This is a genomic window from uncultured Mediterranea sp. (assembly GCF_902493215.1).
Taxonomy (GTDB): Bacteria; Bacteroidota; Bacteroidia; order Bacteroidales; family Bacteroidaceae; genus Bacteroides.
Map to the genome: position 1 here is coordinate 1 of NZ_CABUOL010000013.1, position 57,671 is coordinate 57,671.

A 57,671-nucleotide genomic window follows, 5' to 3' on the forward strand; every position below is an offset into this window, starting at 1 on the left:
TCCAATGATGATGCCATCGTACTGATGAAGGATGGGAAGCAAATCACATTGGGAAAGGATGGTGATTGTCCTTTGCCACTAATTAATAACCAAAAAACAACAGAAGAAATGGAACTGAAACTTTTGGCCCTTCAATTGGGGCTGCCGGAAACGGCAACGGAGGCTGATGTTAATCGAGCCTTAAATGAACTTAAAGCAGCCAAGGCAGAGAATGATTCCCTGAAGCAAGAAAACGGGAAGCTGACTTTGGCCCGTATTACCGGTCTTGTGGAAAAGGCAGTGGTGGAAAAACGTTTGGGAGAAGACAAGAAGACACAGTTTATCGAACTTGGCAAGAAGGTCGGTGTCGATGAACTGAAGAATGTGCTTGATGCCATGCAGCCCCAGGTGAAGATTTCCACTGTATTGAGCTATCAGGGCGGCAAGCAGCAGGCACAGCCGTCCACCTATGCCAAACTGAGCGATGTCCCGAGTGATGCGCTGCTTGAAATGCGCGAGCATAACCCGGAGGAGTACAAGCGCCTGTACAAGGCTGAATACGGCATGACCTGTGAAATTTGAAAACCTTTAAAATGAAGAAAATGGGAAAAATTGTAATGCTTTTGACGGCACTTCTGTTCAATACGCTGACAGGTGTCGTGTGTGCTTCGGTATTGGGATTCTCTCCGGTGGCCGGAGCTGTGGGAATGAATGCGGTGGCAGCCTTTATGGGAATGACCCCGCAGAGTGCTTCAATACTCCGTGAAGGGGTTTATACGGAAATTTGGACAGGGGAACTTGTCAAGGTGCTTCGTGCCGGACTGGAAGGAACCTGGCTGGCGGGAATCCCCGACCAAAGCAGTATCGTGAACAACGATGTGATTCATCTGGTAGAAGTTGGTGTAGATCCGGATGTCTTGATTAACAACAAAACCTATCCGATTGATGTGCAGGCTTTGGAAGACAAGGATATTGCCATCAAGTTGGACAAATTCCAGACCAAGGCCACGCCGATTACAGACGATGAGCTTTACGCAATCAGTTATGACAAGACCGCCCGTGTGAAAGAGGGACATGCCAACAGCATCAATGATGCGAAGTTCACCAAGGCAGCCCATGCGCTTTGTGCGAACAAAAATACGGAAACTACTCCGGTGCTTAAGACTACCGGCGAGAAAGATCCGGCTACAAACCGTCTGCGCCTTACCGTGAATGACCTTGTAGAAATGAAGCGTGCCCTTGACAACCTGCGCGTGCCGTCAGACGGCCGCAGACTGGTGCTTTGCCCCGACCATGTGAATGACCTTCTGCTGACCAGCCAGGCATTCCGCGAGCAGTACAACATTGACCGCAACAGCGGCAAGGTAGGCAACCTGTACGGCTTTGAAATCTATGAGTACGGCAACAATCCGCTTTATACTACAGCCGGAGTGAAAAAGGCATTGGGTGCAACGGCAGAAGCCGGTGAATTCCCGTGTTCGTTTGCCTTCTACAAACAGCGGGTTTTCAAGGCAACAGGCTCTACCAAGATGTATTATTCCGAGTCAAAGAACGACCCGTTGAACCAGCGTAACCTGATTAACTTCCGCCATTACTTCATCTGCATGCCCAAGAAAGAGGATGCCGGAGTGGTAATGATGAGCGGCTATCAAGCATGATGATTATGGCAAAGTTGAAATATCTGGTAATACACTGTACGGCAACTCCGGAGGGACGTGAGGTATCATCGGCGGACATCCGCAAATGGCATACTTCTCCGGTTGCCCAGGGAGGAAGAGGATGGAAGCAGGTTGGCTATACCGACCTGTTCCACCTGAATGGAGGCGTGGAACGTCTGGTAGAAAACAATGAGGATGCACAGGTGGACCCTTGGGAAGTGACCAACGGAGCCAAGGGATATAACAGTGTAAGCCGTCACATCGTGTATGCCGGGGGCGTGGAAAAAGACGGTAAGACCCCGAAAGACACCCGCACCGGCTGCCAGAAAAAGGCACTGGAGAAGTATGTGAAGGATTTTCACCGGAAATTTCCTGATGTACGCATTGTAGGACACAACGAACTGGCAGCGAAAGCCTGTCCGAGTTTCGATGTGCAGGAATGGTTGAAAGAAATAGGTATTAATCAATAATAAAACCGGGTGGTATGGACTTGAGCGAATTTATGAACATTATCCTTGGCGGCGGCCTGGTTGGTACGGTGGCGACCATTGGCTCCTTGCGGGCTACTGTGAGAAAAGCGAAAGCGGAAGCGATGAAGGCCGAGGCCGGTGCAGAGGCCATGCGCATAGATAACGCCGAACATGCCACCCGCATTTTGATGGAAAATATTGTAAAACCTCTAAAAGATGAATTTTGTGAAACAAAGAAAGAACTGGCCCGCAATACGCGCGAGATGGCCCGTCTTAGAAAAGCTATTGATACAGCCGGAAACTGTCCTCATCGTGACGATTGCCCTGTGCTTGACAGGTTGCGCGAGTCACCGAAAGAGCATGAACCGGGAAGTCCGGACGGAATCGGCAAGCGCCGACAGCGCGAGCGGAAGCCGACGGGCGGGACTGGTGATGGCGGGGATACCGGCGAGTTCGGTGAAGCTGACTATACCGGCGGACAGCCTCCGTAAGCTTCCTGAAGGTGCCGTGTACCGTGGCAAGAGCGGACAGGCCAACCTGACCGTAGGCAGTGACGGCAAGGGAAACCTTGTGGCCGAAGCCTCGTGCGACAGTCTGCAGCAGCTGGTGCTGTGGTATGAAGAAGAGCTGACACGCATCCGGAGCGAGACCAGGAACGAAACTTCGAATGACGTTCAAACGGTAGAAAAACGCCCTCCGAACCGGATGCGGACGTTTATCACAGGTATATTGGCCGGCTTGTTGGCCGGTGTGTTATTAACCATCAAACTGAAAAAACGATGAACAAGAATTTTATGTACGGCCTCGGTGCCGTAAAATACAAGGATTTTGTAGTGGGTTATATCGAGAAAGGTTCGTTTGACCTGGGCGGGCAGAAGCCCGAGGCTGCGAAGATCGAGGCGGAACAGGTGCCGGGAGCCCCGGTGCTGATTATTCCTCAGAGCAACGGCAGCATCGCGCCCACATTCAACGTAATCCAGATGGACTACAAGAACCTGCATGCCTTGCTGGGCGGATCGCTGCACTACAAGAAAGAGGACAGCGAGAAGAAGACCCCCGTTGGCTGGACTGCCCCACAGGCCGCCATTCTGATGCAGGGACCGTGGGAACTCAGCCTGGTGTCCGGACAGAGCGTGCTGATACCGAACGGCACGCTGCTTTCCAATCTGGGCGGCAAGCTGACGCTTACGGAAACGGCCAAGATAGAATGTACGTTGGAGGTGGCTATGCCGGAGGACGGTTCGCAGCCCTACGGCGTGTTTGACTCGGAAACCCTGCCCGAAGAGTGGGGAGAGCACAAGCTGCCAGCAGCGGAAGCCGCGGCTGCAGCATCGCTCCAAAGCGAGGAGGGCTAACGCATGGCAGACCGGCTGGAACGACTGATAGAGATGGAGTGTGCGGACGCGCTGCTGGACAGCGGCGTGTCCGTTCCTCTTAAAAGGTGGAAGCTTCCGTGGCTGAAACGCCCGGTGGAGGTGCGCGTGACGATGAAGCGTCCGAGGCTGCGGGGTCAGATTCTGCTGGCGCGGGAATACCTGAAGATGGGTGTCAAACCCGACTGGCAACCGAAGGACAAGACCGAGGAACTGGCCTTTGTAGCGGAACACGGCAAGGCCGTGAGCCGTCTGCTGGCCTATACGGTATGCCGGGGCTACGTGTCGCGGCACGTGGGCATCGGGGTGACGGCATGGGTGCTGCGGAACTTTGTGGAGTGGCGCTATCTGACGGCCATGTTCCGGACATTCGAGCGTCTGATGGGCACGAAGGATTTTATGAATATTATCAGCTCGGCGGCGCGGGCGAACCCGATGACTCCGAGACTGAGCCAGGCAAGGATGGGGAGTTAAGGACCCGGTATGAGGGTTCCCATAGCCCTTTCGGCTTCGTGTGGCAGATAGCGAGTGCAACGGGCTGGAGTGTGGACTACATTCTGGACGGTGTGAATTACCAGACGCTGATACTGATGCTGAGCGACGCGCCGCGGTATGTGCGGAAAAAGCAAGGCGGCGGAAACGGTGTTCCCAGCCCGGAGCGCAGCGCCGAGGATGAAGCGAACGATATAGTAGGATTTTTTCAAAGCAAACTGGAATGAGCAAACCTGTAGAAGTTGAATTTTTGATGAAGGACAAACTCACGCCCGGCATGAACAAGGCCGAGCGTGAGGCACTGGAACTGCGTAATACCGTCAGGCTGCTGGAGGCTGAACTGGAAAGGCTGCGCCTTGCCGGGGAGACGGCTGCCCCCAATCTGGACCAGAGTGCCAATATCGCGCAGATCCATGCACTGGAGAAGCAGCTTGAGGAATTGCGAAGCCAGTTGAAACTGCTGCAGGAGGAATCGGAATCCGTGCAGGTTACCCCTGCAGATGTACCCAACGCACAGCGCCAGTTCAATGGTCTGCACAACAGTATCCAGCAGATAGCCCGTGAGATGCCTTCACTGGCCATGGGACCGCAGATGTTCTTCCTGGCCATATCTAACAACCTGCCGATTTTTACGGACGAACTGGCCCGTGCCCGCAAGGAATACGATGAGCTGCAGAAGTCCGGTAAGAAAGGTACACCGGTATGGAAGCAGGTTCTGTCCTCGCTCTTTTCCTGGCAGACGGCCATGACCACCGGCATCATGCTGCTGGTAATGTACGGTGATGAAATCTGGGAGTGGACGAAAGACCTGTTCAGCGCCAAAAAAGGCGTCGATGAATTCAGCATCTCGCTGAAGGAAATGACCGAGATAGAGAAGGACGGCCGTGCCCAGATGGTGCGTACACGCTTTGAACTGAAATCGGTCATCGATGAGATAAAGAACTTCACCGGCAGCAAGGAACAGGAAAAGGCCAAGGTGGAGGAATTGAACCGTAAATACGGAGAATCTTTCGGGTATTATAAAACACTTTCTGAATGGTATGATACCATCATACAAAAGAGTGATGATTATGTACAATCCCTCTTCCTCCAAGCGAAAGTACAGAATTTAGTAAAAAAAGCGTCAGAGGTTGATGAAAAAATAGCCGAGGCAGAAGCGAAGGATGAGAGTGAATTTGATACTTGGTGGGGATATGGAGGAAAGGTTGACCGTTTCTTTTCTTCGGATCAATCATATAAACAGAATAATAACGGACGTTGGAAAAAAAAGGAAGAAATAGAGCGGCTTAAATCAGAATATAACGGATATATATTAGCAGCGGAGAATTTAACCAAGGAGCGCTTGAAACTGGAACAGAAGTCAGGTATCGGCGGGCATATCGACCCCGAACAGCCCGGAAAGAATCCGGAAGCGGAAGCCAAGCAACGGCTTGCCACAGAGCGCAGGCTGGCGCAGGATCTTGCCGCCCTGCAGGCCGAGAACCGGAAGGAAGAGATAGACCGTATGCAAGCCGGTACCGAAAAGAAACTGGCACAAATCGAATATGACTATAACGCCCGGAAAGAAGAGATAAACCGGCAGGAAGCCGACTGGAAGCGTGAGAACAAGGAAGCCGGTCTTTCTACCGGAGATAACGGACTTACCCGGGAGCAACAGGATGAACTTGAAAAAGCCCGTGCCTCAAACACCGAGTCAAGGAAAAAAGCGGAGGCGGACGTGTACAGGGAAGAGGCGGAAGCCATGCGTGACTATCTGAAGGAATACGGGACCTTCCAGCAGCAGAAACTGGCCATCGCTGAAGAATATGCCGAGAAAATCCGCAAGGCACAGTCCCAGGGCGAAAGGCTGACTTTGGAGAAGCAGCGTGATGCGGCTGTGCACAAAGTGGACATGGAAGCCCTGACCCAAAAGATAGACTGGGGAGCAGCATTCGGGGATTTGACAGGCCTGCTTGCAGACCAGATGAAGAACCTGCTTGGCGAGCTTAAACAGTATGTCAAGACGGATGAGTTCAAAAAAACGGGAGCCGCAGACCAACAGGTCGTCTACGATGCCATTGAACGTATTCAAAGCATGCTTCCCGGTGGTAACGGCACATTGGATTTTGCCCGGTTACAAACGCAGATGCACGCTTTGGGGGATGCCGTAACACGTGTGCAAAATGCGGAACTGCAGCAGGAAGCGGCATTCATCCGGTTGAAAGCGGCGCAGACCGATTACAACAAGGCTCTTGAAAGCGGCAACCAGGCAGAAATTGAACGTACCAAAATCGCCCTTCAAACGGCCCAATCGTCCAGCGTTTCAGCTGACGAGGAATACCTGAACGCCACCTCTGAAATGAAGGCGCTTGCCGGGGAGGTGAAAAGTGCCTCCCGGGACACGGTTGACGGGTTGAACATGGTATCCGACGGGTTGCACGGCTTTGCGAGCGGAACCTTGCAGGGATCATTTGAGGGAATCCAGAACATGCTTACCGGTCTGTCAAAACTGAATATCGGAGGCAAGGTCGGTGATGCCATCAGTCAGATGTCCGAGACCCTGTCAAGTGCCGGAGTCATCGGGCAGATCATATCGGCCATCCTCTCCATACTGGATTTGCTGAAAGACGGTATCGGTCCGATTATCTCATCATTGATAGACACCATTTTCAATGCGATAACCGGAATACTCGACAATATCCTCAGCGGGGACCTGTTCAAACAGATAGGCGGTTCCCTTGTGAAAGGTATCGGGGGACTGCTGAACACGGTGTCTTTCGGAGGTTTCAACAAACTGTTCGGCATCGGCGGAAACGCCAGGGAAGTGCAGGCGGCTATAGACCGCCTTACAGACCGGAACGAGAAACTGCAGACTTCCATCGAAGACCTGACCGATACCATCAAGGCAAGCAAGGGGACGAAGAGTGTGGCGGCTTACCGCGACGCGTACAAGATGCAGCAGGAAACGAATTCGAACTACCTGCAGATGGCGATGGCTCAAGCCGGATACCACGGTAGCCACCACAGCTGGAACTACTACTGGGGCGGCTTCAGCCAGGCACAGATAGACAAACTGAGCGGACAGATCGGCCGCCGGTGGGACGGGAACCTGTGGAGCCTGAGCCCGGAGGAAATGAAGGCACTGCGCAGCAACGTGGACATGTGGACGCAGATACAGAACACCGGCAAGGGCGGTTACGGCGGGCGACTGACCGAAAAACTGGATGACTACATAGACCAGGCCGGCAAGCTGGAGGAACTGACCGACCAGCTGTATGAAGGGCTGACGGGCATTTCGTTTGACGGAATGTACAGCAGCTTCATCGACAACCTGATGAACATGAAGTATGGCGCGAAGGATGCAGCGGAGGATATATCCGAGTACTTCATGCGGGCGATGCTGAGCAACAAGATCGGCGAACTGTACAGCGAAAAACTGAAAGGCTGGTGGGAGAAGTTCGGCAAGGCGATGGAGGACAACGAACTGACCGAGGCGGAACGGAACGCGCTGACTGAAGAGTACATGCAGTATGTGGACGAAGCCCTTGCCCTGCGTGACAACCTGGCTGCCGCTACGGGCTACGACAAGACCGAAGCCGGCGGTACCAGCCAGAGTGCGAAAGCGGGCGGCTTTACGGCCATGACGCAGGACCAGGGCACGAAGCTGGAGGGCATGTTCACCAGCGGGCTGCAGCACTGGAGCAGCATGGACAAACAGCTGGAAAGCGTGGTGGAGAAGATGGACACGGCCGAAGGGCATCTGGCCCGGATAGCCGAGAACACCGGTGTGAGCGCCGGACACCTGGGCGAACTGAAGGAAGTGATAAAGAAAATGATACGTGACGGACTAAAAGTGAAGTGATATGGGCAATATACTGAGCGGACTGGTGCTGGTGAACGGCACGGACATCTGGACGGAATACGGCGTGTTCCTGGTAGAAGACCGGCGCGGCGGCATGGAGAACCTGACGGCCATCCTGACCCCGAGCAAGGCCAAGAAGGATACCGCCGTGGACATACGGGAAGAGGACGGTGAGAAATACTCGGCAGTTCTTAACCCCAAGAACGAGGCGCGGGACGTGACGCTGCACTTTGCCCTGTACAACAAGACCCAGGCAGGCTGGATGAAGCAGTACTTTGCCTTTGTGAATTTCCTGAAGCAAGGGAAGGCCGGCTGGCTGGAAATCCGTTTCCCCCAGCTGGACCTGCAGCTGCGGGTGAAGTATGCCGACTGCACGAAGTTCACCCCGCTGACCTATCTGTGGAGGGAAGGCGTGCATGCCGGAAAGTTCCGGGTAAAGTTCCGGGAACCGAAACCGATTATATAACCATTCAGCAAGCTGATTGTCGGCTGCGCTCGGTCAAATCGAGCAAGCTCTTTGACACTCGCTTGCACGACAATTCAAACGCTATTAGAATATGCTTCTAACGATATATGACAAAGCCGGGAACAAGCGTGCGGATGTGGCCGTGAACGACAGCTCGACGCAAAGCAAGGAGGTACAGGGAGACAATGTGCTTTCCCTGTCGTTCAGCTACTATGATTTTCTGCCCCTGGACGTGAACGACTACACGGACTATCTGGGTGAACGGTACTGGCTGACGGAACGCTACACTCCGAAGCAGGTGAACGAGGGCGAATGGGACTATGACCTGAAGCTGTACGGTGTGGAGAGCCTGATCAAGCGGTTCCTGGTGCTGGAGACGACGGACGGGGACACGAACCCGGTGTTCACCCTGACAGCCACGCCCCGCGAGCATGCGGCGATGGTGGTGAAAGCCATCAATGACGGCATGGGCCACACGACCGACTGGAAGGTGGGTACGGTGGAAGGTACGGAGCTGATCACGATAGACTACGAGGGGATGTACTGCGACGAGGCGCTGAAAGCCATTGCCGAAAAGGCCGGCGGCAAGGTGGAATGGTGGGTTGAGGGGCAGACGGTGAACGTGTGCCGCTGTGAGCACGGGGAAGAAATCACCCTTGGCTATGGCAAGGGGCTGACCTCGCTGGAAAAAGACACCAGCAACACGGCCAAGTTCTACACCCGCCTGTTCCCGGTAGGTTCGACCCGCAACATCGATGCGGAGAAATACGGCAGCCCGCGTCTGATGCTTCCCGGCGGCAGGAAGTACATCGAGCAGGGCGTGGATGAATACGGCATCTATGACCATTACGAGCAGGATGCCTTCAGCGGCATCTTCCCCCGTCGGGTCGGTACGGTAAGCTCGGTTCGCAGCGAGGAGGTGACGGACGAAGAAGGGAACAAATTCACCGTCTATTATTTCCGGGACGGGGAACTGGACTTTGACCCCAACCAGTACGAGCTGGCGGGTGAGACCAAGCGTGTGTCGTTCCAGACGGGCGACCTGGCCGGGCTGGGAGAAAGCGATGACCACTACTTTGAGGTGAACTACGACAGTGCGGCAAGGGAATTTGAACTGATTACCATCTGGCCCTACGATGACGACACCCAGCTGCCGGGCGGCCAGATGGTGCCCCGAGCAGGCGATACCTATATCCTGTGGAACATCCGGATGCCGGATGAGTATTACCGGCTGGCCGAAGAGGAATTTGCGGCAGCGGTTGAGGAGTACAACCGGGACCACTGGCTGGATATTGCCGCCTACAAAGCTCCGACAGACCCGGTGTACATCGAGGAGCACGGCATCGACCTGTTTGTGGGCAGACGGGTGAAGCTAGAGAGCCGGAAGTATTTCCCGGAAAAAGGCTACCGTCAGAGCCGTATCACCAAAATCAGCCGCAAGGTGAACGAACCCGGGCAGATGGACATCGAGATAAGCGATGCGCTGCAGGTGGGCAAGTTTGACAAGGTGACGGACAGCATCGGTGCGCTGAAAAGCTATACGAAATCAAAGACGGAAGGCGCTGCCCTTCCGGACATTATACGAAGCTGGGACAAGACGATGCCCACAGACAACAACCTGTTTTCCGCCCGGCGCAGCCAGAAAGAGTTCCTGAACAAGAGCAAGCCGGACACGGCCAAAGAGCCCATCCGCTTCCTGAAAGGTGTGACCTTTGGCGAGGCTGCCGGCGGCAAGCCCTGCGGCAGTGTGGACGGTGAGGGCAATGCCGAGTACCTGACTGCCGTGATCCGCGAACTGCTGCGCAGCACGGAGTTTGTGGACGGGCTGACCGGTGAGGGCTGGCAGCTGTGGATTGACCAGCTGACGGGACTGACGAACCTGACGGTGGACAAAGTGACTGCCCGGCAAAGTCTGGTGGCGCTGGAACTGCTGATTGAGCAGGTGCGCAGCGTGTGCGGCCAGCTGGTGGTGTCGGCAGCCAACGGCAAGATCAAGGACGTGGTGAAGCAGGGTGACAACTACCGCATCCTGTTTGAGCAGGAATCGGGCTTTGTGGCTCATGACCTGATGCGCTGTGCCGTTACAGGCGGGGCAAAGCTGAAATCCTACTGGGTGGAGGTGGCCTCGGTGATAGCCGGCGGGGTGATGGTTCCGGTTAGCGAGTTTGGCGGGGTGAAGCCGGAGGCCGGCGATGAGTGCGTGCTGATGGGCAACACGGAAAACCCGCTCCGGCAGAACCTTATATCCATTGCGGCCACGGAGGACGGGCGGCCCCGTATAGACATTTTGGACGGTGTGAAGGCCAAGAACTTCAACGGCTGCCTGCGCTGCCGGCTGGGCAAGCTGGACGGCATCAAGAGCAGCGATTTCCCGGCAGACAACCAGCCGAAAGGAAACGGCCTGTATGCCGACAACGTGTGGCTGAAGGGTACGTTTGTGCTGATGACCGGCGAGGACATCCTGACGCGGTTTGAGATAACCGAAGGCAAAATCCATTCAGCCGTGGAAAGTTTGCGCAAGGAGATACGCGAAGAACAGAGCTATCTGGACAACAGCAGTTTTGCCGACGGCATGGACAAATGGAAGACGGGCAGCAAGGCTACGCTGTTCACCCTGGGCGGACGCTGGATCTGGGCGAACGGCGGTCCTTACGGTACGAAGCCGGACGGGCATGCCGAGATACGGACTGACGGCAAGGTGCCTTATGCCTATATCCGGAACAATTACATCATGCAAAGGCTGAAAGACTTCCGCCTGGTACCGGAGTACCGGCAGACGAACAGCCAGGGCGAACGGGTGCCCGGTGTGGTGTATCTGTCGTTCAGTTACCGGGTAGTCAAGGCCGGAAGGCTGAAAATAGAATTTGTGGGTGCTGACAAGACCGGGTTTGAGAACTTCAACATGTTCGGCCATGAAGAAGACCTGCCCGCGGGCGGTGAGAAGATGTTTACGCTGGACGGACTTTGGAACGGAACGGGCGACTTCAAGCTGTCGTTTACGGGCGTGATTTACATTTCGCTGCTGGTGTTCAGCACCAACAAGGCAGACGCACTGGCCTATAAATACCGGACACTGTTTGAACAGAGCGACCGGCTGGTGAAGATTTCAGCAGCGGTGTTTGACAAGGACGGTGAAGCATTGAAAGAAACCGGGCTGGTGATCAAGCCGGAAGGTGCGGGGCTGTATGCCCAGGATGCCAGCGGCAAGGTGGCCCTTATCGGAGTCAGTGTGGAAGAAACAGACGAATACGGCAAGCCCGTGAGCAAAATCAAGCTGACAGCCGACCATATACAGCTGGAGGGACTGGTGACAGCCAACGGAAACTTCAGGATTTTAGAAGACGGTAGTATTGAAACAAAGAATGGTAAGTTTACCGGAGAAATTGACGCAAACACCGGAAAGATAGGCGGGTTCAGCATTTCGTATGGTCACATCGGAATTGACCGGGAAGGAGACCGCAACGGCATGTATCTTTTTGATACGATGATAGGATTCAACGGTGATGAGATGCAATCCATTATCGGCACCTGGTCAGATTTAGGAACCCCTCTGTTGGGGAGATTCATCAATACACGAAACGATTATACGAATTATGGGCTGATATTTAACGTGTCTGGTAGCTTGAGCAATCGAAACTATGCGTTTTTAGGTACGGGAGACGGTATATTGAAAGGCGTTGTGGAAGGCTTCAGGCTGAACTGGATTTCTTTCGATAAAGAAAACGAAGCCAAATATGTCAATCTGAATAAAGGGAAATATGTGGAAGTAAACGGTAGTTATAACAATTGCGTGTTGATGCTTCCCCGCCTGCCGGATTTGCGTACGGCTTTGGGATTGGGTATCCAATCCACTGAAGATATGGCAGTCAGGTTGACTGTGGTAAAGCGCAGCGGAGTGAATGTGAAAGTTTACGGCAGAACAAATAAGATAACAATAAACGGTAATTCTGTGGACAATGATGAACATCCCTATCTGCGAGACAACAATTTTGGGAATACCCAATATTGGGAGATTGGCAACGGGGATACAGTTGAATTCCTGCTGACCTTCAGCGGGAATGAATATAATGCCTATACAGTGAGTATTCATCGATAAAAACTATACGAATATGAAGTTGAACTTTAAAGAATTCCGCATTCCGTCCGGAATCAACAAGAGGAACTGGCGGATTACAGACGTGCGTGAACAGGTGGCAGACCTGCTCTATACCCATGCAAACGGCATCAAGGCCCATCGGCTGGCCTTCAAGATACTGGACAGTACCGGTGACGAGGAATACAGCACCGAGGAAACCGGCACGGTGCGGTATGTGATAGAACAGTTTTGCCTGCCCTGCGTGATTGACGGACTGAATGAACTGCTGCAGGCAGGGAACCATAAAAACGAATGAGTATGGCAGAAATGACGCAAGAAGAAATGGTTCAGGAAGTGCTGGACCGTGTGCTCCAGTCCTCTACCGGTGTGGAGGACCTGGAAACTGTTACCTCGCTGAGCGGTGTGAAATCACTGCCCGGCGAGAAGGACGGCAAGATGGTGAACGTACCTCTGGAACTGATAGGGAAACCTGCGAGCGATGCCGCCGCCCGTGCCGAGGCTGCCGCCAAGAAAGCGGAAGGAGCCGTAGCCGGACTGGAGGAAAAGACCCAGGCCGCCACGGAAGCCGCGACCAAGGCCAACGAAGCGGCAGCCAAGGCAGAAAATGCCGCTTCCAAGGTGGAACAGACTACGGCAGCAGCCGTCGGCGGGGCTACTGCACGCTTTTCCTCATGGATGGAAACCGGAAACGTTTTACCTGACAAGTGTACCAAGCCGGGCGGCAGCGTGGTGTATGTGGCCGGTGCCGGGAAATTCGCCTACCACATGGACTCCACCCTGTACGGGGACTGGGACGTGGCGGGTGTGCCTCCTGCCGGCATGTTCATGAATGCGGACCGGACAGCCATCCTGCCGGACAAGCTTTACCTGTTGGGCGATGCCGTATATACCGGAACAGAAGGCCGCCTGAGACTGCTGGCCTACCGGCATGAGGTGATGAGCGGGGATGCTTACGAGGCACTGCCGGACAAGGATGCGAATACGCTGTATCTGATTTATGAGGAGGATTGACGATGATAACCATAGGCGGTAAGGAAATAACGGCTGCGTATGTGGGGAAACGTGCCCTGTCGGCTGTCTATGCCGGGGCAAGGCTGGTATGGTCCGCAATCAGCAGCTGTTTCGGACTTGGATACTGGAAAGGCGACGAGCCGTGGAACGGGTCGGACGCATGGAACGGTAGCAGTAAAACTGATAAATGAATGATTATTATAAAAGGACAGTATTATGGCAAAAAGGAAAATAAGCGGAATCATCAATGCGACTGAACATCCGATGAATCTTGAAACACTATGGAACCAGAAACAGCCGGACGGCACCTATCATGCCTATGCCGGGGACGATGTCGAAGCGTTTCTGAAGAAGGAACTGTCAAACCGTACCCCTACCGAGGAACTGGTGGGCGGCGAGACGAAACCCCCTACATCCGGAACGGTGTTTGATGCAATGGTGGGTACGGTGACGGACGTGGATGTGCAGGACAGCGAGGACGGCACCCAGTACGTGATGACCGTCAAGCAGAAGGATAACCAGGGCGGCGAGAGCTCGAAGGAGGTGCGCTTTTCCAAGTACACCGACGACGACAAGGTGGTGGTGAACATTGACCTGACGGACAGCGGCGGAGCGGGACTTCCCTCCCAGCAGTACCTGGCACTGGGAAGCGGCTTTGTGGTGAAATACTCCGTGAGCGTGGGTACTGCCGGTGGCGGTACGGTGGACGGCTACAGCGACCTGAAAGCCCGCGTGATTGTGAAACGCGGTTCGACCGTGATCAGTGAGTTCCAGGATGCGGAGTTTGCGGGTGTGACAGCCGGACAGAGCTACACCTTTGACGCATCGCCCTACCTGAAGGATGCTACCGCCTATACCGTGCAGGTGGAGGCGCAGGCTACCTACCAGGGAGGCACGCTGATGAAGACGGCCACAGCCAAGGTGACCATGGTGGCCATGACGCTGGAGACCACCTACTCGGTGGGCAACGGGCTGGCCGACGGCGGGTACCGGAACGATGTGAACATCCCCTTTACGGCCAAGGGTACGAGCGGCGAGAAGAACATCTACTACCGTGTGAACGGCGGCCAGGCTTTTACCCTCGGTCTTTCGGCCGGCAGCGGGGTGCAGCAGAAGAACGTGACTATCCCGCTGACGCAGATGCAGGAAGGTACGAACGTGGTGGAAGCCTACGCACAGCATGAGAACTCCGGTGTGGTGAGCCAGGTGCATTACATTACGCTGCTGAAGGCAGGCGGAGGTGTGACAGCGTATGCCGGCCTGATGTTCAGCCACCGGGCAGCGGGGTTCCAGCGTGACTGGAAACACCCGGTGCTGGAGGCAGAGCAGTTCACGGCATGGAGCTTTTCGTATGCCGGTTATGACCGCGATGCGTACACGGCCCGCGTAAAAGTGACCAATCAGGGCAGTGTGGTGAAGGAAGACCTGCTGCAGCGCGGTGAGACCGGCAGCTACGGGCGGACGAACGTGAACGTGGAACCGCTGGACTACCGCGTGTCGTGCGGTGATGCCGTGCTTGAGGTGCGGGTGAACACCGCATCGCACCCCGACATTGAAGCTACGCTGGCACCGGATGCGGTGTGTACGTTTGATGCCTTCGGGCGAAGCAACACGGAAAACAACCCGGCCAGCTGGGTGAGCGGTGACAAGCGCATGGAGTTCCGGGACGTGCTGTGGAGCGTGAACGAATACGGGGCAGGAAGCGGCTGGCACAAGGACCGCCTGCTGCTGGCCGGCGGTGCAGGCATGACCCTGACGGCCGACGGAGGATACCGCCCCTTCAACGAAGCGGACAAGCCGGAGGGCTTTGCCATCCGTGACGTGGGCATGACGCTGGAGATAGAATACAGCACGGCGAACGTGACGGACACGAACGCGGAACTGATTACCTGCCTGGGACAGCTGGACAACGGCAACCGGTACGGGCTGATTGTGACCCCGGAAGAGGCCAAGTTCCTGACCGGTGTGGTGACCGAGGCGATGGATGCCGGGCAGGTGCTGCGCTATGAGGACTCGGTGGGTACGAAATTCCAGCCGGGTACGAACATCCGCATTACCTACGTGTTCTACCCGAACGTGCAGACGAACGAACAGCGCACGCTGATCGGCTTTTATGTGAACGGTGAAGAATCGGCAGCTTCCAAATGGCTGGACAAGGTGAATTTCAACATCCAGAGCCAGCTGGAGTTCAAGTCAACGGGTGCCGACCTGAACGTGAAGAGCGTGCGCATCTATAACAAGGCGCTGACCTCGGACGAGGTGCTGAACAACTACATCGTGGACCGCAACCACCTGGAAGATGCCGACGGGGAACCGGGCGTGCGCTCGCTGGATGAGGACAACCGCGTGCTGAACGAGGGGGACACAGTGAGCATGGAGAAGCTGATGGGACTAATGAAGAAGCGCCGGAACTCGATCCTGGTACTGATAGGTACGGGCAGCGTGGGCAGTGAGGTGCCGAGCGAGAGCGACACGCTGAACGTGATGGATGCGCTGGCCCAGCTGAACAACAAGAAGGCCAACAAGCTGTGCCGGGAAGTGAGATTCTACAACGGCGAGAACCGGGCGCTGGACTGGATAGCCCGTGACATATATCTGCGTATTCAGGGTACCAGTTCGGTGAACTATGCCCGCAAGAACCTGCGCTTCTACTTCCAGAAGACAGCCAGCGGATATACGGCACGGATGAGCTACGGCGAGATAGACGGTAACGGGCAGCAGAGCAACCCGACAGCTACGGAGGGCAAGAAGAACCTGTTCCGGCTGCGGGGCAACTCGGTGGGCGCAAAACTTGCCTGTGCGAAATGTGACTTTTCAGACTCCTCCATGACGACCAACACGGGCGGTGCGAAGTTCATTCATGACGGCATGAAGGAAATGGGAATCCTGACCCCTGCCCAACAGTATGCCGCCGACCATGCAGATACGTGCAAGGAAGATATACGCTCGGCCATTGACGGCTTGCCCTGTGACCTGTTTGTGGCCAAGAGTGTGGACGAGGACCTGACCTATTACGGCCAGTACAACATGAACAACGAGAAGAGCGACAGCTACCCGATATTCGGTCAGGACAAGACTATCGGCGGCGAGCAATGGGGAACCGGCGACACCCTGAACTACCTGCAGGCGAACGGCGACCAGCCGAAGGAATACCTGCCCATCTGCATCGAGACGCTGAACAACTCGAATGACCTGTGCCTGTTCCGATGGCTGCCGTCCACGGAGCCCGACCATACGGACTTCATGGATTTCAACTTTGACGGCGGTTTCGAGTTCAACCACCCGAAAGACGTGTTCTGGAACGACGGCGGTGGCGATGCCGAAGAAGAACCGAACATCAAGGAACACTTGGGCACCGGTGACAAATATGACAAGATGTACAAGGCCCTGGACCGCATGATGGGCTTCCTGTACAGATGCGTGAAGGAAACGCCTGCCGGCAAGAATCTGACCTATAACAGGGAGTCGCACACGTTTGACGGGGTGGACTATGAGGATGACGGCAACAGGTTCCCGACTGCGAAATGGGTGAGCCCGACCTTCAGGAAGGAAGCCGGGAAGTATTTCAACCTGCCCAACCTGGCTGCCTACTACCTGTATGTGCAGTTCAACCTGGGCGTGGACCAGCTGGCAAAAAACATGCTGGTGCGGACGTGGGACGGTGTGATGTGGTGGATAACCTATTACGACGGGGACTGCCAGCTGGGTTCGGACAACAAGTCGTTCCTGACCGGGAAGTATGACGACAACCGTCAGACGAAGCGCGACGGTGCCTACGTGATGCAGGGACACAACAGCTGGCTGTGGAACCTGATACTGGGCAACATGGGCAATCTGCTGGAGGAAGTGATGACCAAGGGCGTGAACGGCGGTACCAGCTTCATGAGCGCCTTCAGTATTCAGAAGGCCGTTGACCATTTTGACACCGAACAGATGAAGAAGTGGTGCTCACGACTGTACAACAAGTCCGGTATCTTCAAATACATCTACCCGTTCCTGAACGAAATGCCGGTGGGTGCGGACGGCGCGAAACAGACCTATCCGCAGATCTACGGTCTGAAGGGTTCGCTGAAAGCGCACCGGAACTATTTCATCCAGCGCCGGTACGACCTGAAGCAGGTGGAGTACGGCTATGTATCTACGCTGGGTGCCCAGTTCTACCAGAGTACTGCATCGTTGGACAAGGCTTATAAGCTGAAACCGATGCAGTACCGGCTGACCATCCCGTACCGTGTGCAGTTATCTACCAGCAACGGCGTACAGGCTGACAGCGGTGTGGTGGATGCGGACGTGCTCCATTCCCTGCAGCTGACCCGTTCGTTCGGCGAAAATGACCCGCTGAAGATTATCGGTGCAGCCAAAATCAAGGAACTGGTGTGGCATGAAGATGCGTTCGCCATCGGGTTCAACTTCGGTCTGCTGACCTCACTGGTAAAACTGGATATGAGCGTGGAGAAAGCCAGCGGATACCGGAACGGCTCGTTCATGGCCTCGACGAACGGGATGCTGCTTCTGGAAGAAGTGAACATGCGGAATAACCTGCTTGCCCGGAACGGGGACAACGGAAACGTGGCCACCTTGGATTTGAGCTGGCAGGGGCGGCTGAAGAAACTGGACGTAAGAGGTACGGGACTGACCCGCGTGAAACTGGCCACCGGTGCGCCCGTTGTGCAGTTATGCCTGCCGGACACGATTGAGGAACTGTTCCTGGAATATCTGACCAAGCTGCAGGACAGTGGCCTGATACTGGAAGGCATCAATAATGTGCGGGGCTACCGCTACACCAACTGCCCCGGCATTGACGGGTTTGCCATGCTGGAACGCCTGCATCAGGCCAGACTGAACGGCAGCGGCAAGCTGGAGCGCTTTGTGCTGGAGATAGACAGGGAAGACGACGGAACCCTGCTGAAGAAGTATTTCGATTACGGAACGTACACGCAGACGGGTGCGGTGGATGACAGGCATTCGGGACTGAGGGGCAAGCTGACCCTGACGAAGTATCTGGCTGATGAGGAACTGGAGAAGTATGCCGCCCGTTATCCAGAACTGACCATCAAGCAGCCGCCCTATACGATGATTGAGTTTGACGACAGTGTGGCCGACGATGCCAACATTTCGAACCTGGACAACAAGACGGGGTACAAATACGGCAATACGTACAAAATGAGCGGGCATGTGAATGCCATCCTGTCCAAGCGCCACCGCGTACTGGCCAAGGTGACCAAGATGCCAACGAGCCGGAAGGTGGAGATAGCCGGGCAGCAGGTGGAAGTGAACAACCCGGACGGGGAGATGACCTATTTCCCCCTGCATGACGAAAGCTCGAACTTCTATGCCGATGCGGAGGATATGAACGACTGCACGGTGGCGAAGCTGGACGGCAGCGAGGGTGACTGGATGATGTATGAGCCGTTCTACTGGAGCAAGGGTATCAACGATTATCTGAACAACAAGAAGTATGCCTGCTACAGCAGTTATCCGGAGGACGAAATGCCCCCGATTCCGGAGGCGACAGTACTGACGCTGGATGCCATCAAGGAAACGCAGGGCGGCTGGCTGGGTGAACGCAAGATCATGAGCGGAAAACCTACGTTGATGGAATCCTATACGACTGACAAGGCCTATTCGGTATGTAAGGTGGATGTATCCGGCTACAGACGTGTCCGCTTTCCGAGCGTTCCCGGTACGGGGCTTATCGGCAGTGTGTTTGTGGATGATGCAGGAAACATCCTGAAGAGCATCGTGGTGCCGACCATCGGCTTGAAATTTGAAGCCGGCATGTATCTGATAGCAGACGTTCCGGAACGTGCTACAGCCCTGCATTTCTCCATTCTGAACACGGCAGAGTTTGACTGCGTGGTGCTGAGCAACAGCGACAAGATAGAGGACATGGAACCGGATTGGGTGGCCAATGAGGAGCATCTGTGTGCCGTTGTGGGCAGTTCTGTAGTGGGCAGCAAGTTGCGCGCCTGCATAACCGGCGGCTCGACCACTGCCAGCATGACGTGGACGGACTTCCACTATTACAGCCAGCAGCGTGGCATGCAGCAGATAGACTCGCTGATGCACAGCCGCATCGCGAACCTGAGCTATGCAAAGTACGGGCGTAGGGACATGCAGGAACAATGCGGTGCCGGTCAGCATAACAATAACCGGACAACAGGTGGAACGGCAGAACACGGGATGACAGACACCATCGGCTACGATGAAGCGTATGCCATCAACAACAAAATCACGAATTCGCTGATTGAAGATCTGGTGCACCAGTTTGCCTGGTATAAGAGCCGTGACGAATACGGACAGGCGACTGTGGTGCAGGTGAACAATATCTGCTGCCTGGGCTATGAGGACATCTACGGCAACAAGTATGACATGATGGACGGCGTGGATCTGCCGAACAACAGCGGCAACGTGGGCAAATGGCGTATCTGGATGCCGGACGGAACTGTTCGCTGGGTACAGGGAAAAACGGCCAGTGATCAATGGATAACAGGCGTGGCGCACGGCAAGTATATGGACCTGGTTCCGGTGGGTAATCTGAACGGATCGTCTTCTACCTACTATACCGATAAGTACTGGATAAGTACCGCCACAGTCCGTGTGGTCTCTCGCGGGTACTACAGTGCGAGTGCGAGTGGCGGTGTGTCGAGTGCGCATGCGAATAACGATGCTTCGAATACGGATGCGTATGTCGGCTCGCGTCTGGCCTTCCGCGGCAAAATCGTGCGGGCGCAAAGCGTGGCAGCGTACAAGGCGATACGCGAGGTGGCGTAAGCGCAAAGCGCCAAAGCGTGGAGCGAAGCGACTAAAACGAAAGAACGGGATTCGGAAACCATCCGAATCCCGTTTAAAAGGTATTCAAATACCGGCAAAGCCGGTCGAATTTTTAAAGAATATTGATAGGGTAGGGGAATACAGAACTGAACTGATTTGAGGGTAAACGACCTCAATTTAACTATGTAAAGATAGCACTTTTTGCTGATATTTGCAAGTGATTTTCTGTTATTTTCAGCCTATAAATGGCTTGTTGAAATGGAATAAGGAGTTGCTTAAATTATACGTTTCGTTTTGTGAAATGAACTTTTCGTTTTGAAATGCCCGAACATTTCGATTTGCGGATTATAGTTGGAGGACATTTTTTTGTGGAAAAGATTTTGCCGTTTCATTTTTCTTTGTCAAATTTGTAACCAACATTAATAACTAATCCTTTAAACAAAAAAAGAAAATATCATGAATACGAACATGGAGAAACCCTATGTGGTAGGTATTGACATAGGTGGTACGAATACCGTTTTCGGTATTGTGGATGCACGTGGTACGGTCATTGCAAGCGATTCTGTCAAGACAGGCGCCTATGCGGAAGTGGAAACTTACGTGGACGCCGTGTGTGAGGCTTTGTCGGCCCTGCTCGAGGCAAACGGCGGCAAGGACAAGGTGAAAGGCATCGGTGTGGGTGCCCCTAACGGCAACTACTATACGGGTACCATCGAATTTGCCCCCAATCTGCCGTGGAAGGGCGTCATTCCCCTGGCTTCCCTGTTTGAGGAGCGGCTGGGCATCCCGACGGCGCTGACCAACGATGCCAATGCGGCTGCCGTGGGCGAAATGACCTATGGCGTGGCACGTGGCATGAAAGACTTCATCATGATTACGCTGGGCACGGGTGTGGGCAGCGGTATCGTCATCAACGGCCAGCTTGTTTACGGCCACGACGGTTTTGCCGGCGAGCTGGGACATACGATTATCCGCCGCGAGAACGGCCGTGTGTGCGGTTGCGGACGCAAGGGCTGTCTGGAGACCTATTGTTCGGCCACGGGTGTGGCACGTACGGCCCGCGAGTTCCTCACGGCCCGCACCGAACCGAGTCTGCTCCGCGCCATTCCGGCCGAGAACATCACGTCGAAGGATGTGTACGACGCTGCCGTGAAGGGCGACAAGCTGGCTCAGGACATCTTCAACTTTACGGGTGAGATTCTGGGTGAGGCGCTGGCCGATGCCATTGCCTTCTCGAGCCCCGAGGCCATCGTGCTCTTCGGCGGTCTGGCCAAGTCGGGCGACTATATCTTCAAGCCCATTCAGGAGGCCATCGACAAGAATGTGCTCAACATCTACAAGGGCAAGACCAAGCTGCTGATGTCCGAACTCAAGGACGCCGATGCAGCCGTGCTGGGTGCCAGCGCGCTGGGTTGGGAGCTGAAGTAACTGCTGCTTGCAGGTAGATAAAAGGATTGATACAGACCGTTGCAGACGAAGTTTCCTGCTCGGTTTGTATCAATCTTTTTTTATACGCTTTCGAAGGAAAAGCGCTTCTCTCAGAGGAAGGTGGGACGGAATTCTATTTTCAAGGCGCGGGCTATTTTCAGGAAGCTGGAGAGCTGCATGTCGGTTTCTCCCTTTTCCACACGGGCAATGTAGCTTCGGGCGGTTCCTGTCTTTTGGGCGAGTTCGTTTTGCGTCATTTTCAGTTCTTTGCGCCTGTCGCGCAGGATGACGCCGAAGTAATAGGCACGGGCCTTTTCCTCGAAATCGTTCCGGCTTTCAGTGCCGGGCGTGCCATATTTCCCGTCGAGCAGCTCGTCGGCGGTGTGCAGGCGGGCCAGTTTCTTTTCGTCAAAGTGTGTCATCGCTTAATCCTCCTAAAATGTGTAGAGCTGTCTCTATTTGTTTCTTGTAATCTTTTGTTGATTTTTTCAAAAAAGCGTTCAGGACAAAAATCTTTGTTGCGTTCAAGATGTTGTCATGGTCTATGGCGAACAGGATGGTTCTGTATTCGTTTGTGGCGACCGAAACGCGCATCTCATATAAATCTGTATTCTCCAGATGCTTTATGAATTTTGTGGTTATGACGCGTTCCGTGCGGACTATGCTGAGTACATAGTCGAATTTTTCCTTGACTTTGGGTTGCTGCTGGTGGTAAAAATCCCAAAATTCGTCTGAAAAATAGATGGTACGTGTCATCTCCTTTCCCTGTTTTTGTTTGCAAAGGTAACGAATAAGATACAATTTTGCAATAGGCACGCTGAAGAAAAACAGGTGCTTTGGGTCGGCCGCCTTCGTTTTTTGTCATAAAAAAGGGAAACCTCCGCATGTGGAAGTTTCCCCTTTTTATCTCGTTCAGGCCGGACGGCCTTGGCCTTAGGCGTTGGCTCTTTTCTCTTTGATACGAGCTTTCTTGCCGGTGAGGTTGCGCAGGTAGTACAACTTGGCGCGACGAACTTTACCAATCTTGTTCACCTCGATGCTGTCGATAGCCGGTGACTCGATGGGGAAGATACGTTCTACACCTACAGTGCCCGACATCTTGCGAACGGTGAAACGCTTCTTTTCACCATGGCCGGAAATCTTGATAACAACGCCGCGATACAGCTGAACGCGTTCCTTGTTACCTTCTACGATACGGTATGCTACGGTTACGGTGTCACCTGCCTTGAAGCTGGGGTGCTGCTTGCCGGTAGCAAATGCTTCTTCTGCAATTTTAATTAAATCCATTGTTTTGTTGATTAAAAAAGTTATCGTTACTACGCAACATGCCAGGCTTCTCTCTGTTTTTCCTGACAGCGATTGCGCGAAAGCGGATGCAAAGGTGCGAATTATTTGTCGGATACACAAATGTTTGGCTCTATTTTTACTCTTTTTTGCGAGGAAGAGCGGCGTGTTCGGTTTCCCGAAGTGGGGCGTTCCTCCTCGCGAAGCCCGCTTTTTGCGGCGTGTGCTTGCCGTGGCGGGGAGAGCGACCTCTGTTTTTCGTTTCGGGTAATTGTGATTTGTGATTCGTGATGCCAGGCTGGTTTTCCGGTGAATCACGTGTAAATATCTTTTATTATTGATGTAAATATCTTTCAAGTGTTTGTATGCGAGTATTTTAGTCAGCATCCGGATATGTGGATATCACAATTATCACAAATCACAAATCACAATTACCCGAAATCAGCTTTACGGCCTGGTAAAAGAGAAGTGTTAAATAATTTAATATTATATATAATATATATAATATTATTTTTCTTTCCCAGTTGCCGGAGGGGTGGACGAAAACTCATTTTCGGTAATTGTGATTTGTGATTTGTGATAATTGTGACAGAAGGGGGGAGGACGGTTGAAATCGGAATCTTCTACATTTTTCGGCAGAATAGCGCAAGAAGTATCCAGCGCAAAAAAAGTTTCGGAACGGGTGAAAAAACGCCGGTTTGCGAGCCTCCATTTTTGGCCGTTTCGAGTAATTTTCTTAAATTTGTGACGTCTAATAAAACAAAAACGAATTGATGATGGAAAAGAACGAACATAGAAAGTCCGGATGGATGTGGGGCCTGCTGGTGGCCTGCCTGCTGGTGCTGGCATCCTGCCGTGCCGGATACGAAGTGACGAAAGTTGAGGCCCGTCGGGTGGCCATGGATTCCGTTTGGGATGCCCGTCCCTGTGAGGAAGCGCTGGCTCTGCTGGCTCCCTACAAGGCTGGGGTGGACAGCGTGATGGGCGAGGTGAAAGGCGTGGCTGCCGTGTCGATGGACCGCTTCCGTCCCGAAAGTCCCTTGTCCAACCTCATAGCCGACGTCCTGCGTCAGGCTGCCGCCAGCGTGCTGGGCCGTCCGGCCGACGTGGGGCTGGTCAACGTGGGCGGCATCCGCAACGTGCTGACCGAGGGCGACATCACCACGCAGAACATCTACGAAATCCTGCCCTTTGAAAACTCGCTCTGCGTGCTCACGCTGGGCGGCGCCGACCTGAAGGAGCTTTGCGCCAACATCGCCGCCCGTGGCGGTGAGGGAGTGAGCGGGCTGAACCTGGTCATCGATGCCGAAGGCCGTCTGCTCGAGGCGAAGGTAGGCGGACAGGCCATCGACGAGGGACGCACCTACACCGTGGGCACCATCGACTTCCTGGCCGAGGGCAACGACGGCATGTCGGCCCTGACCCGCGCCAGCCAGCGCCAGTGTCCCGAGGGAGCCACGCTCCGCGGCCTTTTCATGGACTACGTGGAACGCGAGGCGGCTGCCGGACGGAAGATAGAGGCACGCATCGAAGGCCGTGTGGTGATGAAGAAATGAACAATGTAAACTCAAGAAAGAAAGGATTATCGCAATGATGAAACGAATCTATATGCTGCTTTGGCTGGCCGGATGCCTGGCACTGAGCCTCTCCGCCCAGCAGACAAAAGAACTCTACCTGCTCCACACGAGCGACATGCACAGCCGCGTGGAACCCCTGGCCGCCGATGCTGCCGACGCCGATGCCGGCAAGGGCGGATTGGCCCGCCGTGCCGCCTTCGTCCGCCAGTTCTGCGCCGAGCATCCCAACACGCTGGTGCTCGATTGCGGCGACATCTCGCAGGGCACGCCCTACTACAACTTCTACAAGGGCGAGGTCGAGATCCAGCTGATGAACCTCATGGGCTACGACGCCATGACCATCGGCAACCACGAGTTCGACTTCGGCATGGAGAACATGGCCCGCCTCTTCCGTATGGCCCGCTTCCCGGTGGTCTGCTCCAACTATGAGGTGGCCGGCACGCCGCTCGAAGGGCTGGTGAAACCCTATGTGGTCATCGAACGCGGAGGCTTGCGCATCGGCCTTTTCGGCCTGGCTCCCCAACCCGAAGGACTGATACAGGCCGACAAGTGTCAGGACGTGGTTTACAAAGACCCCATCCCCGTGGCGCAGGCGATGGCCGACCTCCTTCGCGACGAGGAACATTGCGACGCCGTCATCTGCCTGTCGCATCTGGGCATCCGCGGCATCGACCCCGAAGCCGTGAGCGACGAGAAGCTGGTGGTAGCCACTTCGGGCATCGACGCCATTCTGGGCGGGCACTCGCATACGTTCATGAAGGAACCGGCCTTCTACCCCAATGCCGAGGGGCGCGAGACGCCCGTGTTCCATACGGGCCGCAACGGCGTGTATGTGGGAGAGTGGAAACTGACTCTGACGGCAAAGAAATAACGGAAAGGAGGAACGGCTATGAGAAGCACAACATTGAAACGGATTGGCTTGCTGGTGGTGCTCACCCTGGTATTCATTGCCCGCCCTGTGTCCGATGCGCGTACCTTGCCCGTACCGTCGGCCGGAGTGATGGAGAAAAGCCCGATAGGCGCGTTGACGGAGGATGCCCGTTGCCGCCAGTGGGTAGACTCCGTGATGCAGACGCTTACCCTGCGCGAACGCATCGGCCAGCTATTCATCTACACCATAGCCCCCACGCAGGACAAGCCGAACGTTGACCTCCTGCGCAAGGTCGTGAAAGACTACAAAGTGGGCGGATTGCTCTTTTCCGCCGGAACGGTGCCCAACCAGGTGGCGCTCACCAATTTGGCTCAGGAGTGGGCCGACGTGCCTCTGATGATTACTCTGGACGGCGAATGGGGCCTCTCCATGCGTCTGAAGGACACGCCCCGCTTCCCTCGCAACATGGTGCTGGGATGCATTGCCGACGACCGCCTGCTCTACGAATACGGGCGCGAAGTGGCCCGCGAGTGTCGCGAAATGGGTATCCACGTCAACTTTGCCCCCGTGGCCGACGTCAACATCAATCCTTCGAATCCCGTCATCAACAACCGCTCTTTCGGCGAAGACCCGGCCAACGTGGCCCGCAAAGTGGTGGCCTATGCCCGCGGCCTCGAGGACGGAGGCGTGTTGTCCGTAGGCAAGCATTTCCCCGGTCATGGCGATACGAATGTCGATTCGCACAAGGCTCTGCCCACCCTGCGCTTCACACGCCAGCGGCTCGATAGTGTGGAACTTTATCCCTTCCGCCAGATGATTGGCGCGGGGCTGAACGGCATGATGGTAGGACATCTGGCCGTGCCCGCCCTCGAAGGGAAGGAAGGGGTGCCTGCCTCCCTCTCGCGCAAGGTGGTTCACGACCTGCTGAGCGAAGAACTTCAGTTCAAGGGGCTTGTCTTTACCGATGCCTTGGCCATGAAAGGAGTGCAGGGTGGCGGTTCGGTGTGCCTCCGGGCGCTGAAGGCAGGCAACGACCTTTTGCTGGTGCCGCGCCGCATCAAGGAAGAAGTGGAAGCCGTGCTTCAGGCCGTGAAGCGGGGCGAACTTTCGGAAGCCGACCTCTCTGCCCGTTGCCGCAAGGTGCTGGCCTATAAATATGCCCTGGGCTTGAAGAACAGGCCTTTCGTCCGCCTCTCGGGGTTGAGTACACGCCTCAATACGCCCGAGGCCCGCGATTTGGTGAGCCGCTTGTCACAGGCCTCTGTCACCGTCTTGTCCAACAAGGACCGTGCCCTCCCGATGGACCCCACGGTAAAGGATGTGGCTGTTGTCCACATCGGTGGCGGGCGTGCCGACCTGACACCTTTGATGCAGGAGATGGCCATCTTCGTGGAACCTGACAAATTTGACGTGGGACGCGATATGGACGGGGCACAGAAGGCTGCCCTGAAAAAGAAACTGGCCGGATACCGTCGTGTCGTGGTGTGTGTGACGGATGAGGGATGGACCGATTATCAGTCACTCTTTGCCGGATGGCCCGAGGAGGTTCCCCTTGTCTATGTGCTCTTCATTCAAGGCCATCGGGTGAAGGCCGGCTTGCGCAATTGTCTGGCCGCGGCATCGGCCGTGGTGCTGGCCCATTCGGCCGACGAAGATGTACAGCGCCATGCCGTCAATGTGCTTTATGGTGCGGCAGGTGCCGACGGACGGCTTTCGGCCAGTATCGGCTCCGTGTTCAAGGCTGGGTGTGGCGTGACCCTCGAAGCCCGCGACCTGCCCCGCTACAATCCCGACGAACATGGTATGGATGCCCGCATCCTGAAGCAGATAGACGACATTGTGGACGAAGGCCTGCGCAAGGGAGCATTTCCTGGTTGCCAGGTTGTGGTTCTGAAGGACGGGCGCGAAATGTACAACAAGGCTTTCGGTACGTTCATGGGCGAGGGCAGCCAGGCGGTCACAACAACCGATGTGTACGACCTTGCTTCGATGACCAAGACTTCGGCTACCTTGCTGGCCGTGATGAAGCTCTACGATCAGGGATTGCTGAGCCTCACCGACTATGTTTCGGCCTATCTTCCCTTTCTGAAAGGGACAGACAAAGAGCGCATTACCGTGAGCGACCTGCTCTTCCACGAATCGGGTTTGCCTTCTACCATCCTGTTCTATCAGGATGCCATCGATAAGGAGAGTTATACAGGTACCCTGTTCCGCAACAGGGCTGACGCCCAACATACCGTCCGCATCGGACGCGACACATGGGCCAATCCCCGTTTCAGTTTCCGTCGTGGCTTGACGTCTGTTGTCCGCAACGATTCCTGTACCCTTCAAGTGGCCGATAACTTGTGGCTGGCTGCCTCGTTCAAGCAGGAGATGATGCGGAAGATAGCCGATTCCCGCCTGCGCGACAAGCGTTATCGCTATAGTTGTGTGGGTTTCATATTGCTACAACAGATTGTGGAAGCCCGTACGGGCATGCCGATGGACAAGTTTCTGGAGCGGGAATTCTATCGTCCGATGGGGTTGAGGCACACGGGGTTCTGCCCCTTGCGCTTCTTGCCCAAGAGTGGAATTGTACCCTCGTCGGTCGACGGCTTCTTGCGGAAAACGACCCTTCAGGGCTTTGTGCACGACGAGTCGGCCGCTTTCCTTGGTGGCGTATCGGGCAATGCCGGCCTCTTCTCCAATGCTTCGGAGGTGGCCCGCATCGGGCAGATGTTGCTTAACGGTGGTACGCTGGACGGGCGCCGCTATTTGAGCGAGAAGACTTGCCGGCTCTTTACGACCCACACCTCCCGCCTCAGCCGTCGTGGATTGGGCTTCGACAAGCCCGAAACGAAGGAGGGGCGATACAGCCCTTGTTGCGCTTCAGCGCCTTCGTCGGTTTATGGTCATACAGGTTTTACAGGTACCTGCATGTGGATGGATCCCGACAACGGTTTGGTTTATGTGTTCTTGAGCAACCGCATTTGCCCCAATGTGTGGAACAACCTGCTCATGGAGCTGGACATTCGCGAACGCATTCAGGAAACAATATACAGAGCCCTGCTGGAGTCGTGAAGCAGGGATGTGAAGGAGGGTAACGGAAAAAGAAAACCGCTGATAACCAATGGTTGTCAGCGGTTGTTTCTTCTCTGGTGATCCGCTTGGGGCTCGAACCCAAGACCCCAACATTAAAAGTGTTGTGCTCTACCTGCTGAGCTAGCGAATCAAACCTTAGTGCTGTTAAGCGGGTGCAAAGATAGGGCTTTTTGATGAAATGGCAAATTTTTTTTTGATTATTTTTCTTCATCGGGCGAAGATTTTGGCGCAAGGGGAGTGCTTTCGCTCCTTTCATCTTGTTTGATTTTCTCTTTATTGATGATGAAACGCTGGTAATAGGACAACATGAGTGTCGTCAGCGGCAGGGCGATAATCATGCCCAGCATGCCCATCAGAGAACCCCATACCGAAAGCGAGAGGAGGATGATGGCAGGGTTGAGGCCTGTAATCTTCCCCATGACACGCGGCACGATGAAGCCGTCCTGAATGGCTTGTACGATAGCAAATACAGCCAGGGCAGCGGCCAGAATAAGCCAGAAGTTGCCACCCGTGTCGGCTGCCTTCAGGATGGCCAATATCACGGTGGGGATAAAGCCGATAATCTGCAGGTAGGGCACCAGGTTGAGGGCGCCGATGAACAATCCCAGGCCGATGGCCAGCGGAAAGTCGATGATGAGGAATCCGATGCTGAACAATATGCCCACGCAGAGGGCTACGAAGGCCTGCCCGCGGAAGTATCGGTTCATGCCATCCTTGACATTGTTCATGATGCCGCTCAGGAAGGTGCGGTATTTGACGGGAAGCAGGCGTGGCCATCCTTCTGCAATGCTCTCATAGTCGAGCAGGATAAATACGATATAGAGCAGGATGATGAAGAACGTGAAGACTCCATAGAGCAGGTTGACCGACTCGGTAACCAGTGACCATAGCGGAGGGACGGCTTCCTTCAGGGCGTCCAGCAGGCTTTTTTCCTGGAAAAGCTTCTGGAGGAACTGGGGGTCGACGTTGTCGCGAAGGAATTCGGACAGGTTGCGGGGCACGTTGCTTCCATAGTTGTTGTTGGTGAAATATTCCATCAGCAGGTCCTTCACGCGGCCGAATTCTTGTATCATGGGCGGTACGAGCAGATAGAAAGCCGCCGTGGCGATGCCGCCCAAGGTGAGCAGGGCGCAGAAGATGGAGATAACGCGATTCTTCAGCTTCAGCCGGTATTGGAAGAAAGACACCAGCGGATAGATCAGGTAGGCGATGAGCCAAGCTATGAAGAAGGGGAGCAGGGCTCCGCTCAGCCGTTTGATGAGGATAAGGACGCCGATGATGATACCGCCGATGATGACTCCGCGGATAAAGCTGTCGAAAGTTATCTTTTTGCGTTCCATGTGGACTTGCTCTTTTTTATTCAGTTTCGTCTGCCTGGATGGCCTTCTGATAGCACGTCCGGCACAAGGGTTCGTATTGGGCCGTTTCGCCCAGCAGGACCTGCTTGTCGTTCTTGACCGTCCGATGTGAGAAGGAAGCCAGTTCACCACATTTCACACAGATGGCATGCACCTTGGACACTTCGTCGGCAATGGCACACAAGCCGGGCATCGGGCCGAAAGGCGTGCCGCGGAAGTCCATGTCGAGACCTGCGACGATGACGCGCACTCCGTTGTTGGCCAGTTGGTTGCATACGTCAATCAGGCCATTGTCGAAGAACTGGGCTTCGTCGATGCCTACCACGTCTATTTCGGATGTGAAGAGCAGGATGCTGGCCGAAGAATCGATGGGAGTGGATGAAATGGAATTGCTGTCGTGCGACACCACCTCTGCCTCCGAATAGCGGGTGTCGATGGCCGGCTTGAAAATCTCTACCCGCTGGCGTGCAAACTTGGCACGCTTCAGCCGGCGGATGAGCTCTTCGGTCTTGCCCGAAAACATCGAGCCGCAGATTACTTCGATCCGGCCTCTTCTCTTGGTCTCTTGTATATGGTCTTCCGAAAATACGTTCATGCTTGATGGAATAATGATATTTCGTACAAAAGTAATCATTTTGTCGGCTTCACAACGTTTTTTCATTATTTATTTCTACATTTGTGGCGTTAACGTATGTACGACAAGGATATGCAGAATTTGTTGGATGATATAAGGACGGAGATGGACACCCTCAAAGGGTGCATCGGGCGGATGGAGCAACGTTTGGACGAACTTCAGGCCAAGCTGGCAGAATTGAGCGGCTTGCTTCAGTCGGGGCCGAAACCGCATGTTGCCGAAGAAGTGCCGCCACAGGTGGTGGAAGAACCGGTCGTGGTTCCCAACCAGCCCGAGGTTGTTCAGGAAACACGCCAGCCCGTTGAAGAACCGGCCGAAGAGCCCCTTTCGGCCTCTATCCTGGCAGAACGCATAAGGCCTGCGGCCGATTTGCGCCATGCGCTCAGCCTGAACGATTCGTTTCGTTTTGCCCGCGAATTGTTCGACGGCAATGCTTCGCGTATGAACCGCGTCCTTGAATCCTTGAGCCATGCCGCCACCTTCGCAGAAGCCGTTTCCTTGTTTGAGGCCGAGGTTCATGCGACGGAAGACAATGAGGCGGCGGCCGATTTTATAGAGCTTCTGCGCAAGTATTTCAACTGATAAAAGCAGGGACGGACTATGGGAAAATTGTATATCGTACCGACGCCGGTCGGCAATCTGGAAGACATGACCTTCCGTGCCATCCGTGTCTTGAAGGAGGCCGATCTGATATTGGCCGAAGATACTCGTACCTCAGGAATTCTTCTGAAACATTTCGAAATCAAGAATTCCATGCAATCTCATCACAAATTCAATGAACATAAAACGGTTGAAAGTGTTGTTAATCGTATAAAGGCTGGTGAAACGGTGGCTCTGATATCGGATGCCGGCACGCCAGGCATCTCCGATCCAGGTTTCCTGATGGCCCGCGAATGTGCTCGCAATGGAATCGAAGTGGAGTGCCTGCCCGGAGCAACAGCATTTGTACCTGCTCTGGTAGCTTCGGGATTGCCTTGCGACCGCTTTTGCTTCGAGGGTTTCCTCCCTCAGAAAAAAGGCCGTTCTACCCGCCTGAAAGCATTGGTTTGCGAGCAGCGAACCATGGTGTTCTATGAATCGCCCTATCGGTTGGTGAAAGCCCTGACCCAGTTTGCCGAATGTTTCGGCCCTGAACGTCAGGCGTCCGTCTCGCGCGAAATATCCAAGGTGCACGAAGAGACGGTACGAGGCACCCTGGCCGAGCTGGCGGAACACTTTACGGCCAATGAACCCCGTGGCGAGATTGTGATTGTAATAGCAGGAATAGACTAAAAAATAAGTACCAAAATTAAAACGTAAAAACGAGAGCGTATGAAAAAATTAGCTTTTTTAGTTGTATGTGCGGCCGTTGTGGCTTCATGCGACAGCTTCTCAGGTGGTAGCAAAGACCAGCTGAAGGCCGAGAACGATTCTTTGAAGATGGAACTGAACCAGCGTAATGCCGAACTGGATGAAATGCTGGGTACATTCAATGATATTTCCGAAGGCTTCCGCCAGATCAATGCCGCCGAGAACCGTGTTGACCTGCAACGTGGTGCTGTGGCCGAGGGTTCGCCCAGTGCCCGCCAGCAGATAGCTTCCGACATCGAGTTCATCCGCAAGCAGATGGAGGAAAACCGCCAGCAGATTGACAAATTGCAGCAGATGTTGAAAAGCAGCAAGAACAATTCGGCCCAATTGAAGCGTGCCGTCGACCAACTGACTCAGGAGCTTGTCACCAAGACTCAGCGCATCGAAGAACTTCAGGCCGAACTGGCGTCCAAGAACATCCGCATTCAGGAGCTGGATGCTGCCGTTACCGATCTTTCTGCTCAGAAAGAGCAGCTGACCGCCGAGAATACGGCCAAGGCAAAGACGGTATCCGAGCAAGACAAGGCTCTGAACACCGCCTGGTTTGTATTCGGTACCAAGAAGGAGCTGAAAGACCAGAAGATTCTTTCGGGAAGCGGCCTGTTCAAGAAAGGCGAGGTGATGCAGGATGCTGAAATCAACAAGGACTACTTTACCGAAGTCGATATCCGTACGACCAAGGAAATCAAGCTCTACTCCAAGTCGGCCGATATCCTGACTACCCATCCCGATGGAACCTATGCATTGGAAAAAGATGACAAGGATTTGTTGACCCTTAAGATTACCAAACCTCAGGAATTCTGGAGTGTGTCCAAGTATCTTGTCATTCAGGTCAAATAAACCGTTAGACGAATAGCTGGAGACGTAGGTTCATGCGAAGGAAGCATAAGCCTGCGTCTTCTTCTTATTTATTAATACAGTCGGAAGTTATGGATACAATTTTACCTTTTGCGTTGTTGTGCCTCACGTCCTTTTTCACGTTGACCAATCCCTTGGGCACCATGCCCGTATTCCTTACCATGACGCAGGGAATGAGCGACAAGGAACGTCAAAGTGTCATCACACGAGCTACGCTCACCGCTTTCATCATCATCATGGTGTTTACGTTTGCGGGGCAGTTTCTGTTTTGGTTCTTTGGAATTTCCACCAATGGCTTCCGCATTGCCGGAGGTGTCATTATATTCAAGATAGGCTTCGACATGCTTCAGGCCCGCTACACTCCCATGAAGCTGAAGGATGAAGAAATCAAGACTTATGCCGACGATATTTCCATTACGCCGCTGGGCATCCCTATGCTTTGCGGCCCTGGTGCCATAGCCAATGCCATTGTGCTGATGCAAGACGCCAATACCTTTGAGATGAAGAGTGTGCTGATTGGTTCCATCGCTTTCATCTACCTGCTTACCTATTTCATTCTTCGTGGTTCCACCCGCTTGGTCAATGTGCTTGGTGAGACGGGCAATAATGTCATGATGCGTCTGATGGGTCTTATCCTGATGGTGATTGCCGTAGAATGTTTTGTAGGCGGTATGAAGCCTATTCTGGTGGATATATTGAAAGAGGGGCTTTCAGGAATTGTCAAGTGAAAGATAAATCACGTGTATTCTTATTATAATTTCGGCACGGAATGGGCTGGCCATTCCGTGCCGAATGTTTTTGTTTGTGTTCGAGGAATAATCCTGTTGTTATTTTATTGAGATTGTTTGGTTAGTAAATACAGGTGGATTGAACGGTCTGGTTGCTTCTTCGTAAGTTGCCCGTGTGGCCGCTTCTGTCGGTGTGGGGAGATGGGCCCGGTCGAATGTTACAAATTCTTCATAATCATATTTCCAGCTTTCTCCATATGCCGTGCTCATCACACGTTTGTAGATAGCTTCACGAGAAGGAGCATTGAAGCCATGCATATTGCTTCGCATCATGCTTTCGGTTGTCGGTCGGTAAGCACCGCTCCAGTATGTACAAGCCCCTTCGTAGATACCTAAAGTTTCACCGTAGTTATCCTTTCCTTGGTAACGTGAATCTTTCAGAAATTTACTCCAGAGTACGGCATTTCTATCATTGGTGAAATCTACATTGGCTGCCCATCCCATTTCCTGCATCTTTTGTGTATCTGTTATTTCAGAGGTTGGTATTCTTCCCATTTCTTGGTACGAATATTCATCCATCAGTTTGCTGAAACCATGTCCGATACATTCATGGCAAAGCACTCGGCGGAACATGTCATCTTCCATTCCGTAAATCATAGGGCAATAGCCAATGGCCAGATTGATGGTTTTTACTCCGTCGTTAAAGCCAAAATAACAGGTCCCGGCATACTCTTCTGTATTTAGGATGACGATACAGGTCGCTTCATTGAACAGTTCGGGATTTTCTTTGAGAGTAGGTACTTCCATGGCATATTCTTGTACTTTGGAATGGTTCCCTTCTATCAGTGTACTTCCGCCCCCTTCCAACCGGCAACTGAACTTTGTATTGAATTGATTTCCAAAAGCATTGTTTAAAGAAACGGCGGTCACCATCCATATATCAAAATAACTGCGAAGAGATTTAATAGGCTCTTCAGTAAAGAAATTCTCTATACCTTTTTCCATGGCTTGCCGATAGTAACCATTGCTGATATCTGTATCAAGAAAACCATCTCCTAAAAATATGAGAGGAATTCCGTTCCCTTCGGTATGTTCTTGTATTAAAATTACTTTTTTATCTTGTGTGGTCAAGTCGGATGAAGTACCGACAGGCGCTTCTTTTTGGTTGATATTGATGGTGGCTGATTCCATTAATATCTGATTCTCATCATTTATGTTTACGACCTGTACCTTGAGTTTGGCATTTCTGGCCGAACGCCTTTCGTTGGCTTGTATTTTTAGGATGATTTCTCCTTCCTCTATTGCGCGGGTCAGGGTGTTTTCTTTGGGAGTAATCCACGAGTAATTGTCTTCAGCCTTTAAAGTGATTTTTCCATTCTGTATATTGGTAGCGAATTTTATGCTGATTTCCTGTTCGTCAGCAGAAAGATCATAGACGGTCTGTTCTATATTTAGAACATCCATTGCCGCTTGTGTAAAAGTAACTTGAGCAGTTGCTTCTCCGCACGATAAAGTCAAAAGTCCTGTGCGTACTTCTCCCGTTCTGTTTTCTTCCTTAGCCAAAATTCCAATACTGGCTGTACCTGCTTTGCCAGATGTGGGAGTTATTACAGCCCAAGAAGCATCTGTAGACGCTTTCCAATCATGTGTACTGGTAAAATCAACGGTAATTCGTGAATTAATGCCAGAGTCTAAAATTTGATTTTGACTTTGTTCCGTTATAGTAATGGAAGCTGGTGTTTCTTCTTCCTTGGAACATGCTGCTATAATCGTAAATACAAAAAGCAGACATAATAGATGATAAATTTTTGTTTTCATGTGGATTAGGTGGCTGTCTTAAGTTAAAAAGGGCATCCTCATTAAACTGGGATGCCCTTTACATATTGGTTTCAGTTTATTATTTGGTCGTTTCTACCTTTCTCATTACAGTATCAGCCGTAAACCATGTGTATCCTGTAAATTGGCCTGTTGCAGAACTGAATAAAGCAGCAGTCATCGGATAATCAAATAGAATTAAGTTCAAATCTTCATTCCAGGAGGCTGACAGTGGATCGGTTACAAGATAGTTTCCGTCGATATAAGCAAGTACAGCATCTGCTACTCCTACAGGATCTCCAAAATCAAGTCCTTCTGCCAGTACTGTGTTCATTTTTACAGTAAGACCCTGAGGTGTGTATGCTATTGTAAATGGCATTTCAACTCCTTGGAGGGTCATTGTGCAATCGTAACCAGAGCGATCTTCACGAGTATTTAATACGATTGCCAAATTGCCTGCTCTACCGGCACTCAACGTCCAGTTCCCTGCCAAATTTGCATAAGGATCGGGAATTTCTTCGATGTTAACTTTACATGTGGCATTCCCTATAGTTGCACCTTCAGCAGATGTGATTTTTACTGTAAAAGAACGGTCTAAGTTATCTTCAACAGTGTAAACTGATGAACGCAATTCTGCTTGAACAGTTTCTACACCTGAAGGCATAATAAGACTATTACTTGTCAGAATGATGGTTTCATCATTGGTAACAGAGGTCCCATTACAATCTGTAACTTCTATATTGACTCTTACAGGGCCTGTATGGTCACCTTCCAATGAGATGGGAATTTCTACCATGGAAGTATTTTCCGTCACTGATAATTCAGTGGATGCAAAGCCTACGGTAGCGTTTCCGCTATTCATTTCCTCATCATCGCTACAAGCGGCAAATGATATCGGAAGTAAGCATAAAGCTAATAATTTGAGATATTTCATATGTTCTGTTCTTTTTAATTAAGTATATCAATTAATAACCAGGATTCTGTTGGCCTTTCAGCTGAGGATTTGCATCATACTCTGCTTTGGGGATAGGCCATACGAAACGATTATCACCAGCTTGTTTGGACAATGCAGTGGTGTTCACTCCACCCGGCTGAAGAACCATGGTTGATTCTTGGTATGCATTAGCACGATCGATGCCAAGATTCCAACGCTTCAGGTCGATTAACTGGAAACCTTCACCCACCAATTCTTTGTGGCGTTCGTTCTGAATGGCTGTCAATATCGTGGCATTTGTATAGCTCTTGTCAGTATATTCTGCAATACGTGTACGACACAAATCGTTCAAGTATTTGCTGGCATTTGTTACATCATTCTTTGCGGCGTATGCTTCCGCAGCAATCAGATATTGCTCAGCAATACGGAATGGTTTCGGCTTGTTGATATAGTGATTATCCACAATTGTTTGCGAATATATATCGGGGTTGCCGGGGTATTTGTCGAAAACATATACGTCTGCTTCCGAGCCGTTTGACAGAGCTAGATGATAGGGAGCAAAGAAAGACGTGAAACGAATATCTTTGTCTCCATCCGTATAGAGGTCAATCAAGCTTTGAGAAGGAATAAAGTCCATTACTTGTGGATCTCCATTCTTGTATTGTCCCCAGAACATTGTACCATTTGTAGAGCAGAGTTCATCTGGAGCGGCAGTATATATCTGCCAGATAACTTCTGTACCATAGTCTGTTACCCACATAGCACGGAATGCTTCTCCGTCATTGATAAGAGGGTACTTATTGCTGCTTATCAGTGCTGTTGATGCGCTTATTGCTGTATCATAGTCTTTTGTCCATAATGCAATGCGAGCGCGCAGAGCTGTTACCAAATCCTGGCTGATGTAGTTGTATTTGGCCTGAGTATTGGAATTAACGGTTTTGTTTTCATTTACCAATCTTTCAGCCTCTGCCAAATCTTTGTTGATCTGCTCAAATGTAGCTTGCAAAGATGAGCGGCCCGGATATTTACTGTTGTCGGTAGCATTGGAAACGTATGTCAGCTGTAAGGGAAGTCCATAAACCTCAGCGGCAGTGCTGGGATCGTATGCCTCGCAGAAGAACGTTGCCAGATTGTAATAGGCAAATGCACGTGAGAAATAAGCTTCTCCTGCCCAACAGTCAATTAAAGCACGGTCTGCTTCACTAATACCGGGTATTTCACCGTTTACCAATTTCTGATAAGAATCAATATAATAATTGCTACGTGCAATCAAAGTGTAGAAGTTACCCCAAATGGCTTCGATGTTACCATCAGAAGACTGGAAATCCCATCTGTATTGATTTCCATACGTGTTACTGTAGCTGGCGGTAGCATGAAAGTCTGCGCATTGGAATTCCGGTGTCAGAACGTGTCCACCCGAAGTCAGAGTCCTATATGGAGAATATAAGCCGATACGGGCACTTTTGAAGTCATTGGCTGTAGTCATGTACTGACTTTCTTCTACAGCATTGTAGGGATATTTCTCCATGTCACAGGAAGTCAATCCTACTGCTGCAAACAAGACGGATAAAATAATATTTCTTTTTTTCATTTTCATAAATTCGTTAGTGGTTCATGTTTAGAAAGTGAGTTCAAGTCCAAACGTAAACTGCTTGGTATTCGGATAGTTACCCAGCTGCATGTTGTTGTCAATTTCCGGGTCATAACCTCTATACTTGGTAACAGTCCACAGGTTACGGCCTACGAAGAATACGCGAGCGCTTTCCATGAAACCCGTGCGACGCATCCAGTTCTTCGGCAGGTCATAGCTGACAGTCAGGTTTTTCAGACGCATGAACGATGCATTCTCCAACAAGTGGGTGTCAAATTGCATCGGCGAGTCGGGAGTTGAGATGTTGGTAATATCACCCGGCTTCTGCCACATCGTGAGCATATCAACAGTCTGATTCATAGAGTTGGCAAATTGTGTATTCTCAGTAAACCAGCGTTCGTTGTTGAACATATATTGCCCCAGCATATAAGCAAAATCTGCTGAAACTGTGACGCCTTTCCAGCTAAGTTTGCTTCCGAAACCGCCGGAATAAGGAGCAAATTGCTGTTTACCTGTAAATACGGCATCGTCTTCAGAGTAGGTTTTGGTCAAGTTGCCATTCTTGTCATACCACATGTTGTAACCATCACGTGGGTCAACACCAGCCCAACGGGTACTGAAATATTCACCATAAGGCTTGCCGACCTGAAGTTTCAGACCTGTGTTAGCCAATACATATTCGTCCAAACCGTTGAACAATTTGGTAATTTCATTTTTGTTATAGTTAAAGTTGGCAGATACACTCCAATTGACGCCTGCCACATCTTTAAGAATGTCTACATTTGCTGTAATATCCACACCACGGTTGCGCATGCTGGCTACATTACCCCAACCTGCAGAGAAACCAGTTGTGTAGGAGAAAGGAATCTGCATCAACATGTCTTCTGTCAGACGGTTGTAGAATTCTACATCCAAATTAACTCGGTCGAACAAACGGGTATTCAAAGCTACATTGGCAGTTTTTACAACTTCCCATGTCAGGTCTGGATTGGCAGGATTGCCAATTGCTGTACCAGTTTCTCCACCGTACATGGAACCGGAGCTGATAAGACCATAAGCCATGTATGCAGAAAGAGCTGAAGAGTTACCTACTGTACCGTAGCTGGCTTTGAGTTGTAAGTCGTTAATCCATTCTACATCGCTCAGGAAGTTTTCTTTCTTCAAATCCCACATAGCGCCTACAGACCAGAAGTTACCCCATTGGTTATTAAGACCGAAGAGTGAAGAGCCGTCACGACGATAAGATGCGTCAAAGAAGTATTTCTCGTCGTAATTGTAGCTCAATGTTGCAAAATAGGAGTTGAATACCGTTTCTGATTTGGAATGTGAAGGCTTTTCCGTGGTAGCACCTGCATTCAGTAACATAAGACGACTGTCTTTCAAACCATTTACTCTAACACCGAATGACTGGTCTTTTGAGATGATGGATTCCTGACCACCCAGTAAGGTTACGTTGTGACTGTCAATGTTGAATTTGTACTCAGCAGTATTCGTGTAGGTGAACGAGTAGTAACGTTCAAAACTTTCTGATGCAGTTCCTGCTCCAATGAAAGGTCCTTCCGGATAAGCGACCTGAGAATTTCGGTAATCAAAAGCTTCCACAGCTTGGGCTGCACGGATATTCAAACCTTTAATTGGGTTGATGTTAAGGTAAGTATTACCGTTGATACGAATCAAATCACGGTTTGAAGGTTGTAATTCAGACAAGTAATAAGGATTGTATACACCGCCTTGTACTCTGTCGAAGAAATCCAGGCGTTCACCGAATCCTGTGAAGTTTCCTTCCTCGTCGGTCAGAATCTCATAATAGCTCTGGTCAGGACGATATACACGGGCAGCAAAAGCTTTGTTGTAAAAACTATTGGCAGTATTTCCAAATGCGGCAGTATTGTATTTCTGGAAAGACAAGTTGAGGTTGACACCTGCTTTCATCCACTTGTTGATGTTGGCTTCGATGTTTGAACGGAGTGTTTCACGACGCAAGTCTGAATCGTCCATAATACCTTCCATGTCGTAATGTCCGAAAGAGAAGAAGTAGTTAATAGTTTCCGTACCGCCTGTTACACTCAAGTTGTATTCTTGCATCGGAGCAGTTCCTCCAAAGAATACATCAGACCAGTCGGTAGAAATACCATTATTAATATAGAAGTTCTTTTCTGCCTGGAACTGGGCATTGTTTGCCAGTGACGGATCCAGAATTTCCTGGAAATTCAGCCACTGTTCGGCATTCATCATTGTTACGTTATCACCTGTCATTTTGGACAGACCGTACTGGGCACTGATATTGATTTTGGCTTTTTCCCCTCTTTTACCTTTCTTGGAAGTTAAGATAACAACACCGTTGGCAGCACGCGAACCATAGATTGCTGTAGATGAAGCATCTTTCAGTACGGTCATATTCTCGATGTCGTTCGGGTTCAATGAGGTGAATGTACTGGCTGAGATAGGAGAACCGTCCAATATAAACAGAGGTGCGGAGCTACCTTCGATGGAGCTTACACCACGCAGACGCATGCTGACGCTTTGGCTGGGCTCACCGGAAGGTGTGAAGACCTGCAAACCTGCTACCTGACCTTGAAGAGCGTCACCTACGTTGGCAACCGGAGTATTAGACAGCTTTTCTCCTCCTACTGCCGTCACAGAACCAACGACGCTTCCGAGTTTTTTGCCAGAACCATAACCGGTGATTACAACTTCATCCAAAAGTTCTGTATTCGGCTTCATCATAACCTTCAGATTGGGCCGGATTGTAACTTTTTGTTCTTCCATACCAATGTAGGAAACTACCAAAGTCTTCGCGGAACTTGGTACGTTCGCAATCTGGAACTTACCGTCTACATCAGTAATAGCACCGAGCTGAGTATTTTCAACTCTTACTGACGCTCCAATAACTGGCTGCCCGTCTTCTTCAGAAATCACAACACCTGTGACGGTCTGAGTTTGGGCAGTTACCAAGCCTATTCCTACAAAGAGGCAGGCCAATAACAGCATTAATTTTCTTTTCATAAATTCTCTCTTAAAGTTTAACTTTACATTAATTGTTTCTTTACTCTAACGAAATGCAAATTTATTAATAAATATGAAATGCGCAATTGTTTTATCAAGAAAAGCTGCAAAATCTGTCAAATTGTTATTCGAAATCTTTATTTTATGCTTAATAACAGATTTTATAGAGAAAGAATGCCTGAATTAATGCGACTGGCGTGTCAATATGAAGCCTCGAATTAAACACTCTTTCCAAATAAATATATGTATTTTATGCAAAAATGTTAATTTTAGGCTGGGGTTTTATTTCAAAAAACAATATTGAAGAACATATTTTTTTCAATCAGACACGAAAAACAGCCATCTTAACCGGGTAAACACCGCTCGAAAAGGAGGATTTTTAAGATTTGTTTTCGGGTCTTCCGCAGAGGAAGCAGCGGCCTTGAAACATGCGCCTGAAAAACGTTAAAGGTATGGATAAAATAGTTTACAATCTGGTATACAACCGGAAAAAGGCATTGAATAAAAGAGGAATGGCACTGGTTCAGATAGAAGCGTATCTGCACCAAAGGAAGAAGTATTTCTCCACCAAGGTGTATCTGAAGCCGGAACAATGGGACGAGCGGAGGCAACTCGTAAAGTGTCATCCCAACAGCGAGGCGCTGAACTGGTGGCTGAACGAATGTGTGGCACGAATCGAAAAGGTCGAACTGGACTTGTGGCAGCAAGGGAAGGCTATATCGCTGGACGCTATCAAGGAAGCGATACGCAAGAAGGAAAATGTCAGGTCTTTCTTTGCATTCTATGCACACGAAGCTTCGCAAGCCGTCCTGAAGGAAAGTACCCGGAAGAATCACCTGACAACCCTCGCTTTGCTGAAGATGTTCAAGCCCGAAGTGGAGTTTGCAGAGGTTACTTTCGACTTCGTTTGTGGGTTCGAGCATTTTCTACGCCAAAAGGGCTATCACGTCAATACCGTCGCCAAGCACATCAAGCACCTCAAGCGCTATGTCAATATGGCCATCAACAAAGAGCTGATGAAAGAACAGCAATATGCTTTCCGGAAATATAAAATAAAGACGGTGGAAAACTCCCATACCCATCTGACGCCCGAAGAATTGGAGAAGATGGAAGGGTTGCGGCGAAATAAACGTCCGTTTCGGCAGAGAAAAACGCTGGATGCCTTCCTGTTCTGCTGCTATACAGGGCTGAGGTATTCGGACTTTGTACAGATGAAGCCTCAAAACCTGATTAATATCCGCCAGGAAGTGTGGCTCACTTATAAATCGGTCAAGACAGGGAATGAAGTGCATTTGCCACTGCACCTGTTGTTTGGCGGTAAGGCCATTGCCATTTTAAAGGAATATGAGAACGATTTAGGAAGTTTCTTCCGCCTGAAAGACAATTCGAATATCAACAAAGAGCTCAGACTGCTTGCCAGACGGGCCGAAATCAACAAGCGGGTATCATTCCACACCGCCCGCCACACCAACGCAACTCTTCTTATATATAATGGTGTAAATATTACGACCGTACAGAAATTGTTGGGGCACAAAAGTGTGAAGACGACCCAGGTCTACACCAATATCATGGACCGTACCATTGTGCACGATTTGGAATCGCATCAGGGGGCATAGGGGACAATAAAAAAGGGAAATACCGAAATGTAAGGATAATTCATTTTTCGACTTTCTATCAACCGACAATATCACCGGAGGTGTATTGGGGAATGTTTGAAACATAGGGGGCTTATGTTTCAAACATTCGACCCCAATGTTTCAAACATACGGCCATTGGGGTTCAAACCTTCTTCTGACACGACCTGCTTGCAGATTGCGGAATTGTTGTCAGATGTTGGATATTTTCATTTTACACAAACCGGCACGAACGGTTGTTTCTTCTCCTTGTCGAGCGGAACTGCCTGATAGGCCACCCGTGTGAAGTCTATTTGCGACAAGTCGATGCGGCGTATAGCGCTGTTGTACATGGTGCGATAGTAGATGACCTTGTTGGTTATGTCGGTCGCGGTTGTCCATTGTGTCGCGCTGGGGATGTCTGCCGGTATCTTTCCGTCTGCAAATTCTACGCCGATGGGGATATCGAAGTTGTTCAGTATCTGAAAACCTTGACGTACGGCATCTTCAGCCTTGTCCTGCAAAGGCGCAGTTGCCTGATAGAAGGCTGCCCGGACGAAACGCGACGGAGGGGTAACATCGCCGGGGATTCCCAGAAAACCGCTGCCCGCACCGAAAGAGGCAATCTGTACCCCGTCCAGCTTCTTGGCCTCGGCCGTACCGGCATAGAGGTTGACGTAATTGTTCAGGTTGGTCATCTGCCATTCGAAGCCGGGCGAATTGGTCAGTACGCCCAGCTTGTTCTCATAGAAACAGGGCTTTCCACCCACGATTTCCAGTACAATCTGTCGGCCCGTAGTGTCGGCAAACCGCCAGTGGACGGTCGATGCGCGCGGATCTATCGCTATGACATGTGCTTTGGAGACGGCTTCCTTCACCTGCTCCACGGTTGCACAGCTGCCCAATATCCAGGAGACAAGCTGCAGGTCGGTGACGCTTTGCCCCTTTACCGCCGCGTCGTACGCTTCATATTGTCCATAGCCGGGGAAATAGAAAAGTCCCGCAGACAATCCGGCCTCATTCAGCCCTTCGACTACGAATTCCTTTTGCTCGACAGAAAGTCCCACGTAACCGTATCGGGCCACCATTTTCATGCCGTCCAGCGTATAGCCGGGTACGTATGAGTGCTGCACATATCCTCGGGGGACAACGACATATTGGCTGTTCAGTTCGCTTCCGCCCCATTCGATGGTACGGGCCACGATGCGTGCGCTGTCTTTGGCTGTCAGTGTAATGCCGGTACAGGCGTTTGCTTCCTGTTGCATCAGGAATGTCATGGCCAGAGCCATGCAGGTAATAAAAATCTTTTTCATCGCAATCAAGTTTTATACAAGTAACAAATTTACAGTTAATATGTTTATGTTGTATGCCTCTGAGCAAGAAATATACGTGCAGGCGCATTCCAATCTGTTAAAATGCGCCACGGCCGGGTATCAAATGGGTAACGGCAGGTACAGACATCCCTTTCCCGATAGCCTCCGGCAGCCTACATCCGTTTGTTTGAAATCGAAAAAGTGCATAATGCCCTCATGCAGAGGGGCGATAGGGGCGGTTGGGAGTTCCGCGAAGACTTTGGTAGTTTCCTACATTGGTATGCAGACTGTAGAAGTTCCTGTAAAGCCCAGTGTGAAAGTCTTCTTGAAGTCGAATACTGAGCTGCTGGACGAGGTGATGGTTGTGGCTTATGGTACAGCCAAGAAATCTGCCTTTACAGGTTCGGCTACCGTTGTAGGCTCGGATGAAATCGGTAAGATACAGAGCTCTAACGTGGCCAATGCCTTGACTGGTAAAGTGGCAGGTGTGCAGTTGAATACGTCTTCCGGTCAGCCGGGCGCAACTACTCCTTCTATCCGCGTACGTGGTATCAGCTCTATCAATGCCGGCAGTGATCCGTTGATTATTCTGGATGGTGCTCCTTATGATGGTGACCTGAATAATATCAGCTCTCAGGATATTGAGTCTATGACTGTGCTGAAGGATGCTGCATCCAATGCCTTGTATGGTGCACGTGGTGCCAACGGTGTGATTATCATTACTACAAAGAAGGGTGCTGCTGGCCAGGCTCGTGTAACAGTCGATGCCAAGTGGGGATCCAATTCGCGTGCTACCCAAGATTATAATTTCATCAAGAGTCCGGCTCAATACTATGAAATGTATTACGGGGCATTAAGCAGCTATTTTACTCAGTTGACAGACGACAAGGGTAATCTGGTTTATCCTAATCCTCAGGCTGTCTATGAACAGACTAATGCTGCTATGACTGGTTCCGGTAGTTATGGTTTGGGATATAATGTATACAGTGTTCCATCGGGACAGTATCTGATTGGTACGAATGGAAAACTGAACCCCAATGCAACTTTGGGAAATGTAGTCGAATATAACGGAATGCAATATATGCTTCGTCCCGACAACTGGTTGGATGAGGCCTATAGCAACGGTTTGCGTCAGGAATATAATGTCAGTGTTTCGGGTGGTACAGACAAATCGTCTTTCTATGCTTCTGTAAGTTATTTGAATAATGAAGGTATTACTGTAAATTCAGACTATGAACGTCTGACTGGTCGTTTGAAAGCTGATTATCAAGTGAAGGAATGGTTGAAGTTTGGTGCAAACATGTCGTATACTCACTTTGATGCCAATTCTTTGGGAGAAGATGGTTCTTCTAATTCTTCTGGAAACATTTTCGCTTATGCTACCCGTATCGCTCCTATTTATCCGTTGTACATCCGTGACGGTCAGGGCAATATTATGACTGACAAAAACGGTATCACAATGTACGATTTCGGTAATAAGGATAATGCAGGTCTGAGCCGTCCGTTCTTGAGCGGTGGTAACGCTTTCGCTGCCAATCTTTTGGATACCAATAATGCTGAAGGCAATGTGATGACTGCTACCGGTTTTGCAGAAGTTCGTTTCCTGAAGGACTTTAAATTTACGTGGACAAGTGGTGTGGCAATTGATGAAACACGTACCAATGGTTTCACCAATCCTTATTATGGACAATATGCAACTTCTAATGGTATTGCCAGCAAGTATCACACTCGTAATTTGGCATACAATCACCAGCAGTTGTTGAACTGGAAGCGTTCATTCGGTGCTAATAACTTTGAAGTGATGCTGGGTCATGAATACTACCGTTATAAATATTATTATTTGTATGCCAGCAAATCCAATGTGTTCGATCCGAACAATATTGAATTGAGCGGTGCCATTACAGAAAACGGCAGCAATTCATATACTACCGATTATAACACTGAAGGTTATTTCGGCCGTGTACAATATGACTTTGCTGAAAAGTACTTCCTTTCTGGTTCTTACCGTCGTGATGCTTCTTCACGTTTCCATCCCGATAACCGCTGGGGTAACTTCTGGTCGGCAGGTGCTGCCTGGATTATCTCCAAGGAAGACTTCTTCGATGTAGACTGGGTGGACATGCTGAAGATTAAGGCATCATATGGTTCTCAGGGTAACGATAATATCGGTGACTACCGCTATATCAATACTTATAATATAGTTAATTCGGCCGGTAATCCTGCTGCTATACCTAATACAATGGGTAATAAGGATATTACTTGGGAAACAAACGGTAACTTCAATGCCGGTTTCGACTTCGAACTGTTCAAGGGCCGTTTGACTGGTACTGTGGAATACTTCCTCCGCAAGACAACAGATATGTTGTTCTCATTCCCGCTGCCGCCGACATTCGGATATACTTCTTATTATGCCAATGTAGGTGACATGCAGAATATGGGTATTGAGGCAGAATTCAACGGTTCTATCATCAAGACCAATGATTTCACTTGGGATCTGGGCTTGAACTTGACTCATTACAAGAACAAGATTTCTTATCTGCCTGAGGAACGTAAAACAATGGTTGTAGATGGAGTACCGGGATACAGCAGCGGTAACTATTACTATGGTGAGGGTGAAGCTTTGTACACTTACCGTATCAAGAAGTATGCTGGTGTTGATCCGGAAACAGGTGAAGCTTTGTACTATAAGAATGTAACAGATGAAGCTGGAAATGTAGTGGGTACCGAGAAGACTGCCAAGTATGATGATGCAGATTATTATTTGTGTGGAACAGCTCTTCCCGACGTATATGGTGGTTTCAATACCTCGTTCACCTATAAGGGTTTTGATTTGTCGGCCGACTTCACCTATCAGATTGGAGGACAAATTTATGATGGCGACTATGCCAGCATGATGAGCAGTCCTACTACCAGCTCCAAAGGTTCCAATTTCCATGCCGACTTGCTGAATGCTTGGACACCGGAAAACAAGAACTCCAATATTCCTCGTTTCCAATTTGGTGATAATTATACAGCTGCAACATCGGATCGTTTCCTGACAAGTGCATCTTACCTGAGCTTGCAGAATATTAACTTCGGCTATACATTGCCTACCAGCTTGACTAGACGTGCACAGATTGAGAAAGTACGTGTTTATGTGACGGCTGATAATGTATGGATATGGTCCAAGAGACAAGGCCTCGATCCTCGTCAGAGCATTACAGGTTCTGTAACCAATGCATATTATGCTCCGATGCGTACAATCTCGGGAGGTATCACATTAACATTCTAATTTATTGATTACAAATAATATGAAAACAAATATATCTAAATTAATAGCGGGAGTTTGTCTCTTCTCATCCCTGGGCCTGACTACGGGATGTATTGAAGAAACGATTCCGACTAGTGTAGCGACAGAAGATCAAGTAACTTCTTCGGATATGGCTGCTGCAGCCATGCTTTGGGCGATGCCAGCCAGTTTGAATGTAGTAGGAGTAGTCAGCTCCAGTTACCATTGGGACTGGGGATATGGTTCTATTATGCACGTACGTGACGTGATGACTGGTGATATGCCTGTAATCAGCTCCGGTTACAACTGGTATACCAACTGGGAGGTTGCTGAAGCGCAAGGTGAAAGCTATGTATATCCTCAATTCATTTGGAACTATTATTGGCAGGCTGTTTTGACAACCAATAAATTGATTGCAGCTATTGATGCAGAGACTGCTTCGTCAGCACAGTTGGGCTATTTGGCTGCCGCACATGCTTATCGTGCATTCTTCTATATGGATTTGGCCCGTATGTTCGAGTTCTTGCCCAGCGATAAGATACCTTCAGGTGTCAATGATGCAGGCAATGATGTGACTGGACTTACTGTACCTATTGTTAAAGAGACCATTACAGAAGAAGAAGCCAGAAATAATCCTCGTGTAAGCCGTGATGTGATGGCCGAATTCATTTTGAGTGATTTGGATTTTGCAGAGCAGAATATCGGAAAACTGGAAGAAAGCTCAAAAACACTTCCTCATTTGGATGTTGTATACGGTTTGAAAGCCCGTTTGTACATGTGGTTGGAAGATTATCCGAAAGCTAAAGAATATGCCCGTAAAGCTATTAACGCAACAGGTGTATCTCCGATGACAGAATCTCAATGCTTGAGTACCACCAAAGGTTTCAACGATCTTTCTTGCTGGATGTGGGGCTCCCAAATGGTATCTGAAGACGATGTGGTTAAGACCGGTATTTTGAACTGGGCTTCCTGGATGTCCAACGAAACCTCTTTTGGTTATTCAGGTCAGGAACCTTTCTTGATGATTAGCAAGAGCATGTACGATCGTCTGAGCAATACAGACTTCCGTAAGAAGATGTGGAAGGCTCCTGAAGGCAGTATGCTTGATGGCCAGACTGAGTATCTGACTTCTGCTGCATTCGGTAATTTTGGCGACCGTTTGGCTGATTATGCTTCGGTAAAATTCCGTCCGGCCGAGGGTAACTGCGATGACTATACTACTGGAGCTGCAACCGCTTATCCTTTGATGCGTGTAGAGGAAATGTACTTTATTGAAGCTGAAGCTGCCGCTCATTCAAATGTAGAAGAAGGAAAAACTTTATTGACTAACTTTATGTTAAGCTATCGTGATGGACAATACGAAACGACGGCATCTGGTGTTGATGAAGTTATAGATGAGATTATTTTCCAAAAACGTGTTGAACTTTGGGGTGAAGGTTTGACTTTCTTTGATATTAAACGTCTGAATCTGCCTGTTACCCGTGGTTATACTGGTACAAATTATCAGGATGATGCTCGTTATAATACCACGACACGCCCGGCTTGGATGTCTATATGTATTGTTCAGACAGAGAAAAACAACAATGCGGCTCTTATCGGATTTGAGAATCCCGAAGTTGCAGATGAGCTGTATACTCCATGGGCAGGTAATTGATAGGACAATACGAATTAATTAAAGGAAAAATTTTATGAAATCGATAAATAAATTATTTGGAACATTTGCTGCAGTGTGCCTCCTGTTGGGAGGTGCAGCCTGCACAGACGAGGTGGAATATACGGGTGCCGAATTGCAAACTGCCAGTCAGCCTTATTTCCCGACCAATTTGGCTAGTCAGATTGATTTGACCTCGGATGCCACAAGCTTTACCGTACAGGTAAGTCGTATGGCCGCTGGCTCAGAACTTACGATTGATTTGGCTAAGTCGGGTGACGAAGACGCTTTGTTTACCGTACCGGCTACGGCAACTTTTGCTGCTGACGCTACAACTGCTGATATCACTATCAGTTACGATCCGTCAAAGTTCGAGTTGGATGTTTATAAACCTTTGACATTGACTATTGCTACTGAAGGTGTAGACAATCCGTATTCGTCGAATACATATTCTTTTAAGGCAGGTATTCCTGCACCCTATAATTTGATCGGTGAGGTAAATTTCCGTGATGACATAGTAAACTCTCTTTATGGATTGGCACCGACTGTATATAATGTAGAGTTGTATGAGAATTCCGTAACTCCAGGCTTATATCGTATTCTGAATCCTTATAAGAACCATCCGTATGCTTCTGCGCAAACTTATGATAGCTCTAAAGACTATTATCTGACGATCGATGCAAGAGACCCGAATGGTGTTTATATGCCGGATGTACAGCCTTCAGGTTTGGCGTTGAATTCCTCTGAGGGTATGATTTATACTGCAAGTATGGCTGGTTACAATATTTCTAATGGAAGTAGCCTGGAAGCAGAAAAAGCTGCTGGAACTTGTGGTACATTGGTAGATGGTATTATCACTTTCCCCTATCGTAGCCTTTTGGGTGGCCTTCAGAATGGTGGAAATATATCTTTGTATTATGCTAACTCGAATGAGGCTTTTGCATTGTCTGTAGATCCCGAGATTGGTATTAAGGATTTCTCTGTGAACATGTCTTATGAAGGTAAACGTACAGACACTTATGGTAGAAATTATGCAATCGCTAATGTGGAGTTGGGAGCTGATGTAGAAAGCGCACAGATAGCTATTATTAAAGGATATCCGTCAAACGATGATGTAACCAAGATTCTGAATGGTGAGATTCCTTCGACTACAATCCGTTCTGACAGCGAGGTTGAGTTGGCGTGTGCTACAACAGGATTGCATTCAATTGTTGCAGTGTCTTATGGTATGAGTTCTTCTGAAACAGAAGCTACGGCGAAAGAGGTATATTCTATCAGTTTCCGATATGCGGTCGGCGAATCGATTCCTGTATCCTATTATGTAGGAGATTGGATTGTTTCCGGTATTCAATATGGAGTAGACGAGAATAATAAGCCTGTTACAGCACCTGTAACAATGTTAGCTACTATCACAGACAAGGGTAACGGTGTGTTGGGCGTTTCAGGTTTGGCTCCTTTTACACAAACTTACAATGATGAGATTAAGTTGGTTTATGAAACCGAAACCGGTAATGTAATTTTGGCACCTCAGCAATTGCCTGACTTGGAAGGCATGTCTATATTGGCCCTGCCAAGTAATTCGTCCACTGGATATGTGACTCAGAAAGAAACTTTATGGGGCGAAGCCAATGAATATGGTGAGCTCTCATTCTTCAATGCTCCTGAAAACGAAGGGGATTGGACCGACTTTATGATTATCATAGCTACAGAACAAGGATTGTCTCCGCAGCTGATGTATAGCTTGAATTGGCAGCGCTATGTACCTGAGACAGGAGGACAACGTGTCGTGACACGTTCAACCGAGACTTCCTTGAGTCTTTCTTTCCAGAGTTATGTTAAGGAATTTATGGCTCCTTTATCGCAGACCAAATCTTCCTTACCAATTATCAAATGTACTGATGGTACACCTGAATTTAAGGGTGAGGCTGTAAAGTTCTGAATCTTTTAAGAACAAATAGATTTAGATTGGTTGGGAGCTGTGTCCGAATGGGGCACAGCTCCTTTTTTATATCTTATTCTTATATCTTTCTAGTTTGTAGAGCTCGCTTTTTCTCATAAATCAGTATCTTTGTCACCGTTATTCATCTATAAGAAACGAACAATGGCAATGAAAGAATTTGTAATTTCCGAAGCGCAGGTAGAGACTGCGGTGCTGGTGGGACTCATTACGAAGACGCAGGACGAGCGCAAAACGAATGAGTACCTAGACGAACTGGCTTTTCTGGCTGAGACAGCCGGAGCGGAAGTGGTGAAACGGTTTACACAGAAACTGGATCAGGCTAACTCGGTGACGTATGTCGGAAAGGGAAAGCTGGACGAAATCAAGCAATATATCAAGGACGAAGAGGAGGCGGAGCGGGAAATCGGTATGGTTATCTTCGATGACGAACTGTCGGCCAAGCAGATCCGTAACATCGAGGCGGAACTGAAGGTGAAGATTCTGGACCGTACGTCGCTCATCCTCGACATCTTCGCCATGCGTGCACAGACGGCCAATGCCAAGACGCAGGTGGAGCTGGCACAATATAAATACATGCTGCCGCGTCTGCAACGACTCTGGACGCACTTGGAACGCCAGGGAGGTGGTTCCGGTGCCGGTGGTGGTAAGGGTTCGGTAGGTCTTCGTGGTCCGGGTGAAACCCAGCTCGAAATGGACCGCCGTATCATCTTGAACCGTATGTCGCTGCTGAAGGAACGCCTGGCCGAGATTGACAAGCAGAAGGCTACGCAGCGCAAGAACCGCGGTCGTCTGATTCGCGTGGCTTTGGTAGGATATACCAACGTGGGCAAGTCTACGTTGATGAACCTGCTGGCCAAGAGTGAGGTGTTTGCTGAGAACAAGCTGTTTGCTACACTCGATACGACAGTACGCAAGGTGATTATCGACAACCTGCCCTTCCTGCTCAGTGATACGGTAGGGTTCATCCGAAAATTGCCTACCGACCTGGTGGACTCCTTCAAGTCGACGTTGGACGAGGTACGCGAAGCCGACCTGCTGTTGCATGTCGTGGATATCTCGCATCCCGACTTCGAGGAACAGATTGAGGTGGTGAACAAGACTTTGGCTGATATCGGTGCGGCAGGCAAACCCATGATTTTGGTATTCAACAAAATAGATGCCTATACGTATGTGAAGAAGGATGAGGACGACCTGACTCCGCGCACCAAGGAGAACCTGTCCCTGGAAGAGCTGATGAAGACGTGGATGGCGAAACTGGAGGATAACTGCATGTTCATTTCGGCCCGTGAGAAAATCAACATCGAGGAGATGAAAACAATGGTTTACCAGCGTGTGAAGGAATTGCATGTGCAGAAGTACCCGTATAACGACTTCCTTTATCAGACGTACGACGAGAACGGGGAGTTGTAATATAACATATAGAAAACCTCTTCGGAGGGTTTACGGATAAGAATCTCTATGAAACGTGGGTGGATATAGCTGTTTGTCGGCCTGTCCGCCTGCGTTTCATGCGTTTATACAAGGAACTAAACAATAGTAACATGGAAATTTACAGAAACCTGACCGGGGATGAGATTTTTCGGTTGAAGAACCAGGCATGTCTGTCAGACGACTGGGAGAAGATTCGTGTATCAGAAAACTTTTCAACGGAGTTTGTACACCATGCGCGTTTTTCGGGAGAAGTTAAATTGGGTGTTTTTCAGGCGGAGTTTACGCTACCGGGAGGTATCCGCAAGCATTCTGGCCTGCGGCATGTGACGTTGCACAACGTGACGGTGGGCGATAACTGCTGTATCGAGAATGTCCAGAACTATATTGCCAATTACGAAATCGGGCACGATACGTTCATCGAGAATGTGGATATCCTGTTGGTGGACGGGGTATCGAAGTTCGGTAATGGGGTGGAGGTGTCTGTACTGAATGAGACGGGCGGTCGTGAGGTGGTTATCAATGACAAGCTGTCGGCACACTTGGCCTACATCATGGCACTCTACCGCCACCGGCCCGAACTGACTGCCCGTCTGAAAGAGATTGCCGATTATTATGCCGGCAAACATGCTTCGTCGGTAGGAACCATTGGCTGTCATGTAACCCTTATGAATACAGGTTCGGTTAGGAATGTCCGTATCGGCGACTATACTCATATTTCGGGAACCTGCCGTCTGTCCAACGGCAGTATCAACAGCAACGAGGCAGCGCCTGTATGGGTGGGCGACGGTGTTATCTGCGATGACTTTATTCTTTCCAGCGGTTCGCATGTCGACGACGGTGCCATGCTGACACGTTGTTTTGTGGGGCAGGCCTGCAAGCTGGGGCATAATTATTCGGCTTCGGATTCCCTGTTCTTCAGTAACTGCCAGGGAGAGAACGGTGAAGCATGTGCCATATTTGCCGGTCCCTTCACCGTGACACACCACAAGAGTACGCTGCTCATAGCGGGTATGTTTTCGTTCATGAACGCCGGTTCAGGTTCCAACCAGAGCAACCACATGTATAAGCTGGGCCCCATCCATCAGGGTACATTGGAACGTGGTGCTAAGACTACATCCGATTCCTACATTCTTTGGCCGGCTCGTGTGGGAGCCTTCTCGCTCGTTATGGGGCGTCACGTCAACCATTCTGACACGTCGAACTTGCCGTTCTCTTATCTGATAGAGCAGAACAACACCACCTATCTGGTGCCGGGCGTCAACCTGCGCAGTGTGGGAACCATACGCGACGCACAGAAGTGGCCCAAACGCGACGGGCGCAGGGACCCCAATAAGCTGGATTTCATCAACTACAACCTGCTCAGTCCTTATACCGTGCAAAAGATGTTCAAGGGGCGCGAGACACTGCTCAACCTGCGTCGGGCCAGCGGCGAGCTGTCCGACATTTATTCTTTCCATAGTGCCAAGATACGCAATTCGTCGTTGGTGAACGGTATCAGGTTCTACGAAATTGCTATCCACAAATTCTTGGGCAACTCCGTCATCAAGCGCCTCGAGAGCATCGATTTCCGCAACGACGACGAAATCCGTGTCCGCCTTCGTCCCGATACGTCCATCGGCAGTGGCGAATGGGTGGACATCTCGGGTCTGATAGCACCGAAAAGCGAGGTAGATGCGCTGATAGCTGAGATCGAAAGCGGAGCTGTGAACAAACTGAAGGAAATCAATGCTGAATTCGAACGGATGCATCGCAATTACTATACCTACGAATGGACGTGGGCTTACGAACAGTTGGAGGAGTTCTACGGGGTGAAGCCCGAAGAGATGACCTCGGCAGACATCATCCGTATTGTGGAGAAGTGGAAAGATGCAGTTATCGGCCTCGACCGCATGGTTTATGAAGATGCCAAGAAGGAATTCTCTCTGGCTTCCATGACGGGTTTCGGTGCCGACGGTTCACGGCTGGAGAAGGAAATGGATTTCGAGCAGGTGCGTGGCGACTTCGAGAGCAATCCGTTTGTCACCGCCGTGCTGAAGCACATCGAGGTGAAGAGCGCGCTGGGCGACGAACTGATAGAGCGGATGAAGAGGGTGGGCAACTGAAATTATTCCTAAAAACCTCCCTCCCCGCCGAAGAAAAGGCTTTCAATTAAAGAAATATTTCGATAATACTTCTTACCTTTGCATTAATCAAGATTGAACAACCTTTTAAACAAATTGTAATTATGGCAACAACACCTCCGTTCAAGTATCAGCCCATGTTCGAGAAGGGCAAGGATACGACTGAGTATTATCTGCTTACCAAGGACTACGTGTCTGTAAGCGAGTTTGAAGGAAAACCCATCCTGAAGATCGAGAAGGAAGGATTGACCGCCATGGCCAACGCGGCCTTCCGCGACGTGTCGTTCATGCTGCGCCGCTCGCACAACGAGCAGGTGGCCAAGATTCTGAGCGACCCCGAAGCCAGCGACAACGACAAGTACGTGGCACTGACCTTCCTGCGCAATGCCGAAGTGGCCGCCAAGGGTCTGCTTCCCTTCTGCCAGGATACCGGTACGGCCATCATCCACGGTGAGAAAGGCCAGCAGGTATGGACGGGCTATTGCGACGAAGAGGCCCTGTCGCTGGGTGTGTACAAGACTTATACTGAGGAGAACCTGCGCTACTCGCAGAACGCTCCGCTCACCATGTACGAGGAGGTGAACACCAAGTGCAACCTGCCCGCACAGATTGATATCGAGGCTACCGAAGGCATGGAATACGAGTTCCTCTGCGTGACCAAGGGCGGCGGTTCGGCCAACAAGACTTACCTCTATCAGGAGACGAAAGCCATCCTGAACCCCGAGACGCTGGTTCCGTTCCTCGTAGAGAAGATGAAGACGCTGGGTACGGCGGCTTGTCCTCCTTACCATATTGCCTTCGTCATTGGCGGTACGTCGGCCGAGAAGAACCTGCTGACCGTGAAGCTCGCCTCCACCCGCTTCTATGATAACCTGCCCACGACGGGTAATGAATACGGCCGTGCCTTCCGCGACATCGAGCTGGAAAAGAAGGTGCTCGAAGAGGCTCACAACATCGGCCTCGGCGCACAGTTCGGCGGCAAGTACTATGCACACGACGTGCGCATCATCCGTCTGCCGCGCCATGGCGCATCGTGCCCCGTAGGTCTGGGCGTATCGTGCTCGGCCGACCGCAACATCCGTTGCAAGATCAACAAGGACGGTATCTGGATTGAGAAGCTGGACAGCCATCCGGGCGAACTGATTCCCGAAGCTTTGCGTCAGGCAGGCGAAGGCGACGCTGTACGCATCGACCTGAACCAGCCGATGGCCGACATCCTGAAGGAGCTGACCAAGTATCCCGTGGCTACACGTCTGAGCCTGAACGGTACCATCATCGTAGGCCGCGACATCGCACACGCCAAGCTGAAAGAGCGTCTGGACCGTGGTGAAGACCTGCCCCAGTACATCAAGGATCACCCCATTTACTACGCCGGACCGGCCAAGACGCCGAAGGGTATGGCCTGCGGTTCGATGGGCCCCACGACGGCCGGACGTATGGACCCGTACGTCGACCTGTTCCAGAGCCACGGCGGCAGCATGATTATGCTGGCCAAGGGTAACCGCAGCCAGGCCGTGACCGACGCCTGCAAGAAGCACGGCGGCTTCTATCTCGGCTCCATCGGTGGTCCTGCAGCCATTCTGGCACAGAACAACATCAAGAGCATCGAGTGCGTGGAATATCCCGAACTGGGCATGGAAGCCATCTGGAAGATCGAGGTGGAAGACTTCCCCGCCTTCATCCTCGTGGACGACAAGGGCAACGACTTCTTCAAGCAACTGAAGCCCCGCTGCTGCAAGTAACCCCTGCGCGGCACAAATATAGAAAAGGATGCGCTCCCCATTGCGGGGAGGCGCATCCTTTTTTTGTCTGCATCCGTTCGTCTTGCAGGCCCGAGGCCGGGCTTCCTTTCCGTTTCCTACGGAGAAACTCCGTTTCCCATACGAGGAAACGCCAGTTACCCTTGGAGGAAACGGGCGTTTCCATGCGCAGGAAACGAGCGTTCCCCTTGAAGGAAACGGCTGTTCCCTTTTAAAGGTAACGGTCGTTCCCTTTAAAGGTTACGGCCATAAGGTCCTATGCCGGCTGGCAGATGCGGGCAGGATATGGATTTTTCAGGCTTCTTTTTGGCAGATGTCAGCATACTTTCCTATCTTTATGCCTTCAAACTTTTAATGAATAGACTTTATGGAGAAAACAGTTTCGACACATGAGTCTGGGCACATCGTGTGGCTGGACGTGGTGCGTCTGGTAGCCATGTTTGCCGTGGTGTGCTGCCATTGTACGGACCCTTTCAATTTTTATCCGGGCACTTCGCCCGACATCGGTGAAATCAAGTTCTGGGGAGCGGCCTATGGGGCGGTGCTGCGTCCCTGCGTGCCGTTGTTTGTCATGATTACGGGCGCACTGCTGTTGCCGGTGCGGGGCAGCAGCGGGGCTTTCTACAAGAAGCGCATCACGCGCGTGTTCTTTCCGTTTCTCATCTGGTCGGTGCTCTACAACCTCTTCCCGTGGCTGACGGGACTGCTGGGTGTGGAGCCGCGGGTCATCCTCGACTTCTTCCCTTATTCGGGCGAGGACGTGATGCGCCAGTCGCTCGGCGTCAGCCTGGGATACATCGGGGGTATTCCGTTCAACTTCTCCATCCTGGCTGTGCACATGTGGTACATCTACCTGCTCATCGGGCTTTACCTGTATCTGCCCATCTTCTCGGCTTGGGTGGCGCAGGCTTCGGAGCGGGCCAAGATGGGATTCCTGGCGCTGTGGGGCGTGACGCTGCTGTTGCCCTACTACAATGAGTTTGTTTCCGAATATCTGTGGGGTTCCTGCTCGTGGAATTCGTTCGGCATGCTCTACTACTTTGCCGGATTCAACGGCTATCTGTTGCTGGGTCACGTGCTGCGCCATAGGGAGTGGAGCGGGCGGACGTTGCTGCTGGCCGGTGTGCCGATGTTTGTGGCAGGCTATGCGGTGACCTACCTGGGCTTCCGCCACATGACGTCGTTGCCCGACTGTACAGATGAAATGCTCGAACTGTTCTTTACCTATTGTTCGCTGAACGTGGCTCTGATGACGGTACCTGTCTTCATGGTCTGCAAGAAGATACGCATCCGTTCGGAGCGCCTGCAGCGGATGCTGGCCAATCTGACGCTTTGCGGTTTCGGCGTCTATATGATACATTATTTCTTCACGGGCCCGTCGGTGGTACTGATGCGTGCGTTGGAGGTACCCATCCCGTTGCAGATACCCTGCGCCTCGGTAGTGGCGTTCGGTGTGTCGTGGCTGTTGGTTTCGATGGCCTACCGCTGGTTCGGCCCGCGGACGAAGTGGGTGCTGGGCTGATAAAAGCAAAGAAGGTGTGTCAAAATGAAGTGAGACAATTTTAACTCCCCCTCCTTCCAGAAGGAGGAGAGGCTCAGATACCTCTATTTTGACACACCCTCTTTGTTTCTGAGTAAGAATGATTATTCCAGGTATTTCGTGACCTTGCCGCTGATTTGCAGCAGGGAGATTTCGCAGAGTTTGGTGTTGTACTCGGCCGTCAGGATACGTTCCTCGGCGTCGAGGAGACTCTTCTGTGCTTCGCGCATCTCGATACCCGAAAGGTTGCCCAGCATGTAACGCTCCATGGCGATGTCGTGGTTGTCCTTGGCGGCGATGAGGTTCTGCCGTTCCAGGTTCAGCATCTCCAGATTGTTGC

41 protein-coding genes, 1 tRNA gene and 1 pseudogene (1 of these 43 running past the window's edge) are annotated in these 57,671 nt (G+C 51.0%); 31 read left to right on the forward strand and 12 right to left on the reverse strand.

All coding sequences use genetic code 11. From position 1 onward, the window contains the following. The 16 genes and pseudogenes from RDO88_RS08970 to RDO88_RS09045 form a co-directional block, all read left to right on the forward strand. Positions 1–561: pseudogene (locus tag RDO88_RS08970) on the forward strand (peptidase); the annotation flags it as partial. 35 nt (positions 562–596) lie between these two features. Continuing rightward, complete coding sequence (locus RDO88_RS08975; RefSeq protein ID WP_307759103.1) at positions 597–1,637, forward strand: hypothetical protein; 1,041 nt, start codon at positions 597–599, stop codon at positions 1,635–1,637. Positions 1,638–1,642: 5 nt separating this feature from the next. After that, positions 1,643–2,107, forward strand: coding sequence for an N-acetylmuramoyl-L-alanine amidase (locus tag RDO88_RS08980; RefSeq protein ID WP_008778307.1), 465 nt, complete (start codon positions 1,643–1,645; stop codon positions 2,105–2,107). Positions 2,108–2,121: 14 nt separating this feature from the next. Next, the gene (locus tag RDO88_RS08985) at positions 2,122–2,598 is read left to right on the forward strand and encodes a hypothetical protein (RefSeq protein ID WP_307759050.1); all 477 of its coding nucleotides are present in this window, start codon (positions 2,122–2,124) and stop codon (positions 2,596–2,598) included. After that, positions 2,564–2,890 (forward strand): hypothetical protein, encoded by a 327-nt coding sequence (locus RDO88_RS08990; protein WP_234173625.1) that lies wholly within the window; start codon positions 2,564–2,566, stop codon positions 2,888–2,890. Before RDO88_RS08985 ends, RDO88_RS08990 begins: the two co-directional genes overlap by 35 nt. Then, positions 2,887–3,462, forward strand: a complete 576-nt coding sequence (locus tag RDO88_RS08995; protein WP_307759051.1) for a hypothetical protein — start codon at positions 2,887–2,889, stop codon at positions 3,460–3,462. The genes RDO88_RS08990 and RDO88_RS08995 overlap by 4 nt, the downstream gene beginning before the upstream one ends. Positions 3,463–3,465: 3 nt before the next feature. Then, positions 3,466–3,954 (forward strand): hypothetical protein, encoded by a 489-nt coding sequence (locus tag RDO88_RS09000; RefSeq protein ID WP_307759052.1) that lies wholly within the window; start codon positions 3,466–3,468, stop codon positions 3,952–3,954. Between the two features lie 38 nt (positions 3,955–3,992). Beyond that, the gene (locus tag RDO88_RS09005; RefSeq protein WP_215667598.1) at positions 3,993–4,199 is read left to right on the forward strand and encodes a hypothetical protein; all 207 of its coding nucleotides are present in this window, start codon (positions 3,993–3,995) and stop codon (positions 4,197–4,199) included. Next, the gene (locus tag RDO88_RS09010; protein WP_307759053.1) at positions 4,196–7,813 is read left to right on the forward strand and encodes a viral A-type inclusion protein; all 3,618 of its coding nucleotides are present in this window, start codon (positions 4,196–4,198) and stop codon (positions 7,811–7,813) included. Before RDO88_RS09005 ends, RDO88_RS09010 begins: the two co-directional genes overlap by 4 nt. A gap of 1 nt (position 7,814) precedes the next feature. Further along, positions 7,815–8,279 carry a hypothetical protein gene (locus RDO88_RS09015; protein ID WP_278409434.1) on the forward strand — a complete coding sequence of 155 codons (465 nt, stop codon included), beginning with the start codon at positions 7,815–7,817 and terminating at the stop codon, positions 8,277–8,279. A 91-nt stretch (positions 8,280–8,370) separates the two neighbouring features. Next, positions 8,371–12,375: a hypothetical protein gene (locus RDO88_RS09020; RefSeq protein ID WP_307759054.1), complete on the forward strand. Its 4,005-nt coding sequence runs from the start codon at positions 8,371–8,373 to the stop codon at positions 12,373–12,375. Between the two features lie 13 nt (positions 12,376–12,388). Next, the gene (locus tag RDO88_RS09025; RefSeq protein ID WP_307759055.1) at positions 12,389–12,670 is read left to right on the forward strand and encodes a hypothetical protein; all 282 of its coding nucleotides are present in this window, start codon (positions 12,389–12,391) and stop codon (positions 12,668–12,670) included. Beyond that, positions 12,667–13,386, forward strand: coding sequence for a hypothetical protein (locus RDO88_RS09030; protein WP_307759056.1), 720 nt, complete (start codon positions 12,667–12,669; stop codon positions 13,384–13,386). Before RDO88_RS09025 ends, RDO88_RS09030 begins: the two co-directional genes overlap by 4 nt. 2 nt (positions 13,387–13,388) lie before the next feature. Continuing rightward, on the forward strand, positions 13,389–13,577 hold the full coding sequence (locus RDO88_RS09035) for a hypothetical protein (protein ID WP_007562482.1): 189 nt from the start codon (positions 13,389–13,391) through the stop codon (positions 13,575–13,577). 25 nt (positions 13,578–13,602) lie between these two features. Continuing rightward, positions 13,603–20,160 carry a hypothetical protein gene (locus tag RDO88_RS09040; RefSeq protein WP_307759057.1) on the forward strand — a complete coding sequence of 2,186 codons (6,558 nt, stop codon included), beginning with the start codon at positions 13,603–13,605 and terminating at the stop codon, positions 20,158–20,160. Between the two features lie 456 nt (positions 20,161–20,616). Beyond that, positions 20,617–21,588, forward strand: coding sequence for an ROK family protein (locus RDO88_RS09045; RefSeq protein WP_307759058.1), 972 nt, complete (start codon positions 20,617–20,619; stop codon positions 21,586–21,588). A 110-nt stretch (positions 21,589–21,698) separates the two neighbouring features. On the opposite strand, the gene RDO88_RS09050 is transcribed toward RDO88_RS09045, so the two are convergent. The 3 genes from RDO88_RS09050 to rplS all read right to left on the reverse strand — a co-directional run bounded on the left by RDO88_RS09050 (position 21,699) and on the right by rplS (position 22,875). Then, entirely contained in the window at positions 21,699–22,010 is a 312-nt protein-coding gene (locus RDO88_RS09050; RefSeq protein WP_307759059.1) for a helix-turn-helix domain-containing protein, read from the reverse strand. Beyond that, entirely contained in the window at positions 21,997–22,344 is a 348-nt protein-coding gene (locus tag RDO88_RS09055) for a type II toxin-antitoxin system RelE/ParE family toxin (protein WP_307759060.1), read from the reverse strand. Before RDO88_RS09055 ends, RDO88_RS09050 begins: the two co-directional genes overlap by 14 nt. A 177-nt stretch (positions 22,345–22,521) precedes the next feature. After that, a complete protein-coding gene (gene rplS, locus RDO88_RS09060; RefSeq protein ID WP_021846403.1) occupies positions 22,522–22,875 on the reverse strand; it encodes a 50S ribosomal protein L19 in 354 nt (117 codons plus the stop codon). A gap of 806 nt (positions 22,876–23,681) precedes the next feature. On the opposite strand from rplS, the gene RDO88_RS09065 reads away from it, so the two are divergent. Genes RDO88_RS09065 through RDO88_RS09075 form a run of 3 tightly spaced genes read left to right on the forward strand, consistent with a single transcriptional unit; the run spans position 23,682 to position 28,380 of the window. Then, positions 23,682–24,428 (forward strand): 5'-nucleotidase C-terminal domain-containing protein, encoded by a 747-nt coding sequence (locus RDO88_RS09065; protein WP_374043932.1) that lies wholly within the window; start codon positions 23,682–23,684, stop codon positions 24,426–24,428. Positions 24,429–24,465: 37 nt separating this feature from the next. Further along, positions 24,466–25,320 (forward strand): metallophosphoesterase, encoded by an 855-nt coding sequence (locus tag RDO88_RS09070; protein WP_307759104.1) that lies wholly within the window; start codon positions 24,466–24,468, stop codon positions 25,318–25,320. A gap of 33 nt (positions 25,321–25,353) precedes the next feature. Continuing rightward, positions 25,354–28,380: a glycoside hydrolase family 3 N-terminal domain-containing protein gene (locus RDO88_RS09075; protein WP_374043933.1), complete on the forward strand. Its 3,027-nt coding sequence runs from the start codon at positions 25,354–25,356 to the stop codon at positions 28,378–28,380. A 75-nt stretch (positions 28,381–28,455) separates the two neighbouring features. Here RDO88_RS09075 and RDO88_RS09080 read toward each other — a convergent pair. From RDO88_RS09080 to RDO88_RS09090, 3 genes are all read right to left on the reverse strand, one after another. Continuing rightward, positions 28,456–28,531 (reverse strand) — tRNA-Lys (locus RDO88_RS09080). 67 nt (positions 28,532–28,598) lie between these two features. Continuing rightward, positions 28,599–29,741 (reverse strand): AI-2E family transporter, encoded by a 1,143-nt coding sequence (locus tag RDO88_RS09085; RefSeq protein ID WP_307759062.1) that lies wholly within the window; start codon positions 29,739–29,741, stop codon positions 28,599–28,601. A gap of 16 nt (positions 29,742–29,757) precedes the next feature. Continuing rightward, positions 29,758–30,354 carry a thymidine kinase gene (locus tag RDO88_RS09090; protein WP_307759063.1) on the reverse strand — a complete coding sequence of 199 codons (597 nt, stop codon included), beginning with the start codon at positions 30,352–30,354 and terminating at the stop codon, positions 29,758–29,760. 111 nt (positions 30,355–30,465) lie between these two features. On the opposite strand from RDO88_RS09090, the gene RDO88_RS09095 reads away from it, so the two are divergent. The 4 genes from RDO88_RS09095 to RDO88_RS09110 all read left to right on the forward strand — a co-directional run bounded on the left by RDO88_RS09095 (position 30,466) and on the right by RDO88_RS09110 (position 33,329). Beyond that, positions 30,466–30,975, forward strand: coding sequence for a hypothetical protein (locus RDO88_RS09095; protein ID WP_307759064.1), 510 nt, complete (start codon positions 30,466–30,468; stop codon positions 30,973–30,975). Positions 30,976–30,993: 18 nt separating this feature from the next. Beyond that, complete coding sequence (rsmI, locus tag RDO88_RS09100; RefSeq protein ID WP_307759065.1) at positions 30,994–31,665, forward strand: 16S rRNA (cytidine(1402)-2'-O)-methyltransferase; 672 nt, start codon at positions 30,994–30,996, stop codon at positions 31,663–31,665. A gap of 39 nt (positions 31,666–31,704) precedes the next feature. Then, complete coding sequence (locus RDO88_RS09105; RefSeq protein WP_307759066.1) at positions 31,705–32,583, forward strand: hypothetical protein; 879 nt, start codon at positions 31,705–31,707, stop codon at positions 32,581–32,583. Positions 32,584–32,672: 89 nt separating this feature from the next. Beyond that, positions 32,673–33,329: a MarC family protein gene (locus tag RDO88_RS09110; RefSeq protein WP_307759067.1), complete on the forward strand. Its 657-nt coding sequence runs from the start codon at positions 32,673–32,675 to the stop codon at positions 33,327–33,329. Positions 33,330–33,428: 99 nt separating this feature from the next. On the opposite strand, the gene RDO88_RS09115 is transcribed toward RDO88_RS09110, so the two are convergent. The 4 genes from RDO88_RS09115 to RDO88_RS09130 form a co-directional block, all read right to left on the reverse strand. Continuing rightward, positions 33,429–35,147 (reverse strand): M64 family metallopeptidase, encoded by a 1,719-nt coding sequence (locus RDO88_RS09115; protein ID WP_307759068.1) that lies wholly within the window; start codon positions 35,145–35,147, stop codon positions 33,429–33,431. A 79-nt stretch (positions 35,148–35,226) separates the two neighbouring features. Further along, positions 35,227–36,078 (reverse strand): hypothetical protein, encoded by an 852-nt coding sequence (locus tag RDO88_RS09120; protein WP_021847460.1) that lies wholly within the window; start codon positions 36,076–36,078, stop codon positions 35,227–35,229. 31 nt (positions 36,079–36,109) lie between these two features. Beyond that, positions 36,110–37,675, reverse strand: a complete 1,566-nt coding sequence (locus tag RDO88_RS09125) for a RagB/SusD family nutrient uptake outer membrane protein (protein ID WP_307759069.1) — start codon at positions 37,673–37,675, stop codon at positions 36,110–36,112. Between the two features lie 21 nt (positions 37,676–37,696). Further along, positions 37,697–40,675: a SusC/RagA family TonB-linked outer membrane protein gene (locus RDO88_RS09130; protein WP_307759070.1), complete on the reverse strand. Its 2,979-nt coding sequence runs from the start codon at positions 40,673–40,675 to the stop codon at positions 37,697–37,699. A gap of 452 nt (positions 40,676–41,127) precedes the next feature. On the opposite strand from RDO88_RS09130, the gene RDO88_RS09135 reads away from it, so the two are divergent. Then, the gene (locus tag RDO88_RS09135; protein ID WP_307759071.1) at positions 41,128–42,291 is read left to right on the forward strand and encodes a tyrosine-type recombinase/integrase; all 1,164 of its coding nucleotides are present in this window, start codon (positions 41,128–41,130) and stop codon (positions 42,289–42,291) included. 227 nt (positions 42,292–42,518) lie between these two features. Here RDO88_RS09135 and RDO88_RS09140 read toward each other — a convergent pair whose 3' ends face one another. Further along, on the reverse strand, positions 42,519–43,601 hold the full coding sequence (locus RDO88_RS09140) for a linear amide C-N hydrolase (RefSeq protein ID WP_307759072.1): 1,083 nt from the start codon (positions 43,599–43,601) through the stop codon (positions 42,519–42,521). Positions 43,602–43,881: 280 nt separating this feature from the next. Between RDO88_RS09140 and RDO88_RS09145 the strand changes: the two genes are divergently transcribed. The 7 genes from RDO88_RS09145 (at position 43,882) to RDO88_RS09175 (ending at position 57,313) form a co-directional block, all read left to right on the forward strand. Continuing rightward, on the forward strand, positions 43,882–46,872 hold the full coding sequence (locus RDO88_RS09145) for a SusC/RagA family TonB-linked outer membrane protein (RefSeq protein ID WP_374043931.1): 2,991 nt from the start codon (positions 43,882–43,884) through the stop codon (positions 46,870–46,872). 19 nt (positions 46,873–46,891) lie between these two features. Then, positions 46,892–48,523, forward strand: a complete 1,632-nt coding sequence (locus RDO88_RS09150; RefSeq protein ID WP_307759074.1) for a RagB/SusD family nutrient uptake outer membrane protein — start codon at positions 46,892–46,894, stop codon at positions 48,521–48,523. Positions 48,524–48,557: 34 nt separating this feature from the next. Further along, the gene (locus tag RDO88_RS09155; RefSeq protein ID WP_022021899.1) at positions 48,558–50,459 is read left to right on the forward strand and encodes a hypothetical protein; all 1,902 of its coding nucleotides are present in this window, start codon (positions 48,558–48,560) and stop codon (positions 50,457–50,459) included. A gap of 168 nt (positions 50,460–50,627) precedes the next feature. After that, positions 50,628–51,890 carry a GTPase HflX gene (hflX, locus tag RDO88_RS09160; protein ID WP_307759075.1) on the forward strand — a complete coding sequence of 421 codons (1,263 nt, stop codon included), beginning with the start codon at positions 50,628–50,630 and terminating at the stop codon, positions 51,888–51,890. Positions 51,891–52,021: 131 nt separating this feature from the next. Further along, entirely contained in the window at positions 52,022–54,013 is a 1,992-nt protein-coding gene (locus RDO88_RS09165) for a DUF4954 family protein (RefSeq protein ID WP_307759076.1), read from the forward strand. 122 nt (positions 54,014–54,135) lie between these two features. Then, positions 54,136–55,773 carry a fumarate hydratase gene (locus RDO88_RS09170; protein WP_021847472.1) on the forward strand — a complete coding sequence of 546 codons (1,638 nt, stop codon included), beginning with the start codon at positions 54,136–54,138 and terminating at the stop codon, positions 55,771–55,773. A gap of 385 nt (positions 55,774–56,158) precedes the next feature. Next, entirely contained in the window at positions 56,159–57,313 is a 1,155-nt protein-coding gene (locus RDO88_RS09175) for an acyltransferase family protein (RefSeq protein ID WP_307759077.1), read from the forward strand. 122 nt (positions 57,314–57,435) lie between these two features. Here the strand turns inward: RDO88_RS09175 and RDO88_RS09180 are convergent, their stop codons facing one another. Further along, a protein-coding gene (locus tag RDO88_RS09180; RefSeq protein WP_307759078.1) for a TolC family protein crosses the window boundary here: on the reverse strand, positions 57,436–57,671 show its 3' end. Its footprint extends 1,090 nt past the window's final position; 236 of the gene's 1,326 nt are visible here — the last part of the coding sequence; the start codon falls outside the window, past its right edge; it ends in the stop codon at positions 57,436–57,438.

Excerpts from the sequence above, each read along its gene's own strand:
- RDO88_RS08975 (WP_307759103.1), top strand. The coding sequence starts at position 597 with ATGCTTTTGACGGCACTTCTGTTCAATACGCTGACAGGTGTCGTGTGT.
- RDO88_RS08980 (WP_008778307.1), top strand. The coding sequence starts at position 1,643 with ATGGCAAAGTTGAAATATCTGGTAATACACTGTACGGCAACTCCGGAG.
- RDO88_RS08985 (WP_307759050.1), top strand. The coding sequence starts at position 2,122 with ATGGACTTGAGCGAATTTATGAACATTATCCTTGGCGGCGGCCTGGTT.
- RDO88_RS08995 (WP_307759051.1), top strand. The coding sequence starts at position 2,887 with ATGAACAAGAATTTTATGTACGGCCTCGGTGCCGTAAAATACAAGGAT.
- RDO88_RS09000 (WP_307759052.1), top strand. The coding sequence starts at position 3,466 with ATGGCAGACCGGCTGGAACGACTGATAGAGATGGAGTGTGCGGACGCG.
- RDO88_RS09010 (WP_307759053.1), top strand. The coding sequence starts at position 4,196 with ATGAGCAAACCTGTAGAAGTTGAATTTTTGATGAAGGACAAACTCACG.
- RDO88_RS09015 (WP_278409434.1), top strand. The coding sequence starts at position 7,815 with ATGGGCAATATACTGAGCGGACTGGTGCTGGTGAACGGCACGGACATC.
- RDO88_RS09020 (WP_307759054.1), top strand. The coding sequence starts at position 8,371 with ATGCTTCTAACGATATATGACAAAGCCGGGAACAAGCGTGCGGATGTG.
- RDO88_RS09025 (WP_307759055.1), top strand. The coding sequence starts at position 12,389 with ATGAAGTTGAACTTTAAAGAATTCCGCATTCCGTCCGGAATCAACAAG.
- RDO88_RS09030 (WP_307759056.1), top strand. The coding sequence starts at position 12,667 with ATGAGTATGGCAGAAATGACGCAAGAAGAAATGGTTCAGGAAGTGCTG.
- RDO88_RS09035 (WP_007562482.1), top strand. The coding sequence starts at position 13,389 with ATGATAACCATAGGCGGTAAGGAAATAACGGCTGCGTATGTGGGGAAA.
- RDO88_RS09040 (WP_307759057.1), top strand. The coding sequence starts at position 13,603 with ATGGCAAAAAGGAAAATAAGCGGAATCATCAATGCGACTGAACATCCG.
- RDO88_RS09045 (WP_307759058.1), top strand. The coding sequence starts at position 20,617 with ATGAATACGAACATGGAGAAACCCTATGTGGTAGGTATTGACATAGGT.
- RDO88_RS09050 (WP_307759059.1), bottom strand. The coding sequence starts at position 22,010 with ATGACACACTTTGACGAAAAGAAACTGGCCCGCCTGCACACCGCCGAC.
- RDO88_RS09055 (WP_307759060.1), bottom strand. The coding sequence starts at position 22,344 with ATGACACGTACCATCTATTTTTCAGACGAATTTTGGGATTTTTACCAC.
- rplS (WP_021846403.1), bottom strand. The coding sequence starts at position 22,875 with ATGGATTTAATTAAAATTGCAGAAGAAGCATTTGCTACCGGCAAGCAG.
- RDO88_RS09065 (WP_374043932.1), top strand. The coding sequence starts at position 23,682 with ATGTGGGGCCTGCTGGTGGCCTGCCTGCTGGTGCTGGCATCCTGCCGT.
- RDO88_RS09070 (WP_307759104.1), top strand. The coding sequence starts at position 24,466 with ATGAAACGAATCTATATGCTGCTTTGGCTGGCCGGATGCCTGGCACTG.
- RDO88_RS09085 (WP_307759062.1), bottom strand. The coding sequence starts at position 29,741 with ATGGAACGCAAAAAGATAACTTTCGACAGCTTTATCCGCGGAGTCATC.
- RDO88_RS09090 (WP_307759063.1), bottom strand. The coding sequence starts at position 30,354 with ATGAACGTATTTTCGGAAGACCATATACAAGAGACCAAGAGAAGAGGC.
- RDO88_RS09095 (WP_307759064.1), top strand. The coding sequence starts at position 30,466 with ATGCAGAATTTGTTGGATGATATAAGGACGGAGATGGACACCCTCAAA.
- rsmI (WP_307759065.1), top strand. The coding sequence starts at position 30,994 with ATGGGAAAATTGTATATCGTACCGACGCCGGTCGGCAATCTGGAAGAC.
- RDO88_RS09105 (WP_307759066.1), top strand. The coding sequence starts at position 31,705 with ATGAAAAAATTAGCTTTTTTAGTTGTATGTGCGGCCGTTGTGGCTTCA.
- RDO88_RS09110 (WP_307759067.1), top strand. The coding sequence starts at position 32,673 with ATGGATACAATTTTACCTTTTGCGTTGTTGTGCCTCACGTCCTTTTTC.
- RDO88_RS09115 (WP_307759068.1), bottom strand. The coding sequence starts at position 35,147 with ATGAAAACAAAAATTTATCATCTATTATGTCTGCTTTTTGTATTTACG.
- RDO88_RS09120 (WP_021847460.1), bottom strand. The coding sequence starts at position 36,078 with ATGAAATATCTCAAATTATTAGCTTTATGCTTACTTCCGATATCATTT.
- RDO88_RS09125 (WP_307759069.1), bottom strand. The coding sequence starts at position 37,675 with ATGAAAATGAAAAAAAGAAATATTATTTTATCCGTCTTGTTTGCAGCA.
- RDO88_RS09130 (WP_307759070.1), bottom strand. The coding sequence starts at position 40,675 with ATGAAAAGAAAATTAATGCTGTTATTGGCCTGCCTCTTTGTAGGAATA.
- RDO88_RS09135 (WP_307759071.1), top strand. The coding sequence starts at position 41,128 with ATGGATAAAATAGTTTACAATCTGGTATACAACCGGAAAAAGGCATTG.
- RDO88_RS09140 (WP_307759072.1), bottom strand. The coding sequence starts at position 43,601 with ATGAAAAAGATTTTTATTACCTGCATGGCTCTGGCCATGACATTCCTG.
- RDO88_RS09145 (WP_374043931.1), top strand. The coding sequence starts at position 43,882 with ATGCAGACTGTAGAAGTTCCTGTAAAGCCCAGTGTGAAAGTCTTCTTG.
- RDO88_RS09150 (WP_307759074.1), top strand. The coding sequence starts at position 46,892 with ATGAAAACAAATATATCTAAATTAATAGCGGGAGTTTGTCTCTTCTCA.
- RDO88_RS09155 (WP_022021899.1), top strand. The coding sequence starts at position 48,558 with ATGAAATCGATAAATAAATTATTTGGAACATTTGCTGCAGTGTGCCTC.
- hflX (WP_307759075.1), top strand. The coding sequence starts at position 50,628 with ATGAAAGAATTTGTAATTTCCGAAGCGCAGGTAGAGACTGCGGTGCTG.
- RDO88_RS09165 (WP_307759076.1), top strand. The coding sequence starts at position 52,022 with ATGGAAATTTACAGAAACCTGACCGGGGATGAGATTTTTCGGTTGAAG.
- RDO88_RS09170 (WP_021847472.1), top strand. The coding sequence starts at position 54,136 with ATGGCAACAACACCTCCGTTCAAGTATCAGCCCATGTTCGAGAAGGGC.
- RDO88_RS09175 (WP_307759077.1), top strand. The coding sequence starts at position 56,159 with ATGGAGAAAACAGTTTCGACACATGAGTCTGGGCACATCGTGTGGCTG.